Raw genomic sequence first — 44,195 nt, 5'->3', positions numbered from 1 at the left:
CCTGTCGCTGGCCGATCCCTACCTGTTCGTGGTCTGCAACTGGCTGAAGGGCGATCAGGTCGATCCCGCAGACTACCCGCGCATCACAGCGTTCATGACGGCGATGGAAGCGCGCGCCTCGGTCAAGGCGGTTCGTGCCAACGGCATGTTGCCCTGATGCTCAGGTGTAAGGTAAACCGACTTTAGTGTCACGTTCCTGATCCAGATCACCGCAGCAGAGCGCAAAAGCGGTCGTTCATGGCAGGCGCAGCTGAGGTCCGGTTCGACCCCTTTCCGCCTTCCCCCGCGCGGAATCACGGCCGAAGGCCGCCGCGCATCGCCGGGCCGCCCCACGGCACGGCGATTTGGTTTCTGTTGTGCAATACGGATAGGTAGGATGTGCTTGGCTGCCATAAAGTGCCAGTCACGCAGGTCGTGTCGCCGCACCACGACCCGACGATGCGCGGCTTAGCGAATGGCAGCTAAGTCCGCCCACCTGACGCGCCCTAACTGAAAATCCGGTAATACAGCCAGTCCGGCAAAAAATTCGACCCGCGAAACACCAATGAAAACAGCCAGGGAAAGCTGGTCTTGAACCGGTCTGTCTCCATGTGTTCGACCATGTGTTGTGCGGCCTCTTCGGGCTGCATGATCATCGGCATTTTAAAGTCATTCTTGTCGGTCAGCTGCGTTTTGATAAAGCCGGGATTGCACACCTGCACCAACACGCCGGTCTTGCGCAGGTCGGCGTGCATACATTCCGCCAGCGACATCGTCGCGGCCTTGCTGGCGGTATAGCCGATGGAACCGGGCAGGCCCCGGAACCCCGTCAGGCTGGACGTGATCACGATGTGCCCCGCGTCGCGGTCGACAAAATCCGGCACCACCTGCCCCAGCACGCGCATAAACCCGGTAAAGTTAATGTCCGCCATGGCAACCGCTTGATCGGCGTCCCAGTCCTTGGCCCCGAACGGCCAGTAGACGCCCGCCAGCAGCACCAGCCCGTCAATCCGGCCCACGGCCTTGGCGGCCTCTTTCACGCTGTCACTGTCGGCAATATCAACCGTCTGGATCGACGCCTTGCCGGGCAGTTCGTCCGCCAGCGCCCGCAGCTTGTCTTCCGATCGCGCGGACAGGATCACCTCGACCCCGCGCGCACTCAGCTTGCGCGCCAACGCCGCCCCCAACCCGTCACTTGCGCCCACCAGCCAATAGCGTTTGCCTTGCCAATTCATGTCTCACCCCCTGTCGGTTTGATCTGTGCCGCGCTGTCTGCGGGCCGGATGGTGGCGACCAGCTCGGCCACGCATATCCCCAGTTTATAAAACTGCGACCGGTTGGTGATGGTTCCGTTTGGCGTCAGATACATCCAGTCCACCGTCCGCAACACATGCCCGCCCTGCGCCTCGGCCAGCCTGAACCGATACCGCATCTGAAAGGCCGGTCCGCTGGTGATACCCTGCGCCGTGCCCACGACATCATGCGCCGTCGCACTGACATGGCCGTTCGCATGGCACGTCAGCGCCCAGGCACGGGCCTGTGTGCTGCCGTTGTCATAGGTAAAAAGTTCGTCCATCACGCCGGTATCGCCATCCCACGTGCAGGTGATCTGCGCGGCAAAGCGGCTGGTGACACGGCCAAGCGGGCCGTAGATCACGCCTTCGCAGATCATCGGGCCATTCAGGTGGGTGCGCAGGTCGAAGGCGGGGCCGTTGGCGTCGGCATAGTCCTTGGGGCGTTGGGCCGTGAACCCGCCCCAGCGTTTGCGCGCCCAGACCAGCAGCAGCATTCCGACGGCAACGATCAGCCCCACAGTCATGCCAACGCCCCCTTGATCGGTGTCGCCACCAACAGCGCCATCGCAAACAGTTTCAACCCGCAGGGCACCAGCGCGTACAGCACCGCCAACAGCGTCAATGCTGCCGCAGGGCTGTCCCCTGCGCTGTTGAAGCCTGCGGCCTGCAAGGCAGGCAACAGGGTGACGGCGGCAAAGGCCAGCGTGAACTTGGACACGAAAGACCACAGGCCAAAGCCATCGGTCGCACCCGGTGAAATCTGCGCCATGCGCGCCGCGAATATCGCAGGCAGCAGCGTCAGATCCGCGCCCAGTGCCGCGCCGGACACCAGACAGATCACCGCAAACCATGCCCAGTCACCCGCACCCAGAAACACAGCACCGCCCAGTGACAGGATCGACAGGGCCATCGCAGCCAGCAGAACGCGCTTGGGGCCGTGGCGTTCAGCCAGAACACCCCAGACGGGTGCCGCACAGGCCGCCGCCAGAAAGAATGCCAACAGCAAAGGCCCCTCTTTGCCGCCCGCCTCAAGCCGCGCATCGACAAAGAACAAAAACAGCGTCGTCGTGACCGCCACGGGGGCCGCATTCAGCAGCGCGATCAGCAACAGCCGCCGCGCCAGCCCGTCGCGCAGCACCGCCCGCAATCCGGTCGACGCAGGCAGACCCGCACCCGACCATTCGCGCCGCATCATCGCCACAGCCGCCAGCGCCAACACCACAAACCCCGCAGCGAACCCCGCAAAGGGCGCTTGCATCCACAGCCCCAAAGCGACGGGCGCGATTGAGGCCACACAGACCCCCAGCAGCGCCCCCGTCTCGCGCCAACGGGCCAGCCGCAAGTGGCCCTGACCCGGCAGACGGTCGGCGCTGATAACCCCTTGCGCGTAAAAAACAATCGTGAGGAAGCTGAACCCCGAGAACACCAGCGTCAGCATGGCCGCGAACCAAACCAGCGGCGGCCCCATGGGCGGCACCGCGAACAGCCCCACCATCGCCAGCGCCATCACCGCAGCGGCCACCGCCACCGCCAGCCCGCGCCGGTCGCGCAACCGGTCACCCAGCCGGCCGAACAGCGGGTCCTGCACCACGTCCAGCAGCCGCAGGCCAAACAGCACCGCCCCCAGCGCGCCCAGCGACACGCCGTATTCGTCCACGTAAAACTTGGGCGCGTGAATATAGATCGGCAGCCCCGCCGCTGCCAACAACGCCGCAAACACCGCAAAAGCCGGAAGGCGCGGCGCGTGGGTCATCCCCGCGAGACGTCTTTGGCAGGCGGCGCAGGGCGGGGGCGGAACGTCGCCCGCTTGATCCACAGCTTCAACGCCTGCCAATGTATCAACGCCAGCACCCGGCGCGATCCGAACGGACGGCGCATCAGCGCACGCAGGATCGACCCGTTGCTCATCGGCGCGCGCCGCCCGGTCAACGTGGCGATCAGCCCGCCCTGACCCCGGCTGTAGTCGATCCAGATGCCGATGCGGTCGTCGGTGATGTCGAAACGAAACTCGTACCCGCCCTCGACGGGCTGAAAGGGCGAGACATGGAAAATCTTGGTCGCCTGCATCCGGTCGCTGGGCGCAATCGGGCGATGGTCGGCGTGGTGGATCAGATAGTTGTGGCGATCACCGAAGGTATTGTTCACCTCGGCAATCACCGCCAACAACGCGCCACCCGCGCCACGGCACAGCCAGAAGCTGACCGGGTTGAACACATGCCCCAACAGCTTCGGTTGGGCCAGCAGCTCGACCTTGACCACGTTCGGCACCTGCCAGTCGCGCAAGACCTCGCGCACCCAGGCCGCCCCACGCCCGTCACCGGGTGCACCACCGTGATCCACATCGTTCAGCGCCGCCAGCCCCCGCCCGTTGCGGGTGAACAGGGACGGCCCCTGCACCTGCGCCTCGGCATCCAGCAGGACGTAATCAATCGAATAGCGAAAGGCGTTTTCAACCGCCCCCTTGCGCCCGTGAAAGGTTTGCGCCGCGATATGGTCGATGGCAGACGTCATTCCGCCGCCAACACATCCGGCACCGCCAGCAGCCGCTGCGCCACATCAAAGGCCGACGACAACCCGTCCTCGTGAAAGCCGTTCTTCATCCACGCGCCGCAGAACCATGTGTTGTTGGTCCCGTTCATCAGCGCCGCCTTTTCCTGCGCCGCCAGTGCCGCCAGATCATAGACCGGATGGCGCAGGGTGACCTGATCCCAGATCAGATCGGGGTTGATCTCGCGGCGGCTGTTCAGGGTGACAAAGAATTGCTCGCCCTTCAGCCACGGCTGCAACGAGTTCATCCAATAGGTCAGGTCGATCCGCTCGGACGCGTTGTCTGCCGCTTCGGTATAAACCCACGACGACCACGTCTGACGACGGCGCGGCATGATGGTCTCATCCGAATGCAGCACGATGTCGTTGGGCTGATAGGCCACAGCCCCCAGCACCGATTGCTCCTGCTCGGACGGGTCATCCAACAGCTTCAGCGTATCATCCGAATGGGTCGCAAAGATCACCTCGTCGAAGGTCTCCCACTCTCCGCCCCATGTTTTCACCTGCGCGCCCGCGGCGGTGCGGCGCACCGATTGCACGGGGGATTTCAGGCGGATGTCGATCCCGTTGCGGCGCAATGCTGCCTCAAGCCGTGTGACATAAGAACGGCTGCCGCCCTCGACGGTGTACCATTGGTGCTGGCCGGTGTGGTGCAACAGCGCGTGATTTTCAAAGAACTGGATCATCGCGTGCGCAGGGAAATCCATGATCTTTTCCGTGGGCGTCGACCAGATCGCGCCGGACAGCGGCAACAGGTAGTAATCGCGAAACCACTTGCCCGTGCCCAACAGCTTCAGGAACGCGCCCACGGTCATCTGCCGGTCGGCCTGTGCCAGCCGCAAGGCCCGTTTGTTGAACCGGAACACATCCCGCACCATGCCCAGAAACCGCGGATCAACCGCATTGCGCGGCTGCGCGAACAGCGCCCCCAGACTGGCCAGCCCGTATTCCAGCCGCCCGCCGCCGATAGACGCGCCAAAGCTCATGTTGGACGGCACAACCGGCACATCCAGTTCATCGAACAGCGCGGCTAGATGCGGATAGTTGGCGTAGTTGAACACAATGAACCCGGTGTCGACCGGCGTATCGCCCTTGCGCCCCGCCATCCGGGTGCGGGCATGACCGCCCAATTCCGGCTCGGCCTCGAACAGGGTCACGGCGTGCTGACCGCCCAACATATGGGCCGCGCCCATCCCTGAAATACCTGCTCCGATGACTGCGATTTTCTTGTGGCCGGTGGCGCCTTGGGCGCGGGGGGCTTCAAATGGCATTGTGTTTTTGTGTCCTTGGCCGTTTTTGTTCTTATGCCATACGTACGGGGCAAATCGGCTTTCGGTTTCAAATTGCTTCAAAAAAATAAATTGTGATCCATCTGGTGACCCGACGCGTAAGAGAGATATGTTCGCAGGTCACGACACCACTACGCCCGCTGTGCGGGTCAGCCCATTTGACAACGGGAAGGGGTGTACCCCTGCGACAGGACATAAACTGGTGAATACACGAAAGACGGACGAGAAACGGGCTTTGTGGGTGGACCATATGGTGCGCATCCACACGTCACGGGACCGCGCCGCCTTTGCCCAGCTTTACGACCACTTCGCGCCGCGGGTGAAGGGGTTCTTGATCAAGTCGGGGGCCGATGCGTCCCTGGCCGAGGAATGCGCCCAAGAGGTCATGGTGACCGTCTGGACCAAGGCGCATATGTTCGATGCCTCGCGGGCATCGGTGGCAACGTGGATCTTCACGATTGCCCGGAACCGCAAGATTGACGCGCTGCGCAAGCAGCGCCGCCCCGAACCCGAGGAACTGACATGGGGCCCCGAAGAAGAACCGGCGCAGGCGGATGTGATCGCCTTGCAGCAGGAAAGCGAAACCTTGGTGCGCGCCATTGCGAACCTGCCCGCGCGGCAACGCGCACTGTTGGAAAAGGCGTATTTCGGGGAACTGACCCACAGCGAAATCGCCGCCGAGACCGGTCTGCCCCTGGGCACGATCAAATCAAGAATACGTCTGGCGCTGGATCGACTGCGCCACGCAATGAAGTAGAAGCCATGAAAAACGACATCAAACACCACATCACGGACCAGATGCTGATGGGCTATTCGGCAGGCACCCTGCCCGAGGCGTTCAACATCCTCGTGGCGACCCATATTTCGCTGTGCGACGACTGTCGCGCGCAACTGGCCAGCTATGACAGCATCGGCGGCGCCATGCTGGGCGGCGATCACGACACGCTGGCGACGATGGACACGGGCAGCCTTGCCACGGTGATGGAACGGCTTGAGGATTGTCCTGCTGGCACACCTGATCCCGCCCCGTCGACACGCGAGAAAACCGTGCCTGCTCCGCTCAGCGACTACATCGGCGATGACCTGTCCGGCGTGAAATGGCGCAACATCGGCATGGGCGTGCGGCAGGCGATCCTGCCCACCTCGGCGGATGCCACGGCGCGTCTGCTGCACATCCCCGCAGGGGTCGCCATGCCCGACCACGGCCACAACGGCACCGAAATGACGATGGTGCTGCAAGGCGCGTTTCAGGACGAAGACGGCTATTTCGCGCGGGGCGACGTGGAAACCGCCGACGCGGATGTGAACCACACACCCGTCGCCGACATCCACGAGGATTGCATCTGTCTGGCCGTCACCGACGCGCCTCTGCGGTTCAAGGGGCTGTTTCTGAAGATCTTCCAGCGGTTCATCCGCATGTGATCACTGCAATTCCAGCCCCTGCGGTCTTCGCGGGGGCTGTTGCAAAAGGTCTAACCTTTTCCGAAAAAACCACAGGTCGAAGCGATTGCCGCTTAGCCCTGTGGTTTTTTCGCCTCGGCAGCAGCCTTCATACGGGCCAGCAGCGCGGCCTTGTCGGTGCCTTTGCCAAAGGGATTCTTGTCGCTGCCCTTGGCGTTGTGTTCACTGTGACGCGGCGCGTTCTTGCCGACTTTGGCATTGCCTGATTTCTTGTAATCCACGGGGGGCGCCTTTCGCGGCTGAGGGATGGCTGCCTATGCCGCAAACCGCGGCACTGCACAAGCCTGCGTTCACGTCTCGGGCGGGGTCAGCGGCACAACGGCATCAGGGGCCTGATCGACTTCCTCGAAATCAAAGTTGTCCAACCGCGCCGCCCGCTTGCCGGCCCGTTCGGCGGCGGTGCTGATGCCGTCCAGATCCTTGCGTGCCTGTCCGAAATGCAGGTTCAGCTTGTCTACCCGTTCCACCACGATCTCAACGTCACGGTGCAACTGGCGCAAGGTGGTGCGAATGGCCCCCGCCTGTTCCCGCATCCGCGCGTCTTTCAAGATCGCGCGCATGGTGTTCAGCGTGGCCATGCAAGTGGTGGGCGACACGATCCACACCCGCGCATCGAACCCTGCGCGCACCAGTTCGGGAAAATTCGCGTGCAACTCGGCATAGACCGCTTCCGAGGGCAGAAACATCAGCGCGCCGTCGGCGGTTTCGCCTTCCAGGATGTACTTGGTCGAGATGTCATTGATGTGCTTCTTGACCGCCACACGCATCGCCTTGGCGGCCTCGTTCAGCTCCCAGTCGGTCTTGGCCTTGCGCAGCGCCTCGTAGGCTTCCAGCGGGAATTTGCTGTCGATCACAATGGGGCCGGGCGGGTTCGGCAGGTGGATCAGACAATCGGCCCGCCGCCCGTTCGAAAGCGTCGCCTGCATCTGGTAGCTGTCACGCGGCAGCGCCTTGCTGACGATGTCGGTCAACTGGATCTCGCCAAACGCGCCGCGCGTCTGCTTGTTCGACAGGATGTCCTGCAACGACAGCACGTCCCCCGACAGCTTGGTGATATTGTCCTGCGCCTTGTCGATGGACGCCAGCCGTTCCTGCAATTGTGTCAGGCTGGTGGTGGTCTGTTTCGACGATCCGTGCAGGGTCTCGCGCATCCGCTCCTGCATTTCGGTCAGCGCACGCTGGCTGCGCGCGGCGTTGTCGGCCAGCCGGTCCTGCATCTGCTGCTGCACATGGCCCAGCCGCGCCTCGACGGTCTGGATCATCTGCGCCTGCGCGTGTGCCTGCGTGTCGCTGACCGTCTGCAACCCGCCCTGAAGCTGCGCCTGCCCCATGCTCAACTGCTGCACATTCTGCCCCAGCATCTGCATCTGTTGCGACAGCGGCCCCGCCATCCGCGCACTGCGCCCCGCCGCCCGCACCGTGGCAACCAGCAACACCACGATCAGCAGCAACACCAGCCCAACCCCCGCAACGGCCAGCACCAGCGGATCGCTTAGCGTATAGGTTTGTCCTGCAATCTCGATCATGTGCGCCCAAACAGTCGTTCAATATCAGCCAGCTTCAGTTCCACGTAAGTGGGCCTCCCGTGGTTGCACTGCCCCGAATGCGGCGTTGCCTCCATCTCGCGCAGCAGCGCGTTCATCTCTTCGGCCCGCATCCAGCGGCCCGAGCGGATCGACCCATGGCAAGCCACACGGCTGAGAATAGCCTCGATCCGTGCCTGCACGGTCTGGCTGCTGCCCATGTCGTCCAGCTCGTCCAGAATATCCTTGATCATCGCCTCGGCGTTGACCTCGCCCAAGATGGCAGGGGTCTCGCGCACCGCGATGGCCCCGCCGCCAAAGGCTTCGATCCCCAGCCCCAGCCGCGCCAGATCGTCCGCCAGCTCCAGCAGACGGGCGCAATCGCCATCGCTCAGCTCGACAATCTCGGGGATCAGCAACGCCTGCGCGGCGACCCCGTTGTCCGCCATCTGGCGTTTCAGCTTTTCATAGACCAGCCGTTCGTGCGCCGCGTGCTGGTCCACGATCACCATGCCGGTGGCGGTCTGCGCGATGATGTAATTCTCGTGCACCTGCCCCCGCGCGGTCCCCAGCGGCAAGTCTTGCGGATCACTTTCCGCCACGGGCGCAGGTGCTGCCACCTGCCCGCTGTAATCCCGCGCCATCTCGGCAAACCCGCTGTGCTGCGGCGTCTGATAGGGCGCCGCCCGCAACCCAAGGCTGGGGCGGTCCATCTGGTAAACACGCGGCGCACCCGCATCCGTGCCTTCGGGCCGCATCGCCTCGATCACGCCCCCCGCCACGGTCGACGACGCGCGGTGCCCCGCGCCCGCCAGCGCATGACGCAAGGCCGATACGATCAGCCCCCGCGCCAGCGCCGGATCGCGGAACCGCACCTCGGATTTCGCAGGGTGCACGTTCACGTCCACCAACGTCGGATCACAATCCAAAAACAGCGCCGCCGCCGGATGCCGGTCGCGGCTGAGGAAATCGAAATAGGCCCCGCGCAGCGCCCCCACCAACAGCTTGTCACGCACGGGCCGCCCGTTCACGAACAGGTACTGCGCCACGGCAGAACCACGCGAATAGGTCGGCAAGGCCGCATAGCCGGTCAGGTGCAGCCCGTCGCGTTCAGCATCAATCGCCAAAGAATTGTCCGCAAACTCGCGCCCCAGCACCGTCGCCAGACGCCCGTGCAGCGCATCGAACATATCGCCTGACTGCGCCTCGGCCACGAACACCGTGCGCGGGCTGTCATTGCTGATGTCGCGCAGCTCGAACCGCACGAACGGCTCGGCCATCGCCAGCCGCTTGATGATGTCGGTGATCGCCTGCGCCTCGGCGCGGTCGGTGCGCATGAACTTCAACCGCGCGGGCGTGGCGTAAAACAGATCGCCCAGCGTCACCACCGTGCCCGCGTTCAGCGCCACGGGCCGCACCTTGCCCATCGCACCGCCGTCCACCTTGATCTGGAACGCCTCGGCCCCCGGCACGCGGCTGGCAATGCTCAGTCGGCCCACCGCACCCAGACTGGGCAGCGCCTCGCCGCGAAAGCCGAATGTGTGAATGTTCAACAGGTCCGACCCGTCAATCTTCGACGTGGCATGACGGCTTAGCGCCAGCGCCAGATCATTGCCCGCAATGCCACAACCGTCATCGGTCACACGGATCAGCGTCTTGCCACCATCCGCAATGTCGATGGTCACCCGCCGCGCACCCGCGTCCAGCGCGTTTTCGACCAGCTCCTTGACCGCCGAGGCAGGGCGTTCCACAACTTCGCCCGCCGCAATGCGGTTGATCGCACCCTCGTCCAACTGCCGGATCACCGGGCGTGAATCGTTGATATTGTTGTCTGCTATGGCCATGCCGCCATATCTAGCATGCGACACGCCGATTCTAAAAGCATGAAGCCGCAGCTATCCACCGCCCATTTCCAGCCCCCGCCATGGCAAAAGGGGCAAGCCGCCAATCGCGCCCCGCCCCTTCTGAGGTTCAAAAAATCCGCCCCGAAGGACCGGTTTGCAGCAACCCGTCAAATCTCCTCTGGCAGAACCAGGTTCAACACAACCGCCACCAGCGCCGTCGGCGCCACCGCACTCGTGGCCAGCGTCAGCACCACGCCGGGCAGATATTGCACCGCCGTCGGCACCAGGTTCAGACCCAAGCCCGCCGTCAGCGACACGGCAATGATCACCATGTTCCGGCGGTTCATCCTGACCTCGGTCAGCACGTTCAGCCCCGCCGCCGCCACCATGCCAAACATCACGATCACCCCGCCGCCCAGCACCGGCAGCGGCATCGACGCGATCACTGCCCCGATCTTGGGCAGCAGCCCGCACACGATCAGCACCAGCCCGCCAATGGTCACCACATGGCGCGACATCACCCCGGTCATGCCGACAATGCCAACGTTCTGGCTGAACGATGTGTTGGGCAAACCGCCAAAGACCGCCGCCACCGCTGTGCCCAGCCCGTCGGCATAGGTGGCGCCGGCAATCTCGTCATCCGTCGCCTCGCGCCCTGCGCCGGCCTTGGTGGTGGCCGACGCATCGCCCACGGTTTCAATCGCCGACACCACACACACCAGCGTCACCGCGATCACCGCGCCCAGATTGAACTCGAACCCGAAGGGCATCGGCGTGATGCCGGTGATCCACGCGGCCTTGCCCACCGCGGCAAAGTTCACCATCCCAAGCACGAACGACAGCACATAGCCCGCCAGCAACCCGATCAGAATGCCCGAATTGCTCAGCGATCCCTTGGCAAAGAATTTGACCGCCAGCGCCACGACAACCACGGTCAGCGCCACGGCCCAATGTTTCAGCGACCCGAAACTTTCCGCCGCCATCTGGAAATCGGCCGCCCCGCCTGCCGCGTATTTGATCGCGGTCGGGATCAGGTACAGACCAATCGCCAGAATGACCAATCCGGTGACCAGCGGCGGGAACAGCCAGCGCAGTTTCTTGATGAACGCCCCCAGACAGAAATGCAGGATACCCCCGATCAGACAGGCGCTGAGCGCCACGCCCATACCTTGCGTCGCGGCCACCCCCGCCAGCACCCCGACAAAGGCAAAGCTGGTGCCCTGCATGATCGGCAACCGCGCGCCCACAGGGCCAAACCCGATTGTCTGGAACAGCGTCGCAATGCCTGCAAACAGCATCGCCATCTGGATCAGGTACACCTGCTCCGGCCCGCCAAAGGCCAGCCCCGCCGCACCGGCCACGATGATCGACGGCGTGACGTTCGACGCAAACATCGCCAGAACATGTTGAAACCCCAGCGGAATCGCCTGGGCCATAGGAGGCGTCTCATTTGGGTCCGCATAGGCCCCCTGCGCAATATCGGTCATGATTTGATGTCCCTACACATGTCATTGGGCCGTCTTGATGCGGCTCCCAAAAACTATGCGGCTATGAAACGTGACCGATCAAGCAAAACCTCTTGCACAGTGGTGGCCGCGCACATCTTGCCCGAAACTTCGAGCAATAAGCACGCAAATGCGCGGGCATGGCGCGCGGAAAATCCTTTTGCGCTTGGGGCGTCGCTGTGGTCATGCTGTTCCAAAATCAGGAGAAAACGCCATGGCATCGGGATATTTGACAACGCATGTTCTGGACACCAGCACCGGCAAACCCGCCGCCGGTCTGTCCATCACCCTCTACCGGTTCGAGGCCACGGCCAAGGTCAAGGTGTCCCACATGGTCACCAACGCAGACGGTCGCACCGACAGCCCGATCCTGCCCGCAGATGGTTTTCGCGAGGGTCAATACGAGCTGGAATTCGAGGCGGGCGATTACTTTGACGCCATCGGGGTGCCTGCCGAAAGCCCGCGCTTTCTGAACCGCATCCCGATCCGCTTTGGCATCTCGGACATTGACGCGCATTACCACGTGCCGTTGCTGCTGTCGCCCTTTGGCTACTCCACCTATCGCGGCAGCTAATCCCCTTCATCTTGCCAGATAAACTCCGGGGGCGGCGCAAAGCGCCGGGGGGCAGCGCCCCCTGCAACCGCAGCTAACGCCGCGCCGGCCCGACCAGTGCAGCACCCGCCACAATCACACCCGACACCGTGGCGATCATCCCCGCCGCGCTAACCGAATCCTGCGCGCCCAGCCACAACGGCCCGTATCCTGCCAGCACATAACCGATCACCGCCGCCAGCGTCGCAAACAGAACCGACCATGCAATCTGCGTCTCCAGCCGGTTGGTCATCAGCCGCGCCGCCGCCGGCGGGCAGATGAACATCGCGATCACAATGATACTGCCCACCGCATCGAACGCCGCAACGGCAGCCACAGCCGCCACCACCACCAACGCCAGCCCCAAGGGCCCCGTGCGCAGGCCCATTGTGCGGGCAAACCCCTCGTCAAAGGTCGAGATTTTCAGCGGCCGCCAGAACACCGCGATAAACAGCGCCACCACCACAAGTGCTGCGACCATGCGGGGCAGCTCGACCGGCAGATAAGCCAGCGCCTGCGGGTCCCACAGCGACGACCAGCCGGTCGCGTCCAGCCAGATCAGGCTTTCCAGATTGCCATACAGCGCGTGCTCCACGTCCAGATGCACGCTGGATGTGTCCGACATTTCCAACAGCAGAACGCCGCCCGCAAACATGGTGGTGAACACCACGCCCATGGCCGCACCCGGCTCGATCTTGCCCAGCCGCCGGATCGCCTCGATGGCCGCCACAGCGACCAGCGCAGCCCCGGCCGCCCCCAGCAGCATCGGCACGCTGGCCACCAATCCGGTCACCAGGAACGCGACCACGATCCCCGGCAGCACCACATGGCTGATCGCATCCCCGATCAACGCCTGCCGCCGCAGCAGCAGGAAATTCCCCGGCAAGGCACAGGCAATGGCCACGCAGACACCGATCAGCATCGGCACCAAGGACAGCGGGACAAATTCGGAACCGGTCATGGCAGCATCACCTGTGGCGCGGGCAGGCGCGCGTCGATCTCGCGGACTTGGTCGGGGGTCAGCACGGTGCTCATCTCGGTCAGCCCGTCATAGCGCTGTGCGGCGGCGGCATAGGCCTGATCGCCGCGCACCACCTGCCAGCGGGCCTCGTCCAGCAGCGCCTTGGCCGCATGGGCGCGCCCCTTGTCGGTTGCCACGCCATCGCCCCGCATCAGCCCGCCGCGTTCCATCAGCCGCTGCGTCAGGCGTTCATAAATCGGCTGCCCCTGCGCCAGCGCCAGCAGCCCTTGGCGCAAATGCACGCGGCGCTGGTACTGGCGGTGCTGCACCACCGACGACACAACCCCGCGCCCCGGGGCGCACAGCAGCGACAGCATGAACAACACGAAACCCACCAGCACGATGATCGGCCCCGTCGGCACATCCGGCACCGCCGCCGAAATCGCAGCGCCCACATAGCCCGACAGCCCGCCGACAATGCCTGCGCCCAACAGCACACGGTCCACCCGCTCGGTCCAGAACCGTGCCGTCACGGGCGGAATGATCAGCAGCGCCACGATCAGGATCAACCCCACAATCTTCAGGCCCACAACCGTCACGGCCAGAACGATCCCCATCATCGCCAGATCAATCCGGTTCACATTCCGCCCCGTCGCACGGGCAAAGTCGGGGTCAAACGCCACCAGCGTCAGGGGTCGCCGCAGGATCAGCACCAGCGCCAGCGTCAGCGCCGCCGCCAGCACCAGCACCAGCGCATCGCTTTGCAACATGCCGGCGGTCGACCCCAGCAGGAAACTTTCCAGCCCCGCCTGCCGTCCGCTCGACATGGTCTGGATATAGGTCAGCACCACGATGCCAAAGCCGAAGAACACCGACAGCACGGCACCAATGGCCGCATCCTCGGCCAACCGCGTGCGGGTGCTCAGCCAGTTCACGCACAGCAGACCGATGGCCGCCGACACCGCGCCACCGGCCAGCAGGCCGATCAGGTTCCGCCCGTCCCCGCCCAGTGCCACCATCACCACAAAGGCCAGCCCGACACCGGGCAGCGTCGCGTGGCTGACCGCGTCACTGACCAGCGCGCGTTTGCGCAGGAACAAAAACGATCCGCCCACGCCGCCAGCAACGCCCAGAATGCCCGCGCCCAACGTCACCAGCGTGGCGTTATACCCCAGCCCCAAAAGCAGCGCGTCCCAGATCATCGCGCGCCTGTCCCGCCAAGCGTATCGCCCAGCGCATCCATCTGCGCGCCGGCCAGCCGCCCGCCATAAGCGGTTTGCAGGTTCTCTTGGGTGAATGTCGTCTCGACCGGCCCTTCGGCCACAGCCTGCGTGTTGATCAGGAACACATCGTCGAAATAATCACGCACGGTGCTCAGGTCATGGTGCACGGCCACCACCGTCTTGCCCGCATCACGCAGGCCCTTCAGCACGTTGATAATCGCCTGCTCGGTCGCCGCATCGACGCCCGCGAACGGTTCGTCCAGCAGATACAGATCCGCCCCCTGCGCCAGCGCGCGGGCCAGAAACACCCGTTGCTGCTGCCCACCAGACAGCTGCCCGATCTGGCGGGTGGCGAAATCGGTCATGCCGACCCGCTCAAGGCAATCCATCGCCAGCCCGCGATGCTTGGCACGGACCCGGCCCAACAGACCCAACTGCCCGTACATGCCCATCAACACCACGTCGACCACCCGCGTGGGAAAATCCCAATCCACACTCGCCCGTTGCGGCACATAGGCGATGTGATCGCGCTGCCATGCCACCGGCTGGCCCAGCACGGTCACCGTGCCCGCCAGTGGCTTCAAAATACCCAATGCGGCCTTGAGCAGGGTCGATTTGCCCGCCCCGTTCGGCCCGATGATCGCGGTCATATGCCCCGCGCGCACCGTCATATCCACCGAAAACACCGCCGGTTTCTGGCCATAGGACACCGTCAGCCCCCGCACCGCCAGCGGGCTGTCCGCGCGGCGCTGCGCATCGGTGGCGGTGCCATTGTCGCGTGCAAGCTTCACACTCATGGCTCAGGCTCCCTGATTCAGTTGGCCGGACATCCCGCCCGCAGGCACATCCGCGCCCAGCGCACGGGCGATGGTGGTCACGTTGTGGTCGATCATGCCGATATACGTCCCCTCATAGGTGCCGTCCTGCCCCATGGCATCGCTGAACAACTCGCCCCCCACGCGCACATCATGACCACGGGCCGCAGCGCCCTCGACCAGTGCACGCATGTTGCGGTCCGACACCGAGCTTTCGACAAAAACCGCACTCAGCCCCCGCGTGACGATGGTATCGACCAGCGCGCTGACGCGGTGCAGCCCCGCCTCGCTCTCGGTGGAAATGCCCTGAATGCCGATCACCTCGAACCCATAGGCGCGCCCGAAATAGCCAAAGGCGTCATGCGCCGTCAGCAAAACCCGTTGTTCCGGCGGCAGCTGTTCCAGCGTGTGTCGGGCGTAAACGTCCAACGCACCCAATCGCGCTGCATAGGCTTGCGCATTGGCGGCAAAGACATCGGCCATCTCGGGGCGCACCTGGCCCAGCACGCGGCCAATCTCGGTCACCACGCCGGTGAACATCTCCGGCGCCATCCAGACGTGCGGATCATAGCGGTTTTCATAGTCTGCATTGGCCAAAAGCTGCTCTTTGGGCAGCGCCTCGGCCACGGCAAAAACCTGACGCTGACGCGCAAGCTTATGAAAGAAATCCTCCATCTGCGCCTCAAGGTACAACCCGTGCCACAGAACCACATCGGCGCGGGTCATGGCGACAATGTCGCTGCGGGTCTGCCGGTACGAGTGCGGATCGACGCCCGGCCCCATCAGCGCCTTGACGACCACCGCATTGCCGCCAATCTCGCGCGTGGCGTCGGCGATCATGCCGGTGGTGGCGACCACGTTCAACGGGCCTGCGGCAAATGCCGGACGGGCCAGCGCGCTGACGGCGAGGGCTGCAAAACCACCCAAGGCGGCGCGGCGGGACAGGAAATCTGTGTGTGTGTTTTGTGTCATACTGCCAATATGAGAATCATTCGCAACAAGTCAAGCCAATTGAGAATGGTTCGCAAAAACGGACCGCAGTGACTGTTTTTCAATCGAAATAGATCACAAAGGCCGCTCCACCGCCGGTCACCTGATCGTCCAGCGCGATCCGCGCGCCATGGGCGGACAGCAAGGTTTGCACGATGGTCAGCCCCATCCCCGTGCCGCCCGCATCGCGCCGAGTGGTAAAGAACGGATCGAAAATGCGCCCCGCGTTGCCCGCGCCGATGCCCCGGCCATCATCCGCGATATGCAGCCGCTGCCCCCGACAGGCCAGCATCAGGCGCGTGGCCCCGTGCGCGGCGGCGTTCTGCGCCATCTGGTCGATCACCACGGTCAAATCGCCCAATGACAAGGGCACCGTGCCATCCTGTTCAACGACAATCTGCATATCGCCAACCGTCGCAGGCAGCGCCTGAACCTGCGTCTGCCCCGCCCCGCTGCTTTGACTGGCCGCCGCGTGGCGCTGCAATTGCGTCAGCAGCGCCTGCATCCGTGCCGCCGATGTCTCGATGGTGTCGATCAGTTGCGCCTGATCCCGCGCAGGCAGGTCCGACTGCAACAGTTCGGCCGCGCCGCGCAGGCTGGTCAGAGGCGACTTCAGCTCGTGCGTGACATGATCGGCATAAGCCCGCAGGCTGGCTGCCCGCGATTGCAGCGTGTCGCCCATGGCAATCACACTGGCCCCCAGCGCGCCAAACTCGGGCGTGCCGAAATGCTCGGGCGGGGTGGCGTCGCGGCGCCCCTCGCGCACGGCGCGCGCATAGTCGGTCAACCGCGCCACCGGCCGCAGCACCAGCCGCCACAGCAAAAACGCCAGCACCGCCGTGGACACCACCGCCATCCAGAAAATCAGCCAGCCGGTTTCGCCCCAGCCCAGAATGTTGCCTGCCAGCCGGAACCACACGATCCCGATCAGCGGCAGACACAGCACCGCCGCCAGCGTGCCGCCCATGACAAAGGCCAGCGGCGGGCGCCATTTCGCCTTTATCCGCGACATGGACCCATCCGCACCCCCACGCCGTGCACCGTCTCGACCGCATCGGCACAGCCTGCCTCGGCCAGCTTGGCCCGTAGGTTGCGCAAATGGCTGTCCACGGTCCGGTCGCTGACGTGAATGTTGGCGCCATACATCGCATCGGTCAGCGCGGGACGCGAGGCAACCTGCTCGGGCCGTTGCATCAGGTGGTCCAGCAGCGCCATCTCGCGGTTGGTCAGCGCCAGCGGCACCCCCGCGATGGCGCAGTGATGGCGCGCCGCGTCCACCTCCAGCACACCGCGCGTGCGCGTCGTGCCCTGCTGCGCCACGCTGCTGCGGCGCAGGATGGCGCGCACACGGGCCACCAGTTCACGGGGCGAAAACGGCTTGGTTACGTAATCATCACCGCCCAGCTCGAACGCCAGCACGCGGTCAATCTCGTCCTCGCGCGCGGTCAGGAACAGCACCGGCGTCTGGGTGGTCGTGCGCAGTTCGCGGCACATGGCCAACCCGTCCATTTCGGGCAAACCGATGTCCAGAACGATCAGATCAAACCGCCCCGACCGCCCCTTTGCCAACCCTTCGGCCCCGTCGCCCGCGGCCTCGGTGCGGTATCCGGCCTGCTCCAGCGCAATGCGCAGCACGTCACGGATTTGCGCATCATCGTCGACGATCAAAATGGTTTCGGCACTCATGGGGTGGTCAACTGCTTGGTTTCAATCGCCTGCAAGCTACGGCGCAGCCGCGCGTTGCGAAAGCCCCATTCCCGCCAGTCGTCAGGGTAAGACAGGTCCGGCCCGATGCCCGGCTGCATCATCGGGCACAGCGAATGGCCCACTTCAGCCTCGTAGCGGATGACAGCGGGCAAGGCCCCCTCGCCCAGATAGCGGCAGATATACCAACTGTCCTTTACCACATCCTGCGTCAGATTGTGCCGCGCGATGATCCCGTCAAAGCTGACAAAGGCGCAGACATACAGCGTCACCGCACCAATCCCGCCCGACCGCACCAGCATCCAGCCGGTGTGCTTGCGCGCCGCCACCTGCCAGACCACCACGCCCAGTCCGGCAGCCACCATGCCCATCCACACGAACGCCGCCAGCCGCAGCCGCGTCAGCCCGTAGACATCCACATAAAGGTCCAGCCGCACCACCGACGCCAGCACCAGCGCCAGCGTCTGCCCCAGCCAGACCAGCAACAGCACCCGCAACAGCGGCTTTTCCTCGGCAAAGGGGCGGGCCAGCACCGCGAACAGCCCCGCCAGCAACGCCGTCACCAGCAACGGATAGGCCCCGCGATGGGCATAAGCCGCATGGCTCATCCCCTCGGGCAGGCCTGCGTCACCGTACAGCAGCACAATGTCCATGACCGTCTGAACCGCGAACATCGCATTGTACAACACCAGCGACCGCGCAACCGATTCTGCGTTGATCATGCCCACGCGGCGCACCGTCTGGCGTGCGGGGGCCGGTGTCAGCCTGGCGTTCAAACGCGCCGCCACCAGACAAGGCCAGATCAACAAGGCCATCAACCCCCAGAAGACCGCCCGCATGGGGTCCATAGCGGGCAGGCGCACGTCGCCCAGCCCCTGCAACCAGCGGTCCAGCACCGGATTGGCCCCCACCAGCAGCATCGCGAAAACGCCGCCCAGAACCACCGGCACCGCCCAGGCACGCACCAGGCGCCCCATGTCCCAGCCGGTCGGGTTCACCTCGGCCACCTGCCGCGCGGCCTGCACCCCGTCGCGCACGGTGACCGCGGGGCCGACCCACCAAAACCGCAGCGCACTGCGGATCATCGCAGCCCGCCGTATGCCTGCGACAAAGACCACGACCAGCGACAGCCCCACCATCGCAATCACCACCGACAGCGGCTGCACCAGCTCGACCAGCGGCAGCACCGCCAGCGCCACACCGCCGCCCGCCTGCCACGCCACCCGCGCCGACACATCCGCCAGCCAGATCGCCACGCCACCCAGGATCGCGCAGAACAGCGCCAGCGATACGCCCGGCAGGACCTGCCACACCAGAACATCCGCCAGCGCGATCAGCGCCACCAGCAGCGCCAGCCGCACCATCCCCGCACGGCTGCCCCGCCGCTCGGTCCCTCTGCGGGGGGCCGGCCGGTCGATCCCGCCCAGCCACCAGCCATCGCGTTGCATCGCCAGCGGCACGCCGCGCATCATTGCCGTTTTCATATGATCTGCCTCTCAAGTCATTTTTCTGCCCCCCTTGATGCCCGCCCATTCGCGTAAACCCCGCGCCCCGTTTGTGCAGTTTTTGCGCAAAGGCTGACGCCGCGCCGCACCTTGCGCTTGTGACGCGCCCGTGCCAGTTTTCAGGCCTTGTTCCCTTGAAGGTGACCCCATGCTTCAACCCGCCACCACATCGCAGGACGCGCACCTGCCGCAACTGACCCTGACCCGCAATCCGGGCATGGATCTGGACATGAACTGGGTCCGCTCGGTACAGGCCAACACCTCGGCCATCGAACGCCGGGCCGCGACATTGCCCGCACGCCGGTCGGTGAAAAAGGACTATCAGGCGGCATGGCTGCTCAAGGCCGTGACCTGCATCGACCTGACCACCCTGTCGGGCGACGACACCGCCGCCCGCGTCCGCCGCCTGTGCGCCAAGGCGCGCCATCCGGTGAACGCCCAAGTGCTGGCCGCACTGGACATGCCCGGCATCACCACCGGCGCGGTCTGCGTCTATCACGAAATGGTCGAAACCGCCGTCGCCGCGCTGGATGGCTCGGGCATTCCGGTGGCTGCCGTCTCCACCGGCTTTCCTGCGGGCCTGTCCGCCTTCGATCTGCGAATCGAGGAAATCCGCCGCAGCGTCGCCGCAGGGGCATCCGAAATCGACATCGTCATTTCCCGCCGGCACGTGCTGGAAGGCAACTGGCAGGCGCTCTACGACGAAATGCGCGAAATGCGCGCCGCCTGCGGCGAGGCCCACGTCAAGGCGATCCTGGCCACCGGCGAACTGGGCACCCTGCGCAACGTCGCCCGCGCCTCGCTGGTGTGCATGATGGCCGGTGCCGATTTCATCAAGACATCCACCGGCAAGGAAAGCGTGAACGCCACCCTGCCCGTCAGCCTGACCATGATCCGCGCGATCCGCGACTATCACACCGCCACCGGCATTCACGTCGGCTACAAACCCGCAGGCGGGATTTCCAAGGCCAAGGACGCGATCACCTATCTTGCCCTGATCAAGGAAGAGCTGGGCGCGCGCTGGCTGCAACCCGACCTGTTCCGCTTTGGCGCGTCGTCCCTGCTGGGCGACATCGAACGCCAGCTTGAACACCACGTCACCGGCAACTATTCCGCCGCTCACCGCCATCCGATGGGATAAATCATGACCGTGAAAGAGATTTTTCAGACGATGGACTATGGCCCCGCCCCCGAATCCGCCGAAGAGGCGCTGACATGGCTTGTCGATCAAGGCAGCCGTTTCGGCCATTTCATCGACGGCCAGTTCACCAAACCCGGCAAGGGTTTTGACAGCACCAACCCCGCCACGGGCGAGGTGCTGGCCACCCTGACACAAGCCACGCAATCCGACGTGGACAGCGCCGTATCCGCCGCCCGCAAGGCCCAGCCGAAGTGGGAAAAACTCGGCGGTCCGGGCCGTGCGCGTGTCCTCTATGCCATCGCGCGCCTGCTGCAAAAACACAGCCGCCTGTTCGCGGTGCTGGAAACCCTCGACAACGGCAAACCGATCCGCGAAAGCCGCGACATCGACATTCCACTGGCCCAGCGGCATTTCTACTATCACGCGGGCATGGCCCAACTGATGGAAGACGCCCTGCCCGACCGCGCGGCCCTGGGCGTCTGTGGTCAGATCATCCCGTGGAACTTCCCGCTGCTGATGCTGGCCTGGAAAATCGCGCCCGCGCTGGCGATGGGCAACACCGTGGTGCTGAAACCGGCGGAATACACTTCGCTGACCGCCTTGCTGTTTGCCGACATCTGCCGTCAGGCCGTCCTGCCTGCGGGCGTGGTCAACATCGTGACCGGCGACGGGGCGGTGGGCGAGATGATCGTGAACGCTCCCGTCGACAAGATCGCCTTTACCGGCTCCACCGCCGTGGGCCGCCGCATCCGCGAGGCGACGGCAGGCACCGACAAGGAACTGACGTTGGAGCTGGGGGGCAAGTCCCCCTACATCGTCTTTGACGACGCCGATCTGGATTCGGCTGTCGAAGGGCTGGTCGATGCCATCTGGTTCAATCAGGGACAGGTCTGCTGCGCCGGTTCGCGCCTGTTGGTGCACGAACCCGTGGCCGAACGGTTCTATGCCAAACTGCGCGCCCGCATGGACAAGCTGCGCATCGGCAACCCGCTGGACAAAAGCATCGACGTCGGCGCCATCGTCGATGCGACCCAGCTAAAAACCATCACCGACATGGTCGCCGCCAACAACGACGGCAACATGCACCAGACGGCGGGCGACATGCCTGCGCAGGGCTGTTTCTACCCGCCAACCCTGATCACCGGCCTCGATACCGCGCACCCGCTGATGCAAGAGGAAATCTTTGGCCCCGTTCTGGTCGCCACCACCTTCCGCACACCTGCCGAAGCGGTCGAGCTGGCCAACAACACCCGCTACGGGCTGGCCGCGACCCTGTGGACCGAAAACATCAACCTCGCGCTGGACGTGGCCCCGAAACTGGCCGTCGGCGTGGTCTGGACCAACGCCACCAACCTCTTTGACGCCGCCGCAGGCTTTGGCGGCGTGCGCGAAAGCGGCTTTGGCCGTGAAGGCGGCTGGGAAGGGCTGGCGGCTTACACTAAACCCAAAGACACCAAGAAACCCCTGCCGCTGATCACCCCCTTCGAAGGTGACAAAGGCCCCGCCGACGGCATCGACCGCACCGCGAAACTGTACATCGGCGGCAAACAGGCGCGCCCCGACGGCGGCTATTCGACGCCGGTCTATGGCAAGAACGGCAACCTGCTGGGCCACGCGTCCCAATCGGGCCGCAAGGACGTGCGCAACGCGGTCGAGGCAGCGCAGGCCGCAAAAGGCTGGGGCAAGACCACCGGCCACCTGCGCGCGCAAATCTTGTACTACATTGCCGAAAATATGTACGCACGCGCGGACGAGTTCGCGGCGCGGATAAACGCGCTTCAGGGTGGCCGCACCGGCGCGCAAGAGGTGCAAGACAGCATCAACACCCTGTTCACCGCCGCAGCCTGGGCCGACAAATACGACGGACAGGCCCACGGCGTCCCGATCCGCGGCGTGGCGCTGGCGATGAAAGAACCCACCGGCGTGATCGCGGCACTGTGCCCCGACGCGCATCCCTTGCTGGGTCTGGTGTCGCTGATGGCCCCCGCCATCGCCATGGGCAACCGCATCATCCTGGGCGCGTCGCAACCCTTTCCGCTGGTCGCCACCGACTTCTACCAGATCCTCGACACCTCGGACGTGCCTGCGGGCGTGGTCAACATCCTGACCGGCCCGCACGATGCACTGGCTGGCACAATGGCGCGCCACATGGACATCGACGCGGTCTGGTCCTTCTCGGACCCGGCCCTGTCGGAAACCATCCGCAAAGGATCGGCCAGCAACCTGAAACGCACATGGATCGGCACCAGCCTGCCCACCATGAGCGACACGCTGACTGCGTCCACAGAGGTCAAAAACATCTGGATTCCTTACGGCGAATAACGGATTTCTTTTGGCTCTAAATATCCCGGAGTTTGAGGCAGAGCCTCAACAAAAATACGCCCGCCAATAAGCGTTTCGCGTTAAGTTTGTATCACCCAACGCTGCCTGAAATCATAGATTTCAACGCGTTGGGTGATAAGAGATTTCTTGTTGTAAACGCGAAACGCTTTAGGCGGGCGCAAATATCGAACGACCCGTCAGGGTCTCAATTCCACCAAATCACTTAGGCAGCGGCCCGGTTTCCAAACCAACAGGTTTCCCCACAACCACAAACTGCAACCCGCCGGGGTCCAGCAATTCGCCCGCAACCCGTTTCACATCGGCCAGCGTCACCGCCTCGACCTTTTCGTTGCGCGTGGCGATGTAGTCGATGGGCAGGCCCAGCATCTGCATCCCCACCATGATCTGCGCAATCGGCCCGTTGCCGTCAAACCGCAGCGGATAGGCGCCGGTCAGATAGGTCTTGGCGTCGCGCAGCTCGTCTTCGGTCACACCTTCGGTGGCGGCCTTGGACCATTCATCGCGGATCACGGCAATTGCATCGGCAATCCGGTCATTGGCCGAGGCAACGCTCCCCATATAGACCGCCGCGTAATCGCGCGGCACCAGATAGGAATATACCCCATAGGTCAGCCCGCGCTTTTCGCGCACTTCGGTCATCAGACGGCTTTCGAACGACCCGCCGCCCAAAATCTGGTTCAACACCGTGGCCGCAAAGAAATCGGGATCGTCCTGCGCCATGCCACCCTGACCAAACAGCGCCACGGATTGCGGCGTGTCATAGTCGATCACGGTCACGCCTGCGGGAATGGTCACCTCTGCCGCCTCGGGCAACGGCGCGCCGGTGTCGGGCAAATCGCCCAGCAGCTTGTCCAGCAGCGGGCCCAGTTCCTCGGGGGTGATGTCGCCCACCACGCCCACGTACAAACGGTCCTTGGCCAACACCGCATGTTGCGCCGCCACCAGATCGTCACGGGTCAGCGCCGAGACGCTTTCAGCCGTGCCTCGAAAGGACGTGCCATAGGGATGATCGCCATAAGCCAGCTTGTCGAATTCGCGGCTGGCCAGTTCGTCGGGGTCCTTGTCGTCCGACGCAAGGCCGGTCAGCACCTGCTGGCGCACCCGCTCGACCGCATCGGGGGCGAATGTCGGCTCCAGCAGCGACGCGCGCAGCAAGTCGACCGCCTGATCGCGGTTCTCGGTCAGAAAACGGGCCGACACGGCCAGCGAATCGTCGCCCACGTCATAGCCGAAGGATGCCGCCAACCCTTCCAGCGCACGGGCAAAGCCGCGCGCGTCCAGGTCGCCCGCGCCCTCTTCCAGCAGTCCGGTCATCAGGTTGGTCGCCCCACGCTTGCCCGGCGCATCCAGCGACGCACCGCCGCGGAACCGCAGTTCCATCGCCGTGAACGGAATAGACGGTTCCTGCACCAGCCACGCGGTGATCCCGCCGGGGCTGACAACTTCGGTGATCTCGACCTCGGCGCGGGCGGGCAGCGCCAGCACCACGGTCATCATCAACGCCAGAATATATCTCATTGGTCTGCCTCCACGGGTTTCGCCAGCCAGCCGGTGACCGATCCTTCGATGCGCAGCACCTTTTTCGCCACGGCCATGATGTCGTCGGCCGTCACCGCTTGCAGTGCGTCAGGCCAGTCCTGCACATCCGCCACCGTCAGCCCCGACGCCAGCGCCGCACCATAACGATTGGCCACCCCATCGGCATCGTCGCGGGCATAGATCTGCTGCGCACGCAGTTGCAGCTTGATCCGCTCCAGTTGCTCGGCGTCCACGCCGTCCTGCATGAAACTGGCCAGCGCCGCATCCATCGCGTCCTCGACCTGTTGCAGGCCGACGTCCGGGCCAGGCACCACGATCAGGTCAAAGGTCGTGTCGTCCAGCGACACGCCGCTGTAGAACGCACCGGAATAAACCGCCACCTGCGTGTCGAATTGCAGCTTTTCGGTCAGATAAGACGTGGTGCCGCCGCCCAGAATCTCGGCCAGAATGGTCAGCGCCGCTGCGTCTTTCTGATCGCCCGCGTCCCGTTCGGGGGCCAGGTAGGACCGGTTCACATAGGGTTGCGCCACGCGCGGATCGCGAAAGATCACGCGGCGGGCGGCAGTTTGCGGCGGTTCCTGGGTGCGCAGACGCTCGGGCAGGTTCGGCTCGGCCGGGATCACGCCATAGTACCGCTCGGCCAGTGTCTTGACCTCGGCCGGGTCCACGTCGCCCGCAACAACTAGGATCGCATCGTTGGGCGAATAATAGATGTCGTAAAAGTTCAGCGCGTCGTCCAGATCCAGCGCCTGCATCTCGTGCATCCAGCCGATCACCGGCACGCCGTAGCGGTGGTTCAGATATTGCGCGGCGTTCATCTGTTCCCCGAACAGGGCACGCGGGTTGTTTTCGGTGCGCATGTTGCGCTCTTCGATGATCACATCGCGTTCGGTCTCGATGTTCTCGGGGGTCAGGGCCAGATTTTCCATCCGGTCCGCCTCCATCTTCATCATCAGTTCCAGCCGGTCGGCAGCGATGCGCTGGTAATAGGCGGTGTAGTCATAACTGGTAAAGGCGTTGTCGCGCCCGCCGTTGGCGGCCACCGTCGCCGACAGCTCGCCCGCGGCCATGTTGTCGGTGGCCTTGAACAGCAGGTGTTCCAGAAAGTGCGCCACGCCCGACGATCCCTTGGGCTCGTCCGCCGATCCGGCCTTGTACCACACCATATGCGTGACGACGGGCGCGCGATGGTCTTCGACGACGACCACCTGCATCCCGTTCTCAAGCTCGAATGTTGTGACGTTTTCGTTTGCCGCCCAGGCTGCCATAGGCAAAAGGGCCGCGATCAGTGCCATAGCGGCGCGCAGATGGGTCATCTGTAATCCTATTCCGGTCGCATTTGTAATGTCAGATGGTCATGCCACCGTCAGGATCAACCGTGGTGCCGTCTTTGTGACCTAGTTGCCGAAACGCGTGTTCGCAGGGGGCGCCGACGGCGTCGGCACACCTGCACGACGATAGCCTGCTGCCACCTTCTGCGCGTCGATTGCCTGACGTTTATAGGCCTGATTGTAGCGGTCGACCGGCACAAGGCGATACTGGGTGAAACGCCCGCGCCGCTTGCGGAACGCTTCGTCCTCGGCGGCCAGGGTGGCGCGAATGTCCGCTGTGCGGCCAAAGCGGCTGGCGTGGTTCACCACCGCGCCGTCGCTTGCGGGCACAGGGCCGGTGGCCGATCCACGGCGTCCACCCAGGGTGCTGGCGCTTTCTTCCAGGGGACGCAGATCGACCAGATTTGCCTGACCGGGCGTCGGTGCGGGCAAGGCTGCATAGCTGTCAGGTTCTTGCAGGGGCTTGGTCGGGGTCACGATGAATTCATCCGGCCCGTCCGATGTCCCACGCAGATCGCGCAGACCTGTGTTGGCGCAGGCCCCCAAAGCCAGCGTCACCGTCAATGCCATCAGTCCGCGTATCAGGCGCATCGCCGTCTCCCACCAATTGCCCAAACAGGCCTTTGCCCTCTGACTTATCGCAGCAGGCGGGGCAATGTCACGCCCGCTTTTTGTCCTGCGCGAAAATCACCAGCCCGATTGCCCCTGCAAAGATAAATATATCCCCGACGTTAAAGACAAACGGGTTGCTGATGCCGCAGCACGACATGTTCAGAAAATCCAGAACATAGCCATAGATCAAACGGTCCACCACGTTGCCCAGGGCACCGCCGACCAGCAGGCCCGCGCTGATAAAAACGATGGGCCGCTGGGCCGCGCCGCGCAGCCACCACAGCACGGCGCAGCAGATCAGCAACGCCAGCACCACAAGGACCCAGCGCCCCAGATCGCCGTCGCCATCCATCAGGCCAAAGTTGATGCCGCGGTTTTCGCCATAGCGAAAGTTCAGCAGCGGCGGCATCACGTCGATCGCCCGCACCCGAGCCAGCTCCATACCGTGCACGACGGCATATTTGCTGGCCTGATCCAGAAGCAGGGCGATCAACGCCGATATGGCAACCAGACGCATGATCAGTGCCGGAAGTGGCGCATACCGGTCAGCACCATCGCCAGACCGGCCTCGTCCGCAGCCGCGATCACCTCGTCATCGCGCATCGACCCGCCGGGCTGGATGATCGCGGTGGCGCCCGCTTCGGCGGCGGTGATCAGACCGTCGGCAAAGGGGAAAAACGCATCGGATGCCACGACCGACCCTTGGGTCAGCGGTGCCGAAAGGCCCAGTGCCTCGGCCATGTCCTGCGCCTTGCGCGCGGCGATGCGCGTGCTGTCCACGCGGCTCATCTGGCCGGCACCGACGCCCACGGTCGCGCCATCCTTGACGTAGATGATCGCGTTGGATTTGACGTGTTTCGCCACGGTCCAGGCGAACAGCAGATCGTTCAGCTCCTGTTCGGACGGGGCGCGTTTGGTCACGACCTTCAGATCGTCGCGGGTGATCCGGCCCACGTCCTTGTCCTGCACCAGAAAGCCGCCCGACACCTGCCGCACAGCCAGTGCAGCGGCGCCCGCAGTGGCCAGACCGTCGGTGGTCAGCAGACGCAGGTTCTTCTTTTGGCTAAAAATATCCATTGCCTCGGCGCTGGCACCGGGCGCGATCACAACTTCGGTAAAGATACCGGTGATCTCGCGCGCCGTGTCGGCGTCCAGCGGCTGGTTCAGGGCGATGATGCCACCGAACGCGCTGGTGCGGTCGCAGTCGAACGCACGGTTGTACGCTTCTTTCAGCGTCGCACCGCGCGACACGCCGCAGGGGTTGGCGTGTTTGATGATGGCGCAGGCGGGGCCTTGGGCCGGATCAAACTCGCTGACCAGCTCGAACGCCGCGTCGGTGTCGTTGATGTTGTTATAGGACAGTTCCTTGCCCTGATGCTGCTTGGCTGTGGCCACTCCGGCGCGCGCGCTGCCGTCGGTGTAGAACGCCGCCGCCTGATGCGGGTTTTCGCCGTACCGCAGACCCTGCGCCAAAGTGCCGGCAAAGCTGCGGCGGCGCGGGGTGCCGTCGACCTGGGCGGCCATCCATGTGCTGACGGCGGTGTCATAGGCCGCAGTCCGGCCATAGGCGGTCTGTGCCAGACGCTGCCGCAGGGCATAGGTGGTCTGACCGTCGTTGGCCTCAAGCTCGGCCAGCACAACGTCGTAATCTTCGACGTCCACCACGATGTTCACAAACCCGTGGTTCTTGGCCGCCGACCGGATCATCGCAGGGCCGCCAATGTCGATGTTCTCGATCACCTCGTCATAGGCCGCGCCCTTGGCCACGGTTTCCTCGAAGGGGTAAAGGTTGACCACAACCAGATCAATCGCACCGATGCCATGTTCGTCCATCGCCGCGCGGTGGTCGGCATTGTCACGCAGGGCCAGCAGACCGCCGTGCACCACGGGGTGCAGCGTCTTGACCCGCCCGTCCATCATCTCGGGATAGCCGGTCACATCGGCCACATCCTTGACCGTCAGACCCGCCGCCCGCAATGCCGCAGCCGTGCCGCCGGTGCTCAGCAACTCAACCCCCCGCGCGGCCAAAGCCTGACCAAAGGGCACAAGGCCGGTCTTGTCAGATACGGAAATCAGCGCGCGGCGCACGGGATAGAGGTCAGTGGTCATGGTATTCAGCAGCCTTTTTGCGGCCTAATCGGCCAAATCAAGTTCATCTCGGGACAGGTCCCTGATGCCAATGGCAGTCTCCTGCGCCTTGGACAAGGACCAGCGAATGCGGGTGGCATACTGCATTGCGCGCCCCATGAGAACAATCTGTTGTGTCGCACGTGGCTTTAATCGGCCCTTTTCCAGGTAAACACTTGGGTCCAAACGCAATTCATAATTGCCATCATGGCGAAAAACCCAGATTTCACCGCTTTTCAGCGCCATCGAGATGGCCGCACCGCCCAAATCAAGGGTTGCGTCGACCTCGGGGTGCAGGTGAAATCGGATCGCGAATGGCACGCCTTGCAGCTTGCCTGCGTCCAATGCGCGGTCGAAACGGCGCTTGTCGGTGTCTTCCAGCGCCAGCAGCATATCCTCGCCCGCCATGCCGCGCCCGTCGAATGTCAGTTCCAGCGTGCGCGCGTGGGTCAGCCCGTGGGTGCTGACAAATCCGTCGTGCCCGCCCTGAAAGCGGATGCCGTCGTTGACCTGGCTCATTTCGATGGGCACCGATTGCGGCGTGTCCACCAGAATTTCGTTGGCATAAGCACGGTCGGCATCGCCCAGCCGCGCGCTGGAATAGCCGTCCAGCACCAGCGTGCTGTGCGACGGCGTGGCCCGCCCGGCCCGCCGCCATTCCGCCCCGAACGACCCGCCGGGGCCACAGTTCACAATCAACGGACGCCGCCCAGAGGTCAGCTCGAATGCCAGCGTCGAGGCATGGGCATTGCGGCTGGCCTTGCCGCTGGCGGGCGGGCTGGCGTCGACGATCACGCTGGTGCGCCCCGCGCTCAGCCGTGCATAGCCCATCGACAGCCCGTCCGGTTGGCGTGTCTTGATGCCACTGGCAGCCAGCGCGTGATCCAGCCACCCCTCTTGTCCGCGCCCGCCCCCATGGAACCGCGCCAGCGCGCCGTCGGAATGGCGCAGGGTGCGCAAGGTCGGGGCCACGCGTTCGATGGCGTCCAGATGGGCGGCAGGGGCTTCGCGGCCTGCCTCGCTCAGGGTTGCGGCGGCCCATGTCAGCAGGGTGAACACATCCAGCAGTTCTTCGGGGTTGCGGGTGGGCAGGCCGCCCTGTTCGTCGATCTGGCTTTCGCATTCCCGCGCCAATGCCTTGATCGCAGGCTCGGCCAGCGTCTCCATCCCTTCCAGCGACAGCCCCGCATAGATCAGCCCGGTCAGCGCCTCGAACCGGGGCAGGCCGGGTGCTGCGGAATGCCAGCGTTTCGACAGGAATACCGTTTGCTGCGCCAGTGAACGATAGAACGCATCGCTTTGGTCTTTGTCCTGCCCGCGCAACACGAACAGCGCGTGGTTGATCCAGCGGATCAGCCGACGCCCCGTCAGATCGGGCGTCCAGCCTGCCCCCGCGCCCTTGCCATACCGGTCGATCCAGCCCCACAGCCAGCGCTGCGCCGCCTCGCGGGTGGCGATGTCACCGACGGCGGCCAGATCATCCAGCCAGGCAAAGCCGTGCAATTCGTCGGCAAAGGCCGCATCGGGCACGGTCAGATCCCACAGGCCCACATCGGGGGCCGCGATCAGGTGCCCGGCAAACAGGTAGTTGCCCGCCGACAGTTGCCGCCCGCGCGCATAGCTGCCGATGGTTTTGGGTTCGGGGGACGACACGAACGCCGTCGCCGCCCGCGCACGGGTGGCCAACCGGGCATGTAGCCGGTTGAGAAAACGCGCCTTGCGCGCGGTGAACCCCGCGGGTTCAGACATGGGTGTATCCCGTCATGGGGTCTGTCTCGCTGCCTCGTGCACTGTGGCTGTGCGCTCTGATGGCGCTTGGCAGGGATGATAACCCGTCCGGGGCCACGAGTCACCGCTCTTTGCGCAGCACCGCGATGTAAAATCCGTCCATACCGCCGATGTCGGCCCAATAGTCGGGCCGCAGCCGCAATCCGCCCTCGTCCGAGATCCAGCCTGCGTCGATGCCCGCAACGTCCAGCGCCGCGCGGTCAACGGTCATGTCGCCATGCCGTTCCAGCGCCTCGATCACCTGCACCTCGCCCTCGTCCGGCAACAGGCTGCACGTGCAATAGACCATGCGACCGCCCGCTTCGAGCATCCCCCAGGCATGGTCGATCATCTGTGCTTGCAGGTCGATCAACCCGCCGAATTCGCTGCCGTCCTTGGCATAGGGCAGGTCAGGGTGCCGCCGGATGGTGCCCGTGGCGGAACAGGGCGCATCCAGCAGGATTGCGGGCCAGGTGCCTTGCAACTCCAGCACATCACCGGCCTGTACGGTTGCGGTCAGCCCGGTGCGTGTCAGGTTTTCGCGCAAACGGCCCAGACGGCTTTCGGAAATATCCACCGCCGTCACATCGGCGCCTGTCGCGGCCAGTTGCAGCGTCTTGCCGCCCGGTGCGGCGCACAGGTCCAGCACGCGGGTGCCGGATTGCGCCTGCACCAGCCGCGCCGGAATCGCGGCGGCGGCGTCTTGGACCCACCAGTCGCCGGCTTCGAAACCCGCCAGCGCCGACACCTGCCCCGCATCCGCCACGCGCACCGACCCGGTCGGCATAACCTTGCCACCCAACGCTTGCGCGACCGCCTCGGCGTCGCCCTTCACGCTCAGATCCAGCGGCGCGCCTGCGAAATGCGCGGCCTCCATCGCCAGCATCGCCTCGTTTCCCCAGGCGTCGGCCAGCGGGCCACGCAGCCATTTCGGCAGACGGGGAACACGCAGGGCGGCCCACTGTTCGGGGCCTGTATCAGCCACCTTGCGCAGCACCGCGTTCACCAGCCCCTTGAGGTGGCCATAGCGTTTGTGGCGACTGATGATCTGCACCAGATCGTTGACCACCCCATGCGCGGCCCCGCCGTTGCACAGCTCGACCGTGCCCAGCCGCAGCGCGTTCAGCACGGTCAGCGGCGGGACCTTGTTCAGGTGTTTCTTCAGCACGCGGTCGGCGCGTTCCATCCCGCGCAGGGTGTCCGTGGCCAACCGCTGCGCGCGGGCACGGTCCGGTGCGTCCAGCCGGTCCAGCTGCCCTGCGCCGATCAGCTCGGCCATCAGGCGGCCGTCTTCCTGGATCTGGTCCAACAGCCAGATGGCACTGCGCCGCGCGGGAACGCCCGACTGCGGTTTATTCGTCTGCGGCTTGCCCGCTTCTGGTGTGCTGTTGTCTGCCATATCGCGCCCTCGCGGGTTGTTCTGTTCCCCAAGGGGCGTATATCAAGGGGTGAGACAGGGAAAGCACCCATACGATGACTGATGATCTGAATTCCGACCCCGCCCCCGATTTGCCCCCCGCCGCCCGGCGCGCATTGGCCGAAGCCGAAGCCCGCCGCAAGGCCGCCGCACCCCTGGACCTGCCCACCGAACACGGCGGGCGGATCAACGGGCTGGAACCTGTGCGCTACGGCGATTGGGAGAAGAAGGGTCTGGCGATAGATTTCTGAGGGCAAAGCGGTGGCGACTGTCGGTTTTGACGTCACGATGACACCGCCGAGACAATGTCAGGCACTTCGAAAATGACCGCCCAGACAGTTCATTCCTATTGGATCACCGCCTCTGGCCGCGAAGGTTTCTGCGGTTCTGCCGATGCTTGCTTTCCCTATTGGAGCTTTACCAAAACCGTCATCGCGATCTGCGCCTTGAAGTTGGTCGAACGCGGCAGGCTCGATCTGGACACCACGCTGAAAGACGCGCCTTACACGCTGCGCCAGTTGCTTGGACATACTGCGGGCCTGCCGGACTACGGGCAATTTCCCGCATATCATGCGGACGTCGCAGCGCAGGAAACGCCTTGGACACGCGACAAGCTACTTGATGTGGCGCTTGCGAATGGCATGCTGTTCGCGCCAGCGCAGGGCTGGTCCTATTCCAACATCGGTTACATGTTCGTGGTCGAGTTGATCGAAGCGACCTTGGAAATGCCATTTCGTAAGGTCATTGCCGATATGGTGTGCAAGCCGCTCGGCCTGACCAGTATTGAGCTTGCAGAAACACGTGAACAGTTTCAGCGGGTGCATTGGCAGGCGGCGACCGGATACGATCCAAGGTGGGTCTACCACGGCTGTCTGATCGGAAACGCCCCCGACGCCGCGCGGCTGCTGCACGCACTTATGGCGGGCCGTCTGCTACAGCCCGCGACCATGCGCGACATGTTGGATGCGAAATATCTAGGCGGCGCTCTTCCTGACCGCCCATGGACAGAATGCGGATATGCGCTTGGCCTGATGTCTGGCGCAATGAAACGGGCGGGCAAGGCTGTCGGACACTCTGGTGGCGGACCGTTCTGCGTGAATGCGGTCTATCATTTTCCAGACGTCAGTGACCCTGTCACTGTCGCCTCGTTCACTGAGGGAACCACCGAGGGTGTTGCCGAATTTGCAGCCAAGAGGTTGGCCACAGGTCAATGACCGGCAGAGCGGCCTGCTGATCGGGCCCCGCAAATCCGTCTTGTCCGGTCACGCCCGCCGAACATCCGCCTCCAGCGCCGTGGCCAGCAGGTCGTAGACCAGCCTGATCCGGCGATTCGTGTGCACCTCGCGGTGGACGGTCAGCCAGGTGGACACCATCACCGGCGCGATCTGGGGCATGATCCGCACCACGTCCGGCGTGGTGCCCGCAATGTTTTCGACCATGACAGTCACCCCCAGCCCCTGCCGCACCATTTCCCAGACCGCGACGCCGCTGGATGAGGTCGCCCGGATCATCGCCGCAGTGACCGGCAGGCCATGCCGGTTCAGCACGTCGACCCCTGCGGCGTCCGCATCGAAGCCGATGAAATCGAGGCGCTGGAAATCGGCCAGCGTTTGCGGGGTGCCGTTCTTGTACAGATAATCCCGAGATGCGTACAAATATGCAGGCATGTCGGGCAGCTTGCGGGCGATCAGTTCGGGCTGTTTCGGGGCGACGTGGCGAATGGCGATGTCCGCCTCGCGGCGCTGCAAGTCGCGCACGGTGTTGCTGGCGATCACGTCGACGATGATGCCGGGCGCGGTCTGGCGCAGGTCGGCCAGAACGGCGGGCAGCCAATAGGCGGACATGGCGTCGCTTGCGGTGATGCTGACGCGCCCTTCGATGCTGTCCGACCGGCCAGCGGCGGCCATAGCCAGCGCATCCGCCGCCGCACCCATTTGGCGCACATGGGTCAGCATTTCGTGGCCCGCAGGCGTCAGCACCAGCGACCGCCCGACCCGTTCGAACAGCACCACGCCCAGCGCTGCCTCAAGCGCTGCGACCTGCCGGCCCAAGGTCGGTTGCGTCACCCCCAGCGCCCGTGCGCCTGCTGACAGAGATCCATGCTCTGCCGTGGCCAGAAATCCGCGGGCCTGTGTCCAGTCGATGTTTTTATCCATGCATTAATGCATAGACGAAGTGCAGATTCAGGCAATTTCTTTTTAAGCCATCGCCCGCTAGCTTTGCCCCGACCTGAACAGAAAGATCCCTCATGCCCAGCTCTGCCGCCTTTTGGACCAAAGCCGCGCCGAAATATGCCAAGTCCCCGATCAAGGACATGGCGACCTATGAACACACGCTGGAACGCACCCGCGCCTTTTTGCCCGCCGATGCGAAGGCGTTGGAAATCGGCTGTGGCACCGGCACCACGGCGCTGAAACTGGCGGGGGATGTGGACAGCCTGCTGGCGACGGACATTGCGCCGGGGATGGTCGCGGTCGCACAGGAAAAGCCCGCGCCTGCCAACCTGCGCTTTGCCACCCACGCGCCGGACGACAAGGCATTGGCCGAGGCCGGGCCGTTCGATGCGGTGCTGGCGTTCAATCTGCTGCATCTGGTGCCCGACCTGCCACAGACCTTGCGGGCCGTGCATGGGTTGCTGCGCCCCGGTGGGCGGTTCATCAGCAAATCGGCCTGTCTGCGGGATGGCAGCGCGTTCCTGCCCCCGCTGATCTGGGTGATGCAGCGTCTGGGCAAAGCGCCCTATGTCGGCAATTTTAACGCGGAGCATCTGGAGCGGGCCATCGCACAGGCGGGGTTTCGGATCGAGGTGGCCGAGACGCACGGCAAGGGGTTCAGCCGTTTTGTCGTTGCCACAAGGGTCTAGCCCCGGCGTCAGATGCCAAGCAGCGCCGGCTTTTGGGTCACACCGCTGCCCCAATGCGCGTTGCTATGCCCGAAAGACCGGACGGGGGTTAAGCTGTCATTCGTGAAAAATGCAGCGAACGGCTGGAATGAGACCTTTCCGCAAGCTCCAAAGCGCGGGACAAGGCCGAAGGCCGCCGCGCATCGCCGGGCCGTCCGCCGGCACGGCGATTTGGTTGCTGTTGTGTATTAGTGATAGCTCGGGTGTGCTTGGCTGCCATAAAGTGCCAGACACCAAGGTCGCATCGCCGCACCACGGCCCGACCATGCGCGGCTTAGCGGTCGATTAAGAACGGCAGTTCAGTCCCGCCCACTAGACTTTGGCACCGACTGTGGCGAAGGTCCGGTCCAGAACCTAATTCAATCGAAACGCCGCGCTGTCGCCCTGCCCCTTGTCCGAGGTAAAGCGGATGCGCCCGCCTTCAAAGCGGACCTCTTGGCAGTTATAGCCCAGCGCATCGCCGCCCCAGTAGAGGTCGCGGCAAAAATAGTTGCCCTGCCAGCTCCATGTGCCGGTTACGTCCCAAGCCGCCCCAGTGCCCGCGATGCTGCCATCGGGGCGCACTTGGATCTTGACCAGCGGGCGGGTCAAAGTCTTGCCGCTGACCAGCTTGATAAAATCGGCCTGCGAGGTCACCACGTCCTGCTGGGCCTGCGCAGGCAGGGCAAGGGACAGGGCGGTGAGAGTTGTATAAACGCGGGACTTGTATGGCATCGTTAAAATCTCGGCTGAGAACTGGGGTACACCAAGATATACGGACGCGATTGCGATTTGGTTCACTCAGCCGAAATTTTTAGTGCAGGTGCACTCAGTCGTTCAGACCCAGCACATCCATCATGTCATAGGCCCCGGGCGCCTTGCCCCGGGTCCATTTGGCCGCGCGGATCGCGCCACGGGCAAACAGAACGCGGTCGGTCGCCATATGGCGCAGCACGATACGCTCGCCGGCGCCTGCGAACATCACGTCATGTTCGCCCACAATATCGCCCCCACGGATCGCGCTGAACCCGATGTCGCCGCGTTTGCGTGCGCCGGTGATGCCGTCACGCCCGCTGTCGCGCACGTCGCTCAACGCCACGCCACGGCCTTGGGCGGCGGCCTCGCCCAGCATCAGCGCGGTGCCGGATGGCGCGTCGACCTTGTGGTGGTGGTGCGCTTCGATCACTTCGATGTCGAAATCCTCGTCCAGTGCTGCGGCGACCCGTTTGGTCAGTTGTACCAACAGGTTGACGCCCAAGCTCATGTTGCCAGCGCGCACAATGGCGCAGCTTTGCGATGCCGGTTGCAGTTCGGCGATTTGCGCGTCGGTCATGCCCGTGGTGCCGATGACATGGGCCACACCCGCGTCGGCACAGATGGCGGAAAACGCCAGCGTCGCCTCGGGGGCGGTGAAATCAATCACCACATCCGCCGTCGCAATCGCCTGTGCCGCATCGTCTGTCACAACCACACCGCTGGCCGCCCCGCCCATCGCCTGCCCCACATCCTGCCCGACCCAGTCGTGGCCCGTGCGTTCGATGGCTGCGGCCAGATGCACGCCGTCGGTTTCGGTAATGGTGCGGATCAGCATCTGACCCATGCGGCCCGAAGCTCCGGTGACGGCAATTCCTATCGTGTCGGCCATGGTCGTTTTCCCTGAATAAGCGGTTTGTCGCAGGTCTAGCCTGTGCGGTGCCGCTTGGCAAAGTGTCTGGGCTGTCCTAGATGGGGAGTATGGCAAAGAACAAGTCCCTTGACGGAGCCGGTCCGTCCCAGCGTCAACTTCGGGTTGGTGAATTGATCCGCCGCACTTTGTCCGAAGTGCTGGCGCGCGGTGATGTGCACGACCCCGACCTGAACCGCATGTCGATCACGGTGGGCGAAGTGCGCACATCGCCCGACCTGCGAATCGCCACGGCCTATGTGCTGCCTTTGGGCGGAGACGGTAAGGACGAGGTGTTGAAACTGCTGGCCCGCAACAAGGGCGAGCTGCGGCATGTCGTCGGCAAGAAGCTGGCGTTGAAGTTCGCGCCCGACCTGCGGTTCCAGTTGGATCAGACATTTGACCAGATGGACGACACCCGCCGGATGCTGAACCAGGACGCGGTGCGTCGGGACACCGACAACTGATGCGCGCGCTGTGGATTGGCGTGCTGGTCTGGCTGACCTGCGGGCCGGTCTGGGCGACGGAGTGCGAGAACCGCAACCATCTGGGCAAATCCTATACCGTTTGCACCGTCGATCTGACGCAGGAGAAACTGCGGCTGTTTTTGCGTGACGACAACGACAACATCTACGGCAGCTTTAACGCGATCAATCAGGCGCTGGGTGCTGCGGGCCAGACGCTGGGCTTTGCCATGAACGCGGGCATGTACCACGAGGACCGCGCGCCGGTGGGTTTGTTCCTTGAGGATGGCAAGCAAGAGATGGGGCTGGTGACATCCGCCGGGCCGGGCAACTTTGGCCTGCTGCCCAACGGTGTGCTGTGTCTGCGCAAGGGGCGTGCCGACGTGATCGAAACGCTGCGGTTCGAGCGCGAGAAACCGCGCTGCACCGGCGCGACGCAATCCGGCCCTATGCTGGTGATCGACGGCGAACTGCACCCGCGCTTTCTGGTTGATGCCACGTCGCGCTATGTACGCAACGGGGTGGGGACCACGGCAGATGGCCGTCGCGCGGTCTTTGTCATCTCGAACACCTTGGTCACCTTTTACGAATTTGGCAGCTTTTTCCGTGACGCGCTGAAGCTGCCGCAGGCGTTGTATTTCGACGGCAACGTGTCGCGGCTGTATGCGCCGGACCTGGGGCGGCACGATCCGGGCCGTCGTTTGGGGCCGATCATCGGCACCGTGGCGCGCAAGGCGCCGTAAGCGTCCCGAATTGACAGCACAGACGCGCTCGGCTAGGCCGCACGCTCTGATTTTCACGTTGATCCGACACGACAGACCAAGGGGGCACCATGGGCCGCAGATCCAAAGGACGCGACATTTCCGGCTGGCTGGTCATCGACAAGCCTGCTGGCCCCACGTCGACCACCGTGGTCAACAAGGTGCGCTGGGCGATGAACGCCAAGAAGGCGGGCCACGCGGGCACGCTGGACCCCGACGCCACCGGCGTGCTGGCGATTGCGCTGGGCGAGGCGACGAAGACGGTGCCTTACATCACCGACGCGCTCAAGGCGTATACGTTCACCGTGCGGCTGGGGCAGGCCACCAACACCGACGACGCCGAGGGCGAAGTGATCGCGCAATCGGACATGCGCCCGAGCGACGACCAGATCAAGGACGCGCTGGGCGCATTCGTGGGCGACATCATGCAGGTGCCGCCACAGTTCTCGGCCGTCAAGATCGACGGGCAACGCGCCTACAAGCGCGCCCGCGACGGCGAGGAAATGGAGATTGCGGCGCGGCCCCTGTGGGTCGAAGAGCTGCTGATGGTGGGCCGTCCCGATGCGGATCACGTGACGCTGGAAATGACCTGTGGCAAGGGCGGCTATGTCCGGTCGATCGCGCGCGATCTGGGCGCGGCGCTGGGCTGTTTCGCCCACGTGCGCGAGCTGCGCCGCATCTGGTCGGGGCCGTTCGATGCCGCCGACGGGCTGACGCTGGAGCAGATCGAGGCGATGGCGGGTGATCCGGCACTGGACGCGCATCTGCGCCCCGTCGAGGAAGGGCTGGCCGATCTGCCGGAACTGAAAGCCACCGCCGAGGGTGCGGTGCGCCTGCGCAATGGCAACCCCGGCATGGTGCTGCCGTCGGACGTGGAATACGGCGACGAGGTCTGGGTGTCCTTCGAGGGCAAGGCCGTGGCCGTGGGCCGCTACAAGGCGGGCGAAGTGCATCCGGCGCGTGTGTTCAACCACTGACGGCGCGGGTTGTTTGGGGCGGGAGCCTCCGGCGGGGATTTTTTGAACCAGAGAATACGGGCAGGTTGATTGACCTATCGCGCGCCCTGGCGCCATAACGTCAGCATGATTACACGCACACACACCAAGGGCGACGCGCCTTCGACGGCGGTTTATTCGGACTGCGAGAAATATCGCTATAGCCTGACGCGGGTCTGGGACGACAACGGCGCGCGGGTGACCTTTGTCATGCTGAACCCGTCCACCGCGACCGAGGTGCAGAACGATCCGACCGTGGAACGCTGTGAACGACGGGCGCGGGCGTTGGGCTATGGCGGGTTTTGCGTGACCAACATCTTTGCCTGGCGCGACACCGATCCGCGCAAGATGCGCGCGGCCGCCGAACCGGTGGGGCCGCAGAACGACGCGGCGATTGCGGACGCGGCGCAGTGGGCGAATGTGGTGATTGCGGCCTGGGGCACGCATGGTGCGCATCTGGACCGAGGCCCACAGGTTGCGCGGTTGCTGGCGCAAACGGGGCAGCCGTTGTTTCACCTGGGCCTGTCCAAGGCAGGGCACCCGCGCCACCCGCTGTACCTGCCCTATTCCCAAGCGCCGGAACCGTGGCATCCAGACGACCCGATGTTAGCCCGGGGTTAACCATAGGCGCCGAATGGCTTTGAAATTAAGGGCGGACTGTGGCCATGTTCCTGCGGAGTAATCTGTAGAAAGTTTGGTCGCGGATGTTGTGGTTGGCGGGATTGATGGGCTTGATGGCCGTTGGCGCGGTCAGCTTTGTGGATATGTCCGCGCAAGAGGACGACGACGACACTGATGTTGACGCGCCCGAGGCGGTCACGACACAGGGGCCGCGCATTGGGGATGATATTGACCTGACTGAGGGCGATCCGGTTGCGGAAACGGACACCTCGGATGCCTCGATCCTTGTTGGCGAGGATGTCACCGAAACCATGACCGGCACCGAAGACGACGACCAGATCGGCGGGTATGACGGCGACGACACCATTCATGGTGGCAGCGGCGACGACGACATATACGGCATGGACGGGGACGACACGCTGGATGGCGACGCCGGTGACGATACCCTGCACGGCGGTGACGGGCGCGATCTGGTGCATGGCGGATCAGATGATGATGAGCTGTACGGTCACAACGACAATGACACCCTGCACGGCGACGATGGCGACGACACGTTGCAGGGGTCGCAGGGCGACGACCTGCTGATGGGGGATGACGGCAACGACGCGCTGCACGGCGGGTTGGACGACGACACGCTGGATGGTGGCGCGGGCGCGGACACGTTGTTTGGCGGCTGGGGCGACGATGTGGTGATTGGTTTGAACCGCGATTCCGACACCGGCGAGATTGCCGATCACGACGACAAGGATTTTCTGAATGGCGGCGGCGGCGATGATGTGATCGTGGCCGGGTCCGAGGACGTGGTGACCGCAGGCGGCGGTGCCGATACGATTGTCCTGGGTGACTGGATCGAAGACAGCAAGTCGGTCGAGATCATGGATTTCGACGCCACCGATGACAGCATCGTGCTGGTCTGGAACGACAGCGACGCGGGCCCCGAACCGGTGATCACCCTGCAACCCGACCCCACCGACGCCGGTATTGTGCATGTGCTGATGGATGGTGTCACCGTGGCCGACGTGAACGGCGGCGCGGCACTGACCCTGGGCGACATTGCCCTGATCCCGCTGAGCGCCGCGCAGACCAGCGGCATTGCCGGGTTGTAACCCTGCCTGTACCGCGGGGCGAATAAATCTTTGCCTTCGCCGCAGAATCCCCCTATACGCCCCCATCGCGCCCGATCTTTTTGACCGGTGCGACACTCTCCACGGGCCCTGCTGGACGACATCCCGGCTTGCGCCATCACCTTAACCTTTTGAAAAGGAGACCCCGATGTCGATTACTGCTGAAGAAAAGCAACGCGTCATGAAAGAATTCGCAACTGCTGAAGGCGACACAGGTTCGCCCGAAGTGCAGATTGCCATCCTGACAAGCCGCATCGCCACCCTGACCGAGCACTTCAAGACCCACAAAAAAGACAACCACGGTCGTCGTGGTCTGCTGAAGATGGTTGCCCTGCGCCGCAAGCTGCTGGACTACCTGAAAGGCAAGGAAGAAGCGCGCTATCAGGACCTGATCAAACGCTTGGGCATCCGCCGCTAAGCTTTTGCCTTCATTCTGACGCAGCCTGTGGGCCGCGTCGATCAGAACGCCCGCCCTTACCCGGCGGGCGTTTTTGCGTTTGGGCGGCACCCGAAGCGGGTATGACCCAAAACAAGACCCCTGCGACAAAAAGTCCAAATTCGTCGCAAAACTCATCGGTTTTGGGTCGTTCGCCTGCCATGAGGGTCGAATTTGGTCCCTTTGTCTCACAATCAGAGGTTATCATTCTCGGCCAAGGGGCCGGAAAACAACAACCCTGGCGTGATATCGGCCACACATCGTGGGCTGGTCCCCTCCGAATCGCAACAACGCCTGGACCACCGACAGAAGGATGCCCTTATGACGACGAAATTGTTGATCGGGCTGGACGGTCAAAGCTCGGGTGACCGCGCTTTGACCTTTGCTGAGAACCTCGCCAAGTTGATCGGAGATGCCGAACTGCTGGTTGTCTACGTGATCGAATGGTCGCCCTATTCGTTCCAGACACCCGAAGAGAACGCCCAACGGCACAAACGCCGCGAAGAGGAAATCTCGACGGCGATGGAACGGGTGGTGACACCTGCGCTGGAGCGGCTGGAGGCAGCAGGCATCACGGCACAGGGCATCGTGCGGCATGGCAATGTCGCAGACACGCTGGATTCGATCGCGGCCAAGCAGAACGTGTCGCAGATCATCGTCGGGCGGTCCACGGAAACAGGGTTGAGCAAACGCATCTTCGGCAGCTCCACCGCCAATCTGGTTATGGGTGCAAACGTGCCCGTGACGGTTGTGAGCTAAGGAGATCCTCATGAATATTTTGCAAAAAACAACCCTGACCCTTGCGGCCTTCTCGGCTTCGGCGGCTCCGGCGATGGCGCAAGAGGCAGAAGGGCTGGACGCGCGGGTGAACGAGGCCTTTGCCGCCTTTACCAGCCCCTTCGTCAACCTGATCTTCGCCCCCTTCCCCAAAACAGAATTTCCGTGGATCGTCATGTGGCTGGTGGTGGCGGCGACGGTTTTCACGCTGTATTTCGGATTTGTGCAGTTCCGGTTCTTTGGCCATGCCATCGCGTTGGTCAAAGGCGATTATTCCGATCCCAATGACGCAGGCGAGGTCAGCCACTTTCAGGCGCTGGCCACGGCGCTCTCGGGCACGGTCGGTCTGGGGAATATCGCGGGCGTCGCGGTGGCTGTCGGCATCGGCGGCCCGGGGGCCACGTTCTGGATGATCCTTGCGGGTCTTTTGGGCATGGCATCGAAGTTCACCGAATGTACGCTGGGCGTGAAATACCGCAATGAATACCCCGATGGCACCGTTTCGGGCGGCCCGATGTACTATATTTCCAAGGGCTTTAGCGAACTGGGCCTGCCCGGCGGCAAGTTCCTGGCCGTGCTGTTTTCGGTCTTTTGTATCCTTGGCGCTTTGGGCGGGGGCAATATGTTCCAGGCCAACCAGGCACATGCGCAGATCGCAGGCATTGTCGGCGACTATCCGGGCTGGATCACCGGCGTCATCTTTGCGGCCATCGTGTTTGCCGTGATCGTCGGCGGGATCAAATCCATCGCCAATGTGACCGAAAAAGTCGTGCCGTTCATGGGCATTCTGTATGTCGGCGCGGCGCTGATCATCCTGTTGGTGAACTATGACAAGGTCGGCTGGGCCTTTGGCCAGATCTTTGAAGGCGCGTTCAGCGGCTTGGGTGTTGCGGGCGGTCTGGTCGGTGCGCTGATCCAGGGGTTCAAGCGTGCGGCATTTTCGAACGAGGCGGGCGTCGGTTCGGCGGCCATCGCCCACTCGGCGGTGCGCACCAAAGAGCCGATCACCGAAGGGTTCGTGTCCCTGCTGGAGCCGCTGATCGACACCGTTGTGATCTGCACCATGACCGCGCTGGTCATCACCATTTCGCAACAGTTGATCGTAGATCCGGACACGGGACGGTTCGTGCTGAACGAAGCGGGCACAGCCATTGCCACCGTTGACGGCAACACCGGCGTGGCGCTGACATCGGCGGCCTTTGCGTCGGGCATCAGTTGGTTCCCCTATGTGCTGGCGGTCGCGGTGATCCTGTTCGCCTTTTCCACCATGATCTCGTGGTCGTATTACGGGCTGAAGGCGTGGACCTATCTGTTTGGCGAAGGCAAGGCATCCGAGCTGACCTTCAAGCTGATCTTCTGCGTGTTCATCGTGATCGGTGCGGCGGCCAGCCTGGGCCCTGTCATCGACTTTTCGGACGCGGCGATCTTTGCCATGGCGGTGGTCAACATCTTTGCGCTGTATTTCCTGATGCGGATCGTGCGCAAGGAACTGAACTCTTACGCAAGCCGCCTGAAATCGGGCGCGATTGCCAAGTTCCACTAAACGCAGGTCTGGTGCAGGCGGCGCAACGGCCGCCTGCCCCGGTGAACACCGCAACCGCGCCCAGCAATCCGGGGCGCGGTTGTTTCGTTTTGGGGGGTTGAGGCCACGTTTCGCCATAGCAGCAAAGGCTTTCCATATAGGGCAAAACACTGTATGCCCCGCCAATCTGAGATCGGCGCCCGGACTCCAGCGCCCGAAAAGAAGATACCGGAGTCAGGGGCAATACGGCCCCTAAGCAAATGGCCGATGTGGCCAACCTGAGGAACGTAGATGTTTAACGTAACGACCAAATCAATGCAGTGGGGCGAAGAGACGCTGACACTGGAAACCGGAAAAGTGGCCCGTCAGGCGGACGGGTCCGTGATCGCCACGCTGGGCGAAACTTCGGTTATGGCAAACGTAACTTTTGCCAAGAAACAAAAACCCGGTCAGGACTTTTTCCCGCTGACCGTCCATTACCAAGAAAAATACTATGCTGCGGGCAAAGTGCCCGGCGGCTTTTTCAAACGTGAGGCCCGCCCCACCGAGAAAGAAACCCTGACGGCGCGTTTGATCGACCGTCCGATCCGCCCGCTGTTCGTCCCCGGCTTCAAAAACGAAGTTCTGGTGATGTGTACCGTTCTGAGCCACGATCTGGTCAACGACCCGGACATGGTTGCGATGATCGCCGCCAGCGCCGCGCTGACCATTTCGGGTGCGCCGTTCATGGGCCCGATCGCCGGTTGCCGCGTGGGCTTTGAGGGTGGCGATTACGTCCTGAACCCCACAGTCGACGACATGCAGGACCTGCGCCTGAACCCCGATCAACGTCTGGATCTGGTTGTTGCCGGCACCAAAGACGCCGTGATGATGGTTGAATCCGAAGCTTACGAGCTGTCGGAAGCCGAAATGCTGGGTGCGGTGAAATTCGCGCACGAGCAGATCCAGCCGGTCATCGACCTGATCATTGATCTGGCCGAAAGTGCCGCGAAAGAGCCGTTCGATTTCCAACCTGCCGATTATTCGGAACTGTCCGCTGCTGTCAAAGCGGCTGGCGAGACCGAAATGCGCGCAGCCTTTGCGATCAGCGACAAGCAAGAGCGTACAACCGCTGTTGCCGCCGCCCGCGAGACCATCATGAACGCGCTGACGGACGAGCAGAAAGAAGATGCGAACCTTGGGTCCGCTCTGAAAAAACTGGAAGCGTCGATCCTGCGCGGTGACGTCGTGAAAACCGGCAAGCGTATCGACGGCCGTCAAACCGACGAGATCCGCGACATCGTGTGCCAAACCGGCTTCTTGCCGCGGACACACGGTTCGGCGCTGTTCACCCGTGGTGAAACGCAGGGTCTGGTTGTGACCACGCTGGGCACCGGTGACGACGAACAGTTCATCGACGCGCTGCACGGCAACTTCAAATCCAACTTCCTGCTGCACTATA

General features: G+C 63.8%; 42 protein-coding genes and 2 pseudogenes. 18 read left to right on the top strand and 26 right to left on the bottom strand.

From position 1 onward, the window contains the following. Positions 1–157: pseudogene (locus AAC077_RS18715) on the top strand (glutathione S-transferase); the annotation flags it as partial. A gap of 328 nt (positions 158–485) precedes the next feature. On the opposite strand, the gene AAC077_RS18710 reads toward AAC077_RS18715, so the two are convergent. Genes AAC077_RS18710 through AAC077_RS18690 form a run of 5 tightly spaced genes read right to left on the bottom strand, consistent with a single transcriptional unit; the run spans position 486 to position 5,092 of the window. Next, complete coding sequence (locus AAC077_RS18710) at positions 486–1,214, bottom strand: SDR family NAD(P)-dependent oxidoreductase (protein WP_339772962.1); 729 nt, start codon at positions 1,212–1,214, stop codon at positions 486–488. Further along, a complete protein-coding gene (locus AAC077_RS18705; RefSeq protein ID WP_339772959.1) occupies positions 1,211–1,798 on the bottom strand; it encodes a DUF3833 family protein in 588 nt (195 codons plus the stop codon). Before AAC077_RS18705 ends, AAC077_RS18710 begins: the two co-directional genes overlap by 4 nt. Beyond that, the gene (locus AAC077_RS18700; protein WP_339772958.1) at positions 1,795–3,027 is read right to left on the bottom strand and encodes an MFS transporter; all 1,233 of its coding nucleotides are present in this window, start codon (positions 3,025–3,027) and stop codon (positions 1,795–1,797) included. The genes AAC077_RS18705 and AAC077_RS18700 overlap by 4 nt, the downstream gene beginning before the upstream one ends. Beyond that, entirely contained in the window at positions 3,024–3,785 is a 762-nt protein-coding gene (locus AAC077_RS18695; RefSeq protein WP_339772956.1) for a DUF1365 domain-containing protein, read from the bottom strand. The genes AAC077_RS18700 and AAC077_RS18695 overlap by 4 nt, the downstream gene beginning before the upstream one ends. Next, a complete protein-coding gene (locus AAC077_RS18690; protein WP_339772953.1) occupies positions 3,782–5,092 on the bottom strand; it encodes an FAD-dependent oxidoreductase in 1,311 nt (436 codons plus the stop codon). The genes AAC077_RS18695 and AAC077_RS18690 overlap by 4 nt, the downstream gene beginning before the upstream one ends. A gap of 268 nt (positions 5,093–5,360) precedes the next feature. On the opposite strand from AAC077_RS18690, the gene AAC077_RS18685 reads away from it, so the two are divergent. Then, a complete protein-coding gene (locus tag AAC077_RS18685) occupies positions 5,361–5,867 on the top strand; it encodes a sigma-70 family RNA polymerase sigma factor (protein ID WP_339772967.1) in 507 nt (168 codons plus the stop codon). Positions 5,868–5,872: 5 nt separating this feature from the next. Further along, positions 5,873–6,532 carry a ChrR family anti-sigma-E factor gene (locus AAC077_RS18680; protein WP_339772950.1) on the top strand — a complete coding sequence of 220 codons (660 nt, stop codon included), beginning with the start codon at positions 5,873–5,875 and terminating at the stop codon, positions 6,530–6,532. Between the two features lie 92 nt (positions 6,533–6,624). Here AAC077_RS18680 and AAC077_RS18675 read toward each other — a convergent pair whose 3' ends face one another. The 4 genes from AAC077_RS18675 to AAC077_RS18660 form a co-directional block, all read right to left on the bottom strand. Next, a complete protein-coding gene (locus AAC077_RS18675; protein ID WP_339772948.1) occupies positions 6,625–6,792 on the bottom strand; it encodes a hypothetical protein in 168 nt (55 codons plus the stop codon). A gap of 69 nt (positions 6,793–6,861) precedes the next feature. Next, positions 6,862–8,097 carry a DNA recombination protein RmuC gene (gene rmuC / locus AAC077_RS18670; protein WP_339772946.1) on the bottom strand — a complete coding sequence of 412 codons (1,236 nt, stop codon included), beginning with the start codon at positions 8,095–8,097 and terminating at the stop codon, positions 6,862–6,864. After that, positions 8,094–9,938 (bottom strand): DNA mismatch repair endonuclease MutL, encoded by a 1,845-nt coding sequence (mutL, locus tag AAC077_RS18665; RefSeq protein WP_339772943.1) that lies wholly within the window; start codon positions 9,936–9,938, stop codon positions 8,094–8,096. The genes rmuC and mutL overlap by 4 nt, the downstream gene beginning before the upstream one ends. 167 nt (positions 9,939–10,105) lie before the next feature. Continuing rightward, complete coding sequence (locus tag AAC077_RS18660) at positions 10,106–11,425, bottom strand: nucleobase:cation symporter-2 family protein (protein WP_339772940.1); 1,320 nt, start codon at positions 11,423–11,425, stop codon at positions 10,106–10,108. 232 nt (positions 11,426–11,657) lie between these two features. On the opposite strand from AAC077_RS18660, the gene uraH reads away from it, so the two are divergent. Beyond that, entirely contained in the window at positions 11,658–12,017 is a 360-nt protein-coding gene (uraH, locus tag AAC077_RS18655; protein WP_339772937.1) for a hydroxyisourate hydrolase, read from the top strand. Positions 12,018–12,090: 73 nt separating this feature from the next. Here uraH and AAC077_RS18650 read toward each other — a convergent pair whose 3' ends face one another. The 7 genes from AAC077_RS18650 to AAC077_RS18620 form a co-directional block, all read right to left on the bottom strand. Next, complete coding sequence (locus tag AAC077_RS18650) at positions 12,091–12,996, bottom strand: metal ABC transporter permease (protein ID WP_339772935.1); 906 nt, start codon at positions 12,994–12,996, stop codon at positions 12,091–12,093. Further along, complete coding sequence (locus AAC077_RS18645) at positions 12,993–14,198, bottom strand: iron chelate uptake ABC transporter family permease subunit (protein WP_339772932.1); 1,206 nt, start codon at positions 14,196–14,198, stop codon at positions 12,993–12,995. Before AAC077_RS18645 ends, AAC077_RS18650 begins: the two co-directional genes overlap by 4 nt. Further along, positions 14,195–15,016: a metal ABC transporter ATP-binding protein gene (locus tag AAC077_RS18640; RefSeq protein ID WP_339772930.1), complete on the bottom strand. Its 822-nt coding sequence runs from the start codon at positions 15,014–15,016 to the stop codon at positions 14,195–14,197. The genes AAC077_RS18645 and AAC077_RS18640 overlap by 4 nt, the downstream gene beginning before the upstream one ends. A gap of 3 nt (positions 15,017–15,019) precedes the next feature. After that, positions 15,020–16,006 (bottom strand): zinc ABC transporter substrate-binding protein, encoded by a 987-nt coding sequence (locus AAC077_RS18635; RefSeq protein ID WP_339772927.1) that lies wholly within the window; start codon positions 16,004–16,006, stop codon positions 15,020–15,022. 79 nt (positions 16,007–16,085) lie between these two features. Continuing rightward, entirely contained in the window at positions 16,086–17,036 is a 951-nt protein-coding gene (locus tag AAC077_RS18630; protein WP_339772924.1) for an ATP-binding protein, read from the bottom strand. Further along, a complete protein-coding gene (locus tag AAC077_RS18625) occupies positions 17,024–17,710 on the bottom strand; it encodes a response regulator transcription factor (protein WP_339772921.1) in 687 nt (228 codons plus the stop codon). Before AAC077_RS18625 ends, AAC077_RS18630 begins: the two co-directional genes overlap by 13 nt. Next, positions 17,707–19,212 (bottom strand): DUF4173 domain-containing protein, encoded by a 1,506-nt coding sequence (locus tag AAC077_RS18620; protein ID WP_339772918.1) that lies wholly within the window; start codon positions 19,210–19,212, stop codon positions 17,707–17,709. Before AAC077_RS18620 ends, AAC077_RS18625 begins: the two co-directional genes overlap by 4 nt. Before the next feature lie 169 nt (positions 19,213–19,381). Here AAC077_RS18620 and deoC point away from each other — a divergent pair, with 169 nt between their 5' ends. Then, complete coding sequence (deoC, locus tag AAC077_RS18615) at positions 19,382–20,374, top strand: deoxyribose-phosphate aldolase (RefSeq protein ID WP_339772915.1); 993 nt, start codon at positions 19,382–19,384, stop codon at positions 20,372–20,374. A 3-nt stretch (positions 20,375–20,377) separates the two neighbouring features. Further along, positions 20,378–22,696, top strand: coding sequence for an aldehyde dehydrogenase family protein (locus AAC077_RS18610; RefSeq protein ID WP_339772913.1), 2,319 nt, complete (start codon positions 20,378–20,380; stop codon positions 22,694–22,696). A 219-nt stretch (positions 22,697–22,915) separates the two neighbouring features. Here the strand turns inward: AAC077_RS18610 and AAC077_RS18605 are convergent, their stop codons facing one another. The 7 genes from AAC077_RS18605 to AAC077_RS18575 all read right to left on the bottom strand — a co-directional run bounded on the left by AAC077_RS18605 (position 22,916) and on the right by AAC077_RS18575 (position 31,492). After that, positions 22,916–24,235: a pitrilysin family protein gene (locus AAC077_RS18605; protein WP_339772910.1), complete on the bottom strand. Its 1,320-nt coding sequence runs from the start codon at positions 24,233–24,235 to the stop codon at positions 22,916–22,918. After that, complete coding sequence (locus AAC077_RS18600; protein WP_339772964.1) at positions 24,232–25,551, bottom strand: pitrilysin family protein; 1,320 nt, start codon at positions 25,549–25,551, stop codon at positions 24,232–24,234. Before AAC077_RS18600 ends, AAC077_RS18605 begins: the two co-directional genes overlap by 4 nt. A 102-nt stretch (positions 25,552–25,653) precedes the next feature. Continuing rightward, a complete protein-coding gene (locus AAC077_RS18595; RefSeq protein WP_339772908.1) occupies positions 25,654–26,178 on the bottom strand; it encodes a DUF3035 domain-containing protein in 525 nt (174 codons plus the stop codon). A 67-nt stretch (positions 26,179–26,245) separates the two neighbouring features. Next, positions 26,246–26,716, bottom strand: a complete 471-nt coding sequence (gene lspA, locus AAC077_RS18590) for a signal peptidase II (protein WP_339772906.1) — start codon at positions 26,714–26,716, stop codon at positions 26,246–26,248. A gap of 2 nt (positions 26,717–26,718) precedes the next feature. After that, positions 26,719–28,308 (bottom strand): bifunctional phosphoribosylaminoimidazolecarboxamide formyltransferase/IMP cyclohydrolase, encoded by a 1,590-nt coding sequence (purH, locus tag AAC077_RS18585; protein WP_339772903.1) that lies wholly within the window; start codon positions 28,306–28,308, stop codon positions 26,719–26,721. 24 nt (positions 28,309–28,332) lie between these two features. After that, positions 28,333–30,075 carry a heparinase II/III family protein gene (locus AAC077_RS18580; protein WP_339772900.1) on the bottom strand — a complete coding sequence of 581 codons (1,743 nt, stop codon included), beginning with the start codon at positions 30,073–30,075 and terminating at the stop codon, positions 28,333–28,335. A gap of 100 nt (positions 30,076–30,175) precedes the next feature. Next, positions 30,176–31,492: an RsmB/NOP family class I SAM-dependent RNA methyltransferase gene (locus tag AAC077_RS18575; RefSeq protein WP_339772896.1), complete on the bottom strand. Its 1,317-nt coding sequence runs from the start codon at positions 31,490–31,492 to the stop codon at positions 30,176–30,178. Between the two features lie 74 nt (positions 31,493–31,566). On the opposite strand from AAC077_RS18575, the gene AAC077_RS18570 reads away from it, so the two are divergent. Together AAC077_RS18570 and AAC077_RS18565 are read left to right on the top strand one after the other, a co-directional pair. Further along, positions 31,567–31,761 carry a DUF1674 domain-containing protein gene (locus AAC077_RS18570; protein WP_339772894.1) on the top strand — a complete coding sequence of 65 codons (195 nt, stop codon included), beginning with the start codon at positions 31,567–31,569 and terminating at the stop codon, positions 31,759–31,761. A 72-nt stretch (positions 31,762–31,833) separates the two neighbouring features. Then, the gene (locus tag AAC077_RS18565; protein WP_339772891.1) at positions 31,834–32,724 is read left to right on the top strand and encodes a serine hydrolase domain-containing protein; all 891 of its coding nucleotides are present in this window, start codon (positions 31,834–31,836) and stop codon (positions 32,722–32,724) included. 48 nt (positions 32,725–32,772) lie between these two features. Here AAC077_RS18565 and AAC077_RS18560 read toward each other — a convergent pair whose 3' ends face one another. Then, positions 32,773–33,666, bottom strand: coding sequence for a LysR family transcriptional regulator (locus AAC077_RS18560; protein ID WP_339772888.1), 894 nt, complete (start codon positions 33,664–33,666; stop codon positions 32,773–32,775). A gap of 92 nt (positions 33,667–33,758) precedes the next feature. Between AAC077_RS18560 and AAC077_RS18555 the strand changes: the two genes are divergently transcribed. Then, positions 33,759–34,373 (top strand): class I SAM-dependent methyltransferase, encoded by a 615-nt coding sequence (locus AAC077_RS18555; protein ID WP_339772885.1) that lies wholly within the window; start codon positions 33,759–33,761, stop codon positions 34,371–34,373. Positions 34,374–34,766: 393 nt separating this feature from the next. Here the strand turns inward: AAC077_RS18555 and AAC077_RS18550 are convergent, their stop codons facing one another. Next, positions 34,767–35,126 (bottom strand): dihydrodipicolinate reductase, encoded by a 360-nt coding sequence (locus tag AAC077_RS18550; RefSeq protein ID WP_339772882.1) that lies wholly within the window; start codon positions 35,124–35,126, stop codon positions 34,767–34,769. 94 nt (positions 35,127–35,220) lie between these two features. Beyond that, on the bottom strand, positions 35,221–36,036 hold the full coding sequence (dapB, locus tag AAC077_RS18545) for a 4-hydroxy-tetrahydrodipicolinate reductase (protein WP_339772879.1): 816 nt from the start codon (positions 36,034–36,036) through the stop codon (positions 35,221–35,223). An 89-nt stretch (positions 36,037–36,125) separates the two neighbouring features. On the opposite strand from dapB, the gene rbfA reads away from it, so the two are divergent. The 9 genes and pseudogenes from rbfA to AAC077_RS18500 all read left to right on the top strand — a co-directional run. Next, positions 36,126–36,521: a 30S ribosome-binding factor RbfA gene (rbfA, locus tag AAC077_RS18540; RefSeq protein WP_339772877.1), complete on the top strand. Its 396-nt coding sequence runs from the start codon at positions 36,126–36,128 to the stop codon at positions 36,519–36,521. Beyond that, positions 36,521–37,261: a phosphodiester glycosidase family protein gene (locus AAC077_RS18535; RefSeq protein ID WP_339772874.1), complete on the top strand. Its 741-nt coding sequence runs from the start codon at positions 36,521–36,523 to the stop codon at positions 37,259–37,261. The genes rbfA and AAC077_RS18535 overlap by 1 nt, the downstream gene beginning before the upstream one ends. 89 nt (positions 37,262–37,350) lie before the next feature. Beyond that, positions 37,351–38,256: a tRNA pseudouridine(55) synthase TruB gene (gene truB / locus AAC077_RS18530; protein ID WP_339772871.1), complete on the top strand. Its 906-nt coding sequence runs from the start codon at positions 37,351–37,353 to the stop codon at positions 38,254–38,256. Positions 38,257–38,361: 105 nt separating this feature from the next. After that, positions 38,362–38,895, top strand: coding sequence for a DUF1643 domain-containing protein (locus tag AAC077_RS18525; protein ID WP_339772868.1), 534 nt, complete (start codon positions 38,362–38,364; stop codon positions 38,893–38,895). Between the two features lie 104 nt (positions 38,896–38,999). Further along, positions 39,000–40,001, top strand: a complete 1,002-nt coding sequence (locus AAC077_RS18520) for a calcium-binding protein (protein ID WP_339772865.1) — start codon at positions 39,000–39,002, stop codon at positions 39,999–40,001. Positions 40,002–40,167: 166 nt separating this feature from the next. Continuing rightward, positions 40,168–40,437 (top strand): 30S ribosomal protein S15, encoded by a 270-nt coding sequence (gene rpsO, locus AAC077_RS18515; RefSeq protein ID WP_339772862.1) that lies wholly within the window; start codon positions 40,168–40,170, stop codon positions 40,435–40,437. 339 nt (positions 40,438–40,776) lie between these two features. Then, positions 40,777–41,214: a universal stress protein gene (locus AAC077_RS18510; RefSeq protein WP_339772859.1), complete on the top strand. Its 438-nt coding sequence runs from the start codon at positions 40,777–40,779 to the stop codon at positions 41,212–41,214. Between the two features lie 10 nt (positions 41,215–41,224). Beyond that, positions 41,225–42,775 carry an alanine/glycine:cation symporter family protein gene (locus AAC077_RS18505; protein ID WP_339772857.1) on the top strand — a complete coding sequence of 517 codons (1,551 nt, stop codon included), beginning with the start codon at positions 41,225–41,227 and terminating at the stop codon, positions 42,773–42,775. Positions 42,776–43,045: 270 nt separating this feature from the next. Further along, positions 43,046–44,195: pseudogene (locus tag AAC077_RS18500) on the top strand (polyribonucleotide nucleotidyltransferase); the annotation flags it as partial.

This window comes from uncultured Pseudosulfitobacter sp., from assembly GCF_963976325.1.
GTDB lineage: Bacteria > Pseudomonadota > Alphaproteobacteria > Rhodobacterales > Rhodobacteraceae > Pseudosulfitobacter.
This window is presented reverse-complemented; position numbering and strand designations above follow the sequence as displayed.

What these genes read in the sequence shown, in the direction of transcription:
- AAC077_RS18710 (WP_339772962.1), bottom strand. Translation starts at nt 1,214, where the DNA reads ATGAATTGGCAAGGCAAACGCTATTGGCTGGTGGGCGCAAGTGACGGG.
- AAC077_RS18705 (WP_339772959.1), bottom strand. Translation starts at nt 1,798, where the DNA reads ATGACTGTGGGGCTGATCGTTGCCGTCGGAATGCTGCTGCTGGTCTGG.
- AAC077_RS18700 (WP_339772958.1), bottom strand. Translation starts at nt 3,027, where the DNA reads ATGACCCACGCGCCGCGCCTTCCGGCTTTTGCGGTGTTTGCGGCGTTG.
- AAC077_RS18695 (WP_339772956.1), bottom strand. Translation starts at nt 3,785, where the DNA reads ATGACGTCTGCCATCGACCATATCGCGGCGCAAACCTTTCACGGGCGC.
- AAC077_RS18690 (WP_339772953.1), bottom strand. Translation starts at nt 5,092, where the DNA reads ATGCCATTTGAAGCCCCCCGCGCCCAAGGCGCCACCGGCCACAAGAAA.
- AAC077_RS18685 (WP_339772967.1), top strand. Translation starts at nt 5,361, where the DNA reads ATGGTGCGCATCCACACGTCACGGGACCGCGCCGCCTTTGCCCAGCTT.
- AAC077_RS18680 (WP_339772950.1), top strand. Translation starts at nt 5,873, where the DNA reads ATGAAAAACGACATCAAACACCACATCACGGACCAGATGCTGATGGGC.
- rmuC (WP_339772946.1), bottom strand. Translation starts at nt 8,097, where the DNA reads ATGATCGAGATTGCAGGACAAACCTATACGCTAAGCGATCCGCTGGTG.
- mutL (WP_339772943.1), bottom strand. Translation starts at nt 9,938, where the DNA reads ATGGCCATAGCAGACAACAATATCAACGATTCACGCCCGGTGATCCGG.
- AAC077_RS18660 (WP_339772940.1), bottom strand. Translation starts at nt 11,425, where the DNA reads ATGACCGATATTGCGCAGGGGGCCTATGCGGACCCAAATGAGACGCCT.
- uraH (WP_339772937.1), top strand. Translation starts at nt 11,658, where the DNA reads ATGGCATCGGGATATTTGACAACGCATGTTCTGGACACCAGCACCGGC.
- AAC077_RS18650 (WP_339772935.1), bottom strand. Translation starts at nt 12,996, where the DNA reads ATGACCGGTTCCGAATTTGTCCCGCTGTCCTTGGTGCCGATGCTGATC.
- AAC077_RS18645 (WP_339772932.1), bottom strand. Translation starts at nt 14,198, where the DNA reads ATGATCTGGGACGCGCTGCTTTTGGGGCTGGGGTATAACGCCACGCTG.
- AAC077_RS18640 (WP_339772930.1), bottom strand. Translation starts at nt 15,016, where the DNA reads ATGAGTGTGAAGCTTGCACGCGACAATGGCACCGCCACCGATGCGCAG.
- AAC077_RS18635 (WP_339772927.1), bottom strand. Translation starts at nt 16,006, where the DNA reads ATGACACAAAACACACACACAGATTTCCTGTCCCGCCGCGCCGCCTTG.
- AAC077_RS18630 (WP_339772924.1), bottom strand. Translation starts at nt 17,036, where the DNA reads ATGTCGCGGATAAAGGCGAAATGGCGCCCGCCGCTGGCCTTTGTCATG.
- AAC077_RS18625 (WP_339772921.1), bottom strand. Translation starts at nt 17,710, where the DNA reads ATGAGTGCCGAAACCATTTTGATCGTCGACGATGATGCGCAAATCCGT.
- AAC077_RS18620 (WP_339772918.1), bottom strand. Translation starts at nt 19,212, where the DNA reads ATGAAAACGGCAATGATGCGCGGCGTGCCGCTGGCGATGCAACGCGAT.
- deoC (WP_339772915.1), top strand. Translation starts at nt 19,382, where the DNA reads ATGCTTCAACCCGCCACCACATCGCAGGACGCGCACCTGCCGCAACTG.
- AAC077_RS18610 (WP_339772913.1), top strand. Translation starts at nt 20,378, where the DNA reads ATGACCGTGAAAGAGATTTTTCAGACGATGGACTATGGCCCCGCCCCC.
- AAC077_RS18605 (WP_339772910.1), bottom strand. Translation starts at nt 24,235, where the DNA reads ATGAGATATATTCTGGCGTTGATGATGACCGTGGTGCTGGCGCTGCCC.
- AAC077_RS18600 (WP_339772964.1), bottom strand. Translation starts at nt 25,551, where the DNA reads ATGGCACTGATCGCGGCCCTTTTGCCTATGGCAGCCTGGGCGGCAAAC.
- AAC077_RS18595 (WP_339772908.1), bottom strand. Translation starts at nt 26,178, where the DNA reads ATGCGCCTGATACGCGGACTGATGGCATTGACGGTGACGCTGGCTTTG.
- lspA (WP_339772906.1), bottom strand. Translation starts at nt 26,716, where the DNA reads ATGCGTCTGGTTGCCATATCGGCGTTGATCGCCCTGCTTCTGGATCAG.
- purH (WP_339772903.1), bottom strand. Translation starts at nt 28,308, where the DNA reads ATGACCACTGACCTCTATCCCGTGCGCCGCGCGCTGATTTCCGTATCT.
- AAC077_RS18580 (WP_339772900.1), bottom strand. Translation starts at nt 30,075, where the DNA reads ATGTCTGAACCCGCGGGGTTCACCGCGCGCAAGGCGCGTTTTCTCAAC.
- AAC077_RS18575 (WP_339772896.1), bottom strand. Translation starts at nt 31,492, where the DNA reads ATGGCAGACAACAGCACACCAGAAGCGGGCAAGCCGCAGACGAATAAA.
- AAC077_RS18570 (WP_339772894.1), top strand. Translation starts at nt 31,567, where the DNA reads ATGACTGATGATCTGAATTCCGACCCCGCCCCCGATTTGCCCCCCGCC.
- AAC077_RS18565 (WP_339772891.1), top strand. Translation starts at nt 31,834, where the DNA reads ATGACCGCCCAGACAGTTCATTCCTATTGGATCACCGCCTCTGGCCGC.
- AAC077_RS18560 (WP_339772888.1), bottom strand. Translation starts at nt 33,666, where the DNA reads ATGGATAAAAACATCGACTGGACACAGGCCCGCGGATTTCTGGCCACG.
- AAC077_RS18555 (WP_339772885.1), top strand. Translation starts at nt 33,759, where the DNA reads ATGCCCAGCTCTGCCGCCTTTTGGACCAAAGCCGCGCCGAAATATGCC.
- AAC077_RS18550 (WP_339772882.1), bottom strand. Translation starts at nt 35,126, where the DNA reads ATGCCATACAAGTCCCGCGTTTATACAACTCTCACCGCCCTGTCCCTT.
- dapB (WP_339772879.1), bottom strand. Translation starts at nt 36,036, where the DNA reads ATGGCCGACACGATAGGAATTGCCGTCACCGGAGCTTCGGGCCGCATG.
- rbfA (WP_339772877.1), top strand. Translation starts at nt 36,126, where the DNA reads ATGGCAAAGAACAAGTCCCTTGACGGAGCCGGTCCGTCCCAGCGTCAA.
- AAC077_RS18535 (WP_339772874.1), top strand. Translation starts at nt 36,521, where the DNA reads ATGCGCGCGCTGTGGATTGGCGTGCTGGTCTGGCTGACCTGCGGGCCG.
- truB (WP_339772871.1), top strand. Translation starts at nt 37,351, where the DNA reads ATGGGCCGCAGATCCAAAGGACGCGACATTTCCGGCTGGCTGGTCATC.
- AAC077_RS18525 (WP_339772868.1), top strand. Translation starts at nt 38,362, where the DNA reads ATGATTACACGCACACACACCAAGGGCGACGCGCCTTCGACGGCGGTT.
- AAC077_RS18520 (WP_339772865.1), top strand. Translation starts at nt 39,000, where the DNA reads ATGGGCTTGATGGCCGTTGGCGCGGTCAGCTTTGTGGATATGTCCGCG.
- rpsO (WP_339772862.1), top strand. Translation starts at nt 40,168, where the DNA reads ATGTCGATTACTGCTGAAGAAAAGCAACGCGTCATGAAAGAATTCGCA.
- AAC077_RS18510 (WP_339772859.1), top strand. Translation starts at nt 40,777, where the DNA reads ATGACGACGAAATTGTTGATCGGGCTGGACGGTCAAAGCTCGGGTGAC.
- AAC077_RS18505 (WP_339772857.1), top strand. Translation starts at nt 41,225, where the DNA reads ATGAATATTTTGCAAAAAACAACCCTGACCCTTGCGGCCTTCTCGGCT.